Annotated in this window: 57 protein-coding genes and 2 pseudogenes (2 of these 59 running past the window's edge); 27 read left to right on the top strand and 32 right to left on the bottom strand. The window is 68.3% G+C overall.

Going from position 1 to position 54,266, the window contains the following annotated elements:
• A protein-coding gene (locus OOK40_RS16285) for an alpha/beta fold hydrolase (RefSeq protein ID WP_266481438.1) crosses the window boundary here: on the top strand, nt 1-147 show its 3' end. Its footprint begins 741 nt before the window's first position; only the last 147 of its 888 coding nucleotides appear in the window; its start codon lies off the left edge, out of view; the stop codon is at nt 145-147.
• Here the strand turns inward: OOK40_RS16285 and OOK40_RS16280 are convergent.
• The 4 genes and pseudogenes from OOK40_RS16280 to OOK40_RS16265 form a co-directional block, all read right to left on the bottom strand.
• Nucleotides 144-1,293 (bottom strand): annotated as a pseudogene (locus OOK40_RS16280) (IS630 family transposase). The gene OOK40_RS16285 and the pseudogene OOK40_RS16280 overlap by 4 nt on opposite strands.
• A 118-nt stretch (nt 1,294-1,411) precedes the next feature.
• A complete protein-coding gene (locus OOK40_RS16275; RefSeq protein ID WP_266481435.1) occupies nt 1,412-2,440 on the bottom strand; it encodes a hypothetical protein in 1,029 nt (342 codons plus the stop codon).
• On the bottom strand, nt 2,437-2,772 hold the full coding sequence (locus OOK40_RS16270) for a PadR family transcriptional regulator (protein ID WP_266481434.1): 336 nt from the start codon (nt 2,770-2,772) through the stop codon (nt 2,437-2,439). Before OOK40_RS16270 ends, OOK40_RS16275 begins: the two co-directional genes overlap by 4 nt.
• Before the next feature lie 114 nt (nt 2,773-2,886).
• A complete protein-coding gene (locus OOK40_RS16265; RefSeq protein WP_266481432.1) occupies nt 2,887-3,219 on the bottom strand; it encodes a glyoxalase superfamily protein in 333 nt (110 codons plus the stop codon).
• A 157-nt stretch (nt 3,220-3,376) separates the two neighbouring features.
• On the opposite strand from OOK40_RS16265, the pseudogene OOK40_RS16260 reads away from it, so the two are divergent.
• Both OOK40_RS16260 and OOK40_RS16255 read left to right on the top strand, forming a co-directional pair.
• Nucleotides 3,377-3,706 (top strand): annotated as a pseudogene (locus OOK40_RS16260) (hypothetical protein); the annotation flags it as partial.
• Nucleotides 3,707-3,830: 124 nt separating this feature from the next.
• The gene (locus OOK40_RS16255; RefSeq protein ID WP_266481804.1) at nt 3,831-4,595 is read left to right on the top strand and encodes a hypothetical protein; all 765 of its coding nucleotides are present in this window, start codon (nt 3,831-3,833) and stop codon (nt 4,593-4,595) included.
• Here OOK40_RS16255 and OOK40_RS16250 read toward each other — a convergent pair.
• Nucleotides 4,585-4,818 carry a hypothetical protein gene (locus OOK40_RS16250; protein ID WP_266481429.1) on the bottom strand — a complete coding sequence of 78 codons (234 nt, stop codon included), beginning with the start codon at nt 4,816-4,818 and terminating at the stop codon, nt 4,585-4,587. The two genes, OOK40_RS16255 and OOK40_RS16250, sit on opposite strands and share 11 nt — an antisense overlap.
• A gap of 106 nt (nt 4,819-4,924) precedes the next feature.
• On the opposite strand from OOK40_RS16250, the gene OOK40_RS16245 reads away from it, so the two are divergent.
• Nucleotides 4,925-5,344 carry a pyridoxamine 5'-phosphate oxidase family protein gene (locus OOK40_RS16245; RefSeq protein ID WP_266481427.1) on the top strand — a complete coding sequence of 140 codons (420 nt, stop codon included), beginning with the start codon at nt 4,925-4,927 and terminating at the stop codon, nt 5,342-5,344.
• Between the two features lie 211 nt (nt 5,345-5,555).
• Here OOK40_RS16245 and OOK40_RS16240 read toward each other — a convergent pair whose 3' ends face one another.
• Together OOK40_RS16240 and OOK40_RS16235 are read right to left on the bottom strand one after the other, a co-directional pair.
• The gene (locus OOK40_RS16240) at nt 5,556-5,798 is read right to left on the bottom strand and encodes a hypothetical protein (RefSeq protein ID WP_266481425.1); all 243 of its coding nucleotides are present in this window, start codon (nt 5,796-5,798) and stop codon (nt 5,556-5,558) included.
• A gap of 473 nt (nt 5,799-6,271) precedes the next feature.
• The gene (locus tag OOK40_RS16235) at nt 6,272-9,151 is read right to left on the bottom strand and encodes an FAD-binding and (Fe-S)-binding domain-containing protein (protein WP_266481423.1); all 2,880 of its coding nucleotides are present in this window, start codon (nt 9,149-9,151) and stop codon (nt 6,272-6,274) included.
• Between the two features lie 220 nt (nt 9,152-9,371).
• Between OOK40_RS16235 and OOK40_RS16230 the strand changes: the two genes are divergently transcribed.
• Together OOK40_RS16230 and serC are read left to right on the top strand one after the other, a co-directional pair.
• Nucleotides 9,372-10,049 (top strand): ATP/GTP-binding protein, encoded by a 678-nt coding sequence (locus OOK40_RS16230; protein WP_266481421.1) that lies wholly within the window; start codon nt 9,372-9,374, stop codon nt 10,047-10,049.
• 99 nt (nt 10,050-10,148) lie between these two features.
• Complete coding sequence (gene serC, locus OOK40_RS16225) at nt 10,149-11,267, top strand: phosphoserine transaminase (protein WP_266481419.1); 1,119 nt, start codon at nt 10,149-10,151, stop codon at nt 11,265-11,267.
• Between the two features lie 92 nt (nt 11,268-11,359).
• On the opposite strand, the gene OOK40_RS16220 is transcribed toward serC, so the two are convergent.
• On the bottom strand, nt 11,360-11,725 hold the full coding sequence (locus OOK40_RS16220) for a hypothetical protein (protein WP_266481417.1): 366 nt from the start codon (nt 11,723-11,725) through the stop codon (nt 11,360-11,362).
• A 226-nt stretch (nt 11,726-11,951) separates the two neighbouring features.
• Between OOK40_RS16220 and OOK40_RS16215 the strand changes: the two genes are divergently transcribed.
• Together OOK40_RS16215 and OOK40_RS16210 are read left to right on the top strand one after the other, a co-directional pair.
• Nucleotides 11,952-13,052 carry a serine hydrolase gene (locus OOK40_RS16215; RefSeq protein WP_266481784.1) on the top strand — a complete coding sequence of 367 codons (1,101 nt, stop codon included), beginning with the start codon at nt 11,952-11,954 and terminating at the stop codon, nt 13,050-13,052.
• A 246-nt stretch (nt 13,053-13,298) separates the two neighbouring features.
• A complete protein-coding gene (locus OOK40_RS16210) occupies nt 13,299-13,688 on the top strand; it encodes a PPOX class F420-dependent oxidoreductase (protein ID WP_266481413.1) in 390 nt (129 codons plus the stop codon).
• Nucleotides 13,689-13,719: 31 nt separating this feature from the next.
• Here the strand turns inward: OOK40_RS16210 and OOK40_RS16205 are convergent, their stop codons facing one another.
• Entirely contained in the window at nt 13,720-14,709 is a 990-nt protein-coding gene (locus OOK40_RS16205) for a WD40 repeat domain-containing protein (protein WP_266481411.1), read from the bottom strand.
• Nucleotides 14,710-14,808: 99 nt separating this feature from the next.
• Here OOK40_RS16205 and OOK40_RS16200 point away from each other — a divergent pair, with 99 nt between their 5' ends.
• Entirely contained in the window at nt 14,809-15,588 is a 780-nt protein-coding gene (locus tag OOK40_RS16200; RefSeq protein ID WP_266481409.1) for a GDSL-type esterase/lipase family protein, read from the top strand.
• On the opposite strand, the gene OOK40_RS16195 is transcribed toward OOK40_RS16200, so the two are convergent.
• The 4 genes from OOK40_RS16195 to OOK40_RS16180 all read right to left on the bottom strand — a co-directional run bounded on the left by OOK40_RS16195 (nt 15,499) and on the right by OOK40_RS16180 (nt 17,527).
• Nucleotides 15,499-15,753, bottom strand: a complete 255-nt coding sequence (locus OOK40_RS16195) for a type II toxin-antitoxin system RelE/ParE family toxin (protein ID WP_266481407.1) — start codon at nt 15,751-15,753, stop codon at nt 15,499-15,501. The two genes, OOK40_RS16200 and OOK40_RS16195, sit on opposite strands and share 90 nt — an antisense overlap.
• A complete protein-coding gene (locus OOK40_RS16190) occupies nt 15,750-16,091 on the bottom strand; it encodes a hypothetical protein (RefSeq protein WP_266481404.1) in 342 nt (113 codons plus the stop codon). The genes OOK40_RS16195 and OOK40_RS16190 overlap by 4 nt, the downstream gene beginning before the upstream one ends.
• Nucleotides 16,092-16,146: 55 nt before the next feature.
• On the bottom strand, nt 16,147-17,031 hold the full coding sequence (locus tag OOK40_RS16185) for a hypothetical protein (protein WP_266481402.1): 885 nt from the start codon (nt 17,029-17,031) through the stop codon (nt 16,147-16,149).
• 97 nt (nt 17,032-17,128) lie between these two features.
• Nucleotides 17,129-17,527, bottom strand: coding sequence for a hypothetical protein (locus tag OOK40_RS16180; RefSeq protein WP_266481399.1), 399 nt, complete (start codon nt 17,525-17,527; stop codon nt 17,129-17,131).
• 83 nt (nt 17,528-17,610) lie between these two features.
• Between OOK40_RS16180 and OOK40_RS16175 the strand changes: the two genes are divergently transcribed.
• Both OOK40_RS16175 and OOK40_RS16170 read left to right on the top strand, forming a co-directional pair.
• Nucleotides 17,611-18,420, top strand: coding sequence for a helix-turn-helix transcriptional regulator (locus OOK40_RS16175; RefSeq protein ID WP_266481396.1), 810 nt, complete (start codon nt 17,611-17,613; stop codon nt 18,418-18,420).
• Nucleotides 18,417-18,599: a DUF397 domain-containing protein gene (locus OOK40_RS16170; RefSeq protein WP_266481393.1), complete on the top strand. Its 183-nt coding sequence runs from the start codon at nt 18,417-18,419 to the stop codon at nt 18,597-18,599. The genes OOK40_RS16175 and OOK40_RS16170 overlap by 4 nt, the downstream gene beginning before the upstream one ends.
• 6 nt (nt 18,600-18,605) lie before the next feature.
• Here the strand turns inward: OOK40_RS16170 and OOK40_RS16165 are convergent, their stop codons facing one another.
• On the bottom strand, nt 18,606-19,070 hold the full coding sequence (locus tag OOK40_RS16165) for a hypothetical protein (RefSeq protein WP_266481391.1): 465 nt from the start codon (nt 19,068-19,070) through the stop codon (nt 18,606-18,608).
• A gap of 1,821 nt (nt 19,071-20,891) precedes the next feature.
• Complete coding sequence (locus OOK40_RS16160; RefSeq protein ID WP_266481388.1) at nt 20,892-21,395, bottom strand: carboxymuconolactone decarboxylase family protein; 504 nt, start codon at nt 21,393-21,395, stop codon at nt 20,892-20,894.
• 96 nt (nt 21,396-21,491) lie between these two features.
• Here OOK40_RS16160 and OOK40_RS16155 point away from each other — a divergent pair, with 96 nt between their 5' ends.
• From OOK40_RS16155 to OOK40_RS16145, 3 genes are all read left to right on the top strand, one after another.
• Nucleotides 21,492-21,935: a MarR family winged helix-turn-helix transcriptional regulator gene (locus OOK40_RS16155; RefSeq protein ID WP_266481782.1), complete on the top strand. Its 444-nt coding sequence runs from the start codon at nt 21,492-21,494 to the stop codon at nt 21,933-21,935.
• 92 nt (nt 21,936-22,027) lie between these two features.
• Nucleotides 22,028-22,618: a Uma2 family endonuclease gene (locus OOK40_RS16150; protein ID WP_266481385.1), complete on the top strand. Its 591-nt coding sequence runs from the start codon at nt 22,028-22,030 to the stop codon at nt 22,616-22,618.
• A gap of 51 nt (nt 22,619-22,669) precedes the next feature.
• Nucleotides 22,670-23,659 carry an aldo/keto reductase gene (locus tag OOK40_RS16145; RefSeq protein WP_266481382.1) on the top strand — a complete coding sequence of 330 codons (990 nt, stop codon included), beginning with the start codon at nt 22,670-22,672 and terminating at the stop codon, nt 23,657-23,659.
• Nucleotides 23,660-23,805: 146 nt separating this feature from the next.
• Here OOK40_RS16145 and thpR read toward each other — a convergent pair whose 3' ends face one another.
• From thpR to OOK40_RS16130, 3 genes are all read right to left on the bottom strand, one after another.
• Nucleotides 23,806-24,375 (bottom strand): RNA 2',3'-cyclic phosphodiesterase, encoded by a 570-nt coding sequence (gene thpR / locus OOK40_RS16140; protein ID WP_266481380.1) that lies wholly within the window; start codon nt 24,373-24,375, stop codon nt 23,806-23,808.
• A 307-nt stretch (nt 24,376-24,682) separates the two neighbouring features.
• Entirely contained in the window at nt 24,683-25,999 is a 1,317-nt protein-coding gene (locus tag OOK40_RS16135) for an MFS transporter (RefSeq protein WP_266481376.1), read from the bottom strand.
• Between the two features lie 27 nt (nt 26,000-26,026).
• Nucleotides 26,027-26,470 carry a MarR family winged helix-turn-helix transcriptional regulator gene (locus OOK40_RS16130; RefSeq protein WP_266481373.1) on the bottom strand — a complete coding sequence of 148 codons (444 nt, stop codon included), beginning with the start codon at nt 26,468-26,470 and terminating at the stop codon, nt 26,027-26,029.
• 134 nt (nt 26,471-26,604) lie between these two features.
• On the opposite strand from OOK40_RS16130, the gene OOK40_RS16125 reads away from it, so the two are divergent.
• Nucleotides 26,605-26,787 (top strand): ribbon-helix-helix protein, CopG family, encoded by a 183-nt coding sequence (locus tag OOK40_RS16125; protein WP_266481371.1) that lies wholly within the window; start codon nt 26,605-26,607, stop codon nt 26,785-26,787.
• A 34-nt stretch (nt 26,788-26,821) separates the two neighbouring features.
• Here OOK40_RS16125 and OOK40_RS16120 read toward each other — a convergent pair whose 3' ends face one another.
• Entirely contained in the window at nt 26,822-28,276 is a 1,455-nt protein-coding gene (locus tag OOK40_RS16120; RefSeq protein ID WP_266481368.1) for an NCS2 family permease, read from the bottom strand.
• Nucleotides 28,277-28,457: 181 nt separating this feature from the next.
• Between OOK40_RS16120 and OOK40_RS16115 the strand changes: the two genes are divergently transcribed.
• Nucleotides 28,458-28,763, top strand: coding sequence for a DUF2530 domain-containing protein (locus OOK40_RS16115; RefSeq protein ID WP_266481366.1), 306 nt, complete (start codon nt 28,458-28,460; stop codon nt 28,761-28,763).
• 106 nt (nt 28,764-28,869) lie between these two features.
• On the top strand, nt 28,870-31,329 hold the full coding sequence (locus OOK40_RS16110) for an HAD-IC family P-type ATPase (RefSeq protein ID WP_266481363.1): 2,460 nt from the start codon (nt 28,870-28,872) through the stop codon (nt 31,327-31,329).
• Between the two features lie 89 nt (nt 31,330-31,418).
• On the opposite strand, the gene OOK40_RS16105 is transcribed toward OOK40_RS16110, so the two are convergent.
• Nucleotides 31,419-32,552, bottom strand: a complete 1,134-nt coding sequence (locus OOK40_RS16105; protein ID WP_266481361.1) for an NAD(P)/FAD-dependent oxidoreductase — start codon at nt 32,550-32,552, stop codon at nt 31,419-31,421.
• A gap of 204 nt (nt 32,553-32,756) precedes the next feature.
• Between OOK40_RS16105 and OOK40_RS16100 the strand changes: the two genes are divergently transcribed.
• Together OOK40_RS16100 and OOK40_RS16095 are read left to right on the top strand one after the other, a co-directional pair.
• Entirely contained in the window at nt 32,757-33,425 is a 669-nt protein-coding gene (locus OOK40_RS16100) for a class I SAM-dependent methyltransferase (RefSeq protein WP_266481780.1), read from the top strand.
• Between the two features lie 318 nt (nt 33,426-33,743).
• Nucleotides 33,744-34,565 carry a hypothetical protein gene (locus OOK40_RS16095; protein ID WP_266481359.1) on the top strand — a complete coding sequence of 274 codons (822 nt, stop codon included), beginning with the start codon at nt 33,744-33,746 and terminating at the stop codon, nt 34,563-34,565.
• 159 nt (nt 34,566-34,724) lie between these two features.
• Here OOK40_RS16095 and OOK40_RS16090 read toward each other — a convergent pair whose 3' ends face one another.
• Both OOK40_RS16090 and OOK40_RS16085 read right to left on the bottom strand, forming a co-directional pair.
• Nucleotides 34,725-35,465 carry a barstar family protein gene (locus OOK40_RS16090; protein WP_266481357.1) on the bottom strand — a complete coding sequence of 247 codons (741 nt, stop codon included), beginning with the start codon at nt 35,463-35,465 and terminating at the stop codon, nt 34,725-34,727.
• A 78-nt stretch (nt 35,466-35,543) separates the two neighbouring features.
• Nucleotides 35,544-39,662, bottom strand: coding sequence for a polymorphic toxin-type HINT domain-containing protein (locus OOK40_RS16085; RefSeq protein ID WP_266481355.1), 4,119 nt, complete (start codon nt 39,660-39,662; stop codon nt 35,544-35,546).
• A 217-nt stretch (nt 39,663-39,879) separates the two neighbouring features.
• Here OOK40_RS16085 and OOK40_RS16080 point away from each other — a divergent pair, with 217 nt between their 5' ends.
• From OOK40_RS16080 to OOK40_RS16070, 3 genes are all read left to right on the top strand, one after another.
• Nucleotides 39,880-40,398: a hypothetical protein gene (locus OOK40_RS16080; protein ID WP_266481352.1), complete on the top strand. Its 519-nt coding sequence runs from the start codon at nt 39,880-39,882 to the stop codon at nt 40,396-40,398.
• 74 nt (nt 40,399-40,472) lie between these two features.
• Nucleotides 40,473-42,056 carry a S1 family peptidase gene (locus tag OOK40_RS16075; protein ID WP_266481350.1) on the top strand — a complete coding sequence of 528 codons (1,584 nt, stop codon included), beginning with the start codon at nt 40,473-40,475 and terminating at the stop codon, nt 42,054-42,056.
• Nucleotides 42,057-42,179: 123 nt separating this feature from the next.
• Nucleotides 42,180-44,009, top strand: a complete 1,830-nt coding sequence (locus tag OOK40_RS16070; RefSeq protein WP_266481347.1) for a serine protease — start codon at nt 42,180-42,182, stop codon at nt 44,007-44,009.
• 29 nt (nt 44,010-44,038) lie between these two features.
• Here OOK40_RS16070 and OOK40_RS16065 read toward each other — a convergent pair whose 3' ends face one another.
• Nucleotides 44,039-44,551: an ATP-binding protein gene (locus OOK40_RS16065; RefSeq protein WP_266481344.1), complete on the bottom strand. Its 513-nt coding sequence runs from the start codon at nt 44,549-44,551 to the stop codon at nt 44,039-44,041.
• A 187-nt stretch (nt 44,552-44,738) separates the two neighbouring features.
• Here OOK40_RS16065 and OOK40_RS16060 point away from each other — a divergent pair, with 187 nt between their 5' ends.
• From OOK40_RS16060 to OOK40_RS16050, 3 genes are all read left to right on the top strand, one after another.
• Nucleotides 44,739-45,653, top strand: coding sequence for a helix-turn-helix transcriptional regulator (locus tag OOK40_RS16060; protein WP_266481778.1), 915 nt, complete (start codon nt 44,739-44,741; stop codon nt 45,651-45,653).
• Complete coding sequence (locus OOK40_RS16055; protein ID WP_266481341.1) at nt 45,616-45,744, top strand: DUF397 domain-containing protein; 129 nt, start codon at nt 45,616-45,618, stop codon at nt 45,742-45,744. The genes OOK40_RS16060 and OOK40_RS16055 overlap by 38 nt, the downstream gene beginning before the upstream one ends.
• A 275-nt stretch (nt 45,745-46,019) precedes the next feature.
• Entirely contained in the window at nt 46,020-46,928 is a 909-nt protein-coding gene (locus tag OOK40_RS16050; protein ID WP_266481338.1) for a hypothetical protein, read from the top strand.
• Nucleotides 46,929-46,943: 15 nt separating this feature from the next.
• On the opposite strand, the gene OOK40_RS16045 is transcribed toward OOK40_RS16050, so the two are convergent.
• From OOK40_RS16045 to OOK40_RS16010, 8 genes are all read right to left on the bottom strand, one after another.
• Nucleotides 46,944-47,738 (bottom strand): ABC transporter permease subunit, encoded by a 795-nt coding sequence (locus OOK40_RS16045; RefSeq protein WP_266481336.1) that lies wholly within the window; start codon nt 47,736-47,738, stop codon nt 46,944-46,946.
• On the bottom strand, nt 47,735-48,658 hold the full coding sequence (locus tag OOK40_RS16040; RefSeq protein WP_266481334.1) for an ATP-binding cassette domain-containing protein: 924 nt from the start codon (nt 48,656-48,658) through the stop codon (nt 47,735-47,737). Before OOK40_RS16040 ends, OOK40_RS16045 begins: the two co-directional genes overlap by 4 nt.
• Complete coding sequence (locus tag OOK40_RS16035) at nt 48,658-49,317, bottom strand: ATP-binding cassette domain-containing protein (RefSeq protein ID WP_266481332.1); 660 nt, start codon at nt 49,315-49,317, stop codon at nt 48,658-48,660. The genes OOK40_RS16040 and OOK40_RS16035 overlap by 1 nt, the downstream gene beginning before the upstream one ends.
• A complete protein-coding gene (locus OOK40_RS16030; RefSeq protein WP_266481330.1) occupies nt 49,284-50,759 on the bottom strand; it encodes a hypothetical protein in 1,476 nt (491 codons plus the stop codon). Before OOK40_RS16030 ends, OOK40_RS16035 begins: the two co-directional genes overlap by 34 nt.
• Before the next feature lie 74 nt (nt 50,760-50,833).
• Nucleotides 50,834-51,238: a hypothetical protein gene (locus tag OOK40_RS16025; protein WP_266481327.1), complete on the bottom strand. Its 405-nt coding sequence runs from the start codon at nt 51,236-51,238 to the stop codon at nt 50,834-50,836.
• Between the two features lie 35 nt (nt 51,239-51,273).
• Nucleotides 51,274-51,891: a hypothetical protein gene (locus OOK40_RS16020; RefSeq protein ID WP_266481324.1), complete on the bottom strand. Its 618-nt coding sequence runs from the start codon at nt 51,889-51,891 to the stop codon at nt 51,274-51,276.
• A 5-nt stretch (nt 51,892-51,896) separates the two neighbouring features.
• A complete protein-coding gene (locus tag OOK40_RS16015; protein WP_266481322.1) occupies nt 51,897-52,457 on the bottom strand; it encodes a stage II sporulation protein M in 561 nt (186 codons plus the stop codon).
• Between the two features lie 16 nt (nt 52,458-52,473).
• Nucleotides 52,474-52,749 (bottom strand): uberolysin/carnocyclin family circular bacteriocin, encoded by a 276-nt coding sequence (locus OOK40_RS16010; RefSeq protein ID WP_266481320.1) that lies wholly within the window; start codon nt 52,747-52,749, stop codon nt 52,474-52,476.
• Nucleotides 52,750-53,140: 391 nt separating this feature from the next.
• On the opposite strand from OOK40_RS16010, the gene OOK40_RS16005 reads away from it, so the two are divergent.
• On the top strand, nt 53,141-53,359 hold the full coding sequence (locus OOK40_RS16005; protein WP_266481318.1) for a hypothetical protein: 219 nt from the start codon (nt 53,141-53,143) through the stop codon (nt 53,357-53,359).
• A 183-nt stretch (nt 53,360-53,542) separates the two neighbouring features.
• Complete coding sequence (locus tag OOK40_RS16000) at nt 53,543-54,115, top strand: hypothetical protein (protein WP_266481316.1); 573 nt, start codon at nt 53,543-53,545, stop codon at nt 54,113-54,115.
• A gap of 27 nt (nt 54,116-54,142) precedes the next feature.
• Here OOK40_RS16000 and OOK40_RS15995 read toward each other — a convergent pair whose 3' ends face one another.
• Nucleotides 54,143-54,266 carry the 3' portion of a sacsin N-terminal ATP-binding-like domain-containing protein gene (locus OOK40_RS15995; RefSeq protein WP_266481314.1) on the bottom strand. The gene runs 3,011 nt beyond the window's last position, so the window shows 124 of its 3,135 coding nt (coding positions 3,012-3,135); its start codon lies off the right edge, out of view — the gene reads right to left on this strand; the stop codon is at nt 54,143-54,145.

Genomic DNA, 54,266 nt, shown 5'->3' with positions numbered 1-54,266 from the left:
TTCACAGCTGACACCATGTCCCAGGCGGCAGCAACCGAAGTGAGCTCGGTGTCACTCGACGGTGTGGGTCACTATGCCGCGATGGAGGCCCCTGCGGAGTTGGCCAAGGCCATTCTCGAATTCATCGGGAACATCGACGCCCTTTAGTGTTCTGACCGCACCGGTTCGCCGATCGTGTCAGTGACGACGGGGCGTCCACCCCAGCGGATGCCCTTTTCGCTGCGGATGCGGGCGCGCTCCTTGCGTTCGGCGGCCAGAACGTCGCGGTGGCGGGCGTTGGCGTTTGCGCCAGCGCAGGTAGGCGTGCAGGGCCCGGGTCTGCACGGTGTGGTTGGGATAGTTCGAGTTGGCGATGGTGAACTGCCTCAGCGGTCCGAAGTGCGCCTCGATCGGGTTCGCCCACGAGGCGTAGGTCGGGGTGAAGCACAACTCGACCTTGTGCTTCTTCGCCCAGCGGCGGATGTCGGCGCCTTTGTGGGCGGACAGGTTGTCCAAGATGGCATAGATCGGTGCGCCATCGGGCCGGGCGGCACGGATGGACTTCAGCGCGGCCAGCGTGTTCGCGGCACCCTTCCTGCGCTGGTTGACGCCCCACAGCCGGTCGTCACCGACCGAATAGCAGCCGTGGAAGTAGCGCACTCCGTGAGTGCGGTGGTAAGTGGCCGGCACCCGGTCGGGATGTCTCCGTTCGGCCCAGCCCGAGCCTGCGGTGGGCCGGATTCCGAGCGGGCCGAACTCATCGAAGGCGAACACGCGGTCGGAAAAGCGGTCCAGGACCTCCTCGATCCGGTCCAGCTCCGCCTCGCCGTCCGGGTCGGGTGATTCCTTCCATGTCTTGGTGCGCTGGAAGGTGACGCCGCGGCGGGCGAGCAGGCTGCGTAAGGTCTCACGGCCGATGCGGATGATCCGGCCGTGGACTTTCCGCAGATAGGCGACGAGTTTGCGCAGCGACCAGCGGGTGAAGGGCTGGCCGAGCGTGGCGGGGCGGGTGGTGGCCGTCTGGATGACGAAGTCCTCGTCATCAGGGCTGAGTTGGCGGGGACGGCCTCCCGCCCATTGAGGGTCCAGACAGGCCAGGCCGATCTGGTTGAACCGGTGGATCACATCCCGGACAGTGTCCTCGTCGGCCTGCACCAACTGGGCGATCACCGGCACCCGGTTCCCGCCGGCCGAGGCCAGCAGCATCATCGCCCGCCGGTAGCGCACCGAACTGGTGCTGCCCCGGCGCACGATCTGCTGCAGCTTCTGCCCTTCCTGGTCAGTCAGTCTGCGCACACGGACAGGCTCGGCCACCGCGCCTCCAGCAGTTGGATCGACGTCACCGCACATCCAACCGCCACCACCAACCCGGCGAACCTATGCGGTCACAGCACTAGCCGCGCTGGGCCCCCGGCGCTTCCGCTGCTGTCCCTCAGCGCTTCTGGCGCCGGCCGTCCCTCCACACCTGCACGATGTCGGCCGCACACGCCGCCAGAAGCACCAGAGGGACCCAGAAGCGGTACGAGGCCACGCCTTGACTGCGTAGCGCGTGGCTCCACGCCACGACGACCAGCACGGCGAGGAGCCCGACCGCGAGGACCCGTCGCCGCTGGGCCCGCCGCTTGCGGCCCGGCCCGTCGGCCAATCGGGATGCGTAGATCTCCACATCACCGAATTCCCCCTGGGCCGTCGGCTCCGGTGCCGCGGCCAGGTGAGAGCGGGCTTCGGCCACATGTCCCCGCGCATCCGCCGCCGACATGCCATGACGTCCACGCAGCAGCCCGTCCAGGCGCCGGAGCCACGCCTCGCTGCCCCCACCCCGGGCCGGGGCGAACCACCTGTCTGCTGTCCTGTCGGGCAGGCGGTGCGCGCCCACCATCACCGCTGCCGATGCCGCGAGCAGTACTGGCGCGGGCAGCGAGAACAGGGCGTGATGGGGCAGCAGGGAAGCGGCGGCGATCCCGCCCACCAACGTCACTGCGAACGCTCCGAGACACGCCCGCATGGCCGCCATGCGGCCCGCGGTGCGCAGAGCGAGCGCGACACAGGCGACCACGGTGGCTGCGGCGAGCGCTCCGACGCCTGTCAGCGTCGCCCACGACACATCGGCCCGTATCCCGTTGCGGACCCAGAGGCTCGCGCTCAGCAGGACTCCATTGAACCCGGCCACCGCGAGCCCGGCGGTGAACCGCTCACCAGCCGTCGTGCCCGCCAGGTCCACCCTGCTTGTGTGCGCCTCGTCGATGCGTTCGGCCGCAACCGAGGCTGCGTACTGCCGGGGGTCGTCGAACAGGTCCCGCGCCGACCTGCCGGTCTCGGTCACCGTCTCGTGGACCTCGGAGAGAGCCTGGTCCGCCAGCCCCTTCTGGGGGTTGTGCTTCAGAACCAGTTCGCGTTCGAAGGCGGCAGCCCACCTCTCGTCCTCCTCTCGGGTCCACTTGATGCTTGTGTTCGCCGTCACAGTCCTTCCCCTCCCGTAAGCGCCGTCACTGTGGTGCTGAAGTCCTTCCAGGCCGTGCGCTGATCCTCAAGGCGCCTTCGGCCCTCTGCGGTGATGAGGTAGTACTTGCGCCCCGGCCCGGCCTCTCCGGCCGCCCACTGCACCTCGACGGCGCCTTCCTCCGCCAGGCGGGCAAGCGCGGGGTAGAGCGTGGCGGGCTTCACGTTGCCGAGGCCGGCCGACGACAGGCGGGTCAGCAACGCGTAGCCGTAGCTGGGCCCTTCGGCTTCCAAGACGCCCAGCAGGCAGAGCTGCAGGCATGCGCGCACCCACGCCGGGTGAGGTCCGGCCATGAGGACCAGCCCCTTCTCGAAGTCTCGACCAGTTCGAGAATCGCAAGTCCAGGAACAAGAAGACGGCCATCTCACAGGATGCGGGCGGTCGGGAGTGACGGGGTCTTCCACAGGTCATTCCGTCGGCGTGCCTACCCGCAGCCGATTGCCGTCAGGGTCACGCAGCTCGATCTCGCGCGCCCACGGGGCGTCCTTCGCCTGTGCGCCGAATTCGGCGGCGACGGCGTCGACATCACGGACGCGGAGGTACACCAGAGTGTCGGGGCGGGCGTCGTCCTTGTGCTCCGACAAGAACAGCCGCACCCGGCCACGGGTGATCTCGACGAACGCGGGAAACCCCGGCTCGAAGCGATGCTCCCACTGCTTGGCGAAGCCCAGACGGCCGTACCACGCGACCGCAGCGGTGGCATCCCGGACGTGAAGGATTGGAATGACTTCCTCGTTCATGCGACCCGTCTTCCTGAAGTTCTTCCCGTTCGGCTCTTCATGCTTCCGGGCCCACAGGCAGGGAACGTCGCCCTCGAAGAGGACATCCGACTGCATCCTTGGAACTAGTACGGCAACCACGGCGCGGTCGTGCGAGCGGCCCCGAACGAGGTGACAGTTGCACCACCACGGCTACCTCTGGACCGGCCCGAAACAGCGATTCGACCAGGAGGGCCTACGCCGCGCCTCGTACGCCTCCGACCTGCCGCCCATGGAGACGGCGCACTGGCTCATGAAGTCCGCGTCCTCAATCCAAGGCACGTGGCAGGAGCCCAAGGAGGCTGCGGCCTCGGCTCGGTGAGCGCCTCGCCGAGTGGGGACAGACCGTGACAGCGGCCGCCTGACCACCCTGCTCAACTCCGCTACTGAGCACCTCGGTTGGGGCGGGGATCTCTCCCTCGGCTACTACCTCGAACGCCCCGTCTTCCTGTCCCTGGCTCTGGTGACCGCTCACCGAACCGCGCCGCGCGCACGACCTCCGCTGCCTCGGCAGCCAGCTCCCTCGGGCCCTTGTTCACGCAGGCGACCCAGCTCTACGCTCCGAGCAGCGCCCGGCACAGGAGGACCCCCGCGTGAACTTCGTCAGCCTTGTCACCCTTCTGCCCTTAGCCGTGATCTTGTCCTTGCCGGTGATCGCCATCATCGTCCGCCGCGGAACAGCATCGCGAGGACGGGCCCACAGGGAGATCGAGTTCAGGAATGCCCTGCCTGCCCGGTCGACGTCGGAGGGGGAAACGGACAGGCTCGCGCTGGGCGCCCTGGACCACCTCTGCAGCACGAGCGGGAGTGTTCCTGACGTGTTCGTCGACATGTCCGGCTACTTCCGGCAGATGGCCTGGAATCCCGCGGATGTGCATCACATCATGGGCAGGCTGGAGGACCTGGGGCTCGCCCGTCAGCAGGTGACCGACCATCATCCGTTCAACCCCGGCCGCTACCGGGCCACCGCAGTGGGAGTCAGAGAGAACGTGGCGAACTACGGCCGCAGGCACGCGCCTTCTGGTGTCACCATCCATCAGACGTCCAGTTCCGGCGACAATCACATCTCGGGGAATTTCAACAGCCCCGGGGCGACCTCCACCACCTATCAGTCCCACAGCGAGCAAGGCCGGGTCAGCTACCAGGAGTTGGCACAGCAACTGAGGAATGAGGCCGACCGCGCTCCGCAGGAGCAGGCCGATGTCGCCGCAAGCCATGCGGATGTCCTCGACGCGGCGCTGGCCGACGGCGACGAGCAGGCTCGCGATCAGGCGGTGGGACGGATCCAGCGGTTCCTGCAGACGGCCGGTACCGGATTCGAGGCCACGCAGCGGTTGCTGAGCCTGATCAACTCCTAGGTTCCATCCGGCTGAGGAACGTGTCCAGGGCCTCCCGATAGCGATCCGGCTCCTCAACCTTCGCCAGATGGGCGCTGTCCTCGAAGACCACCCACTCCGCGCCCGCCCGGCCCCCGCGGACGACGATGAGGGGCGCTTTCCCGCCGGGCGCCGGGTGCGGGCCCACCATCTGGTCGCAGGTGAAGTACCCGCGGAACGGGACCGTTCCCTCCGTCATCGGCATGGCACACCTCCCGTCGATCTCCCGCACGACGCCCATTGGCCCTGCCGGGCCTGCCCAGCCACCCGCACCGCGCGCCGCGCCGCCGCGCCCGTGGTAGAGAGGGCTCATGAACCGCGACGAGCTGATTTGGTTCCTCCGCAGGTACAAGCTCGCCGTCCAGTCGACAGTGACCCCGGACGGCGCGCCCCAGGCCGCCGTCGTCGGGTTTGCGGTCAGTGACGACCTCGAGATCGTCTTCGACACCGTCGAGACGACGCGCAAGTGGCTCAACCTGCGCGCCGACCCCCGCATCGCGCTCGTGATCGGCTGGGACGACGCGATCACCGCGCAGATCGAGGGCGTCGCCGACTTCCCCACCGGCGCCGAGCTCGAGCGCATTCAGGCGTGCTACTTCTCCGTGTATCCCGACGGCCGGGACCGGCTGTCCTGGCCCGGAATCACCCATGTGCGGGTACGGCCGGCCTGGGTGCGGTACAGCGACTTCACCCAGGACCCGCCCCATATCGCCGAACTGCCCATGTCATAACCGGGCAACCGTCAGGGCGCCGCGGTGAGAGCGGGCTTGGCGGCGGCTCGCACGGGGCCCGGGCCGTCTTCGAGGACGAGGCGGGCAGTCGCTGAGACCGCAGCGCATCTTGCCGGTAGCGGCACGGCTTGATTCTCGCGCGGCCGGGCTTTCACCCACTCGGGTGACTGCCCGGCTGCGCGGCTTCTGCGGTCCGGCTCTCAGCGATGGGTCACGGGAGTCCTATGGCTTCGTCAGAGTTGACCTCGAAGTACTCGTTGACGGAGATGCCGACTGTCGGAGGATCGATGAGATTGCGCACATCGTCGACTGACGGTGCCTCCCACAGGCAGTGGGCCCGCGTCCCGTCCGCAGCGGGCAGTACCTGGTGGACCGTCAGGCCGGCCGGGAGATTTTCGGCCGTTTCTTTGGCAAGTGGAAAGAACTTCGCTGGATCTTTAACGGTGTGAGTCACTCCAATGAGCATGGCTCCTCATCTCTTCTCTGAACCTATGGGACAGGGCCGAAGGCCCATCGACGTCGGGGCTCGTCAGGCTTGGCAGAACCGGGCGACGCTGACCGACAGGCGCTGGGAAGCCCATGAAGATCTTGAAATCGCGATCAGACCTCGTCTCGAGGTCTACGTGTTTTCAGTTTCGGCCACATCACGCTGGGCCGCCTGTCACGCCGCTTGGCAGTTCCCCGCCGGCCGGGGCCGAGAGCCCGCTGACGGGCCGCCCCGTTCCCGCGGTCAGCGATTTTCCGTTACTTCGCGACGGATGGTGACGTTTACCCAGATGGGAACATACATTCGAGAATGAGGTGTGGCCGACGACACCGCACGAGCTCATGTCTGGCCCCGGCATGAGCCGGGTGAGCAGGAGTGGAGGCTGGCATGGATCCGGGTCTCGCTCACCCGCAAGCAGCAGCGCTCTCTGTCCTTCACGATTACTGAGGCTTTCTTGGTGCGTCGCCGCCCAAACCCTCCGCCAGCACCTCCGCCAGGTGCCTCCCCCTCCGCCCCTCCAGGTGTTCCAGCTGCGTACGGCACGAGAAGCCGTCCGCCAGGATTTCCGTGGACTGTCCCGCCGCCCGCACCGACGGGAGCAGTTGGTCCTCCGCGCAGGCGACCGATACCTCGTAGTGGCCCTTCTCGAAGCCGAAGTTGCCCGCGAGGCCGCAGCAGCCGCCGCTCAACTCGCCCTCCAGGCCGGCCCGTTCGCGCAGGCGGCGGTCCGCCTTGTCGCCCAGGACCGCGTGCTGGTGGCAGTGGGTCTGGCCCGCGACCGGGCGGTTCAGGCGGGGCGGCTCCCAGTCCGGGGCGCATTCCTCCAGGGCCTGGGCGAAGGTGCGGACCGAGGCCGCGAGGCGGGCCGCCCGCGGGTCGTCGGTCAGGAGTTCCGGCAGGTCCGTCTTGAGGGCCGCCGCGCAGCTCGGCTCCAGGACCACCACCGGGACGCCCAGGTCGAGCAGGGGCTCCACCGTGTCCAGGGTCCTGCGCATGACGGCCCGGGCCCGGTCGAGCTGGCCCGTCGAGACATACGTCAGGCCGCAGCAGACCCGGCCCGGCGGCAGGGCGATGCCGATGCCCGCCGACTCCATGACCTTCACGGCCGCCCGGCCCACGGACGGCGAGAGGTGGTCGGTGAAGGTGTCCGGCCACAGCACCGCCGTGCGGCTGCGGGTGAGGACCTCCGTACGGGTGGCCAGGTGGTCCCGCAGCCAGCTGCGGAAGGTCTGCGGCGCCAGCAGCGGAAGGGCACGTTCGGGGGCGATGCCTCCGAGGCGCTTCGCGAGCGCCGCCAGCGGGCGCACCCGCGCCACCGCGTTGACCAGCCGCGCGTACGGCGCGGCCGCCCGCAGCCACTGAGGCAGTCGGCCCATCGCGTAGTGCGAGGCGGGCCGCACCCGGTGCGCGTAGTGGTGGTGCAGGAATTCCGCCTTGTACGTGGCCATGTCGACGCCCACCGGACAGTCGCTTCGGCACCCCTTGCAGGACAGACACAGGTCGAGCGCGTCCCGCACCTCGTGCGAGCGCCAGCGGCCGTGGACCACCTCGCCCGCGAGCATCTCGTGCAGCAGCCGCGCCCGTCCTCGCGTGGAGTGCTGCTCCTCGCCCGTCGCGCGGAAGGAGGGGCACATCACGTCCGGCCCCGAACTCGGCCCCGTCACCCGGCACTTGGCGACGCCCACGCACCGCCGTACCGCCGCCGAGAAGTCCCCGCCGTCCCCGCCGTCGTGCGGATAGCCGAAGGCCACCTCGACGCGTTCGCGCGGCAGGACGGAGAAGCGGAGGTTCGCGTCCAGCCGCGAAGGCCGGGCCAGCATGCCCGGGTTCATGCCGCCCGCCGGGTCCCAGACGTCCTTGACCCGGCCGAAGAGGGCGACCAGTTCGTCGCCGTACATCTTCGGCAGCAGCTCCGCACGCGCCTGGCCGTCGCCGTGCTCGCCCGACAGCGAGCCACCGTGCGCGACGACCAGGTCCGCCACCTCCTGCGAGAAGCGCCGGAAGGCCCGCACACCGTCGTCGCTCATCAGGTCGAAGTCGATACGGACATGGATGCAGCCGTCACCGAAGTGCCCGTACGGCGTGCCGCGCAGACCGTGCGCCGTGAGCAGGGCGCGGAAGTCCCGCAGATACGCGCCGAGCCGCGCGGGCGGCACCGCGCAGTCCTCCCAGCCCGGCCAGGCCTCGGCCCCGTCGGCGGTGCGGGTCGCGGTGCCCGCCGCGTCCTCGCGGACCCGCCACAGCGCCCGCATTCCGGCCGGGTCGTCCACGACCGTGCCGTCCAGCGCGTCGGCCGCCCGCACGATGTCATCGGCGCGGGACCGCGCCTCGGCCGCCGTGCCGCCGCCCGTCTCCACGAACAGCCAGGCCTCGCCGCGCGGCAGCCCCCGCTCGCCGCGCACCAGATCCTCGGCCATCCCCTCGACGGTCAGCGGCCGGTGCGTCAGCAGCCCGGCCGCCGCGTCCGCCGCCGCGCTTTCGTCCGGGTAGCCGAGCACGGCGAGCGCACGCGCGCGTGGCGCGTCGACGAGCCGTACGGATGCTTCCGTCAGCACCCCCAGCGTGCCCTCGCTGCCGCAGAACGACCGCGCCAGGTCGACGCCCTTCTCGGGCAGCAGCGCATCCAGCGCGTATCCGGAGATCCGGCGCGGCAGCCCGTCGGGGTAACCGGTCCGCAGGAGAGCGAGATTCCGGTCGACCAGCTCGCGCAAGCCCGTCGGAGCGCCGGGAGCCGCGTGAGCGCCTTCCCAGCCCTGGCCGAGACGCAGCTCGGCCCCGCCGTACGTCACGACCGACAGTGCGCGGACGTTGTCGGCGGTCGTGCCCCACGCCACCGAGTGCGCGCCGCAGGAGTTGTTGCCGATCATCCCGCCGAGCGTGCAGCGGCTGTGCGTGGAGGGATCGGGCCCGAAGGTGAGCCCGTCGGGCCGTACGGCATCGCGCAGCGTGTCCAGTACGACGCCGGGCTGCACCACCGCCGTGCGCGCCTCGGCGTCGATCGCGACGACGGCGTTCATGTGGCGGGTGAAGTCGAGGACGACGCCGATGCCGGTGGCCTGCCCGGCGATGGATGTACCGGCGCCGCGCGGCACCACCGGCACCCCGCGCGTACGGCACACCTCCAGGGCGGCGGCCACGTCCGCCGCGTCGCGCGGCGCGACGACGCCGACCGGCACCCGCCGGTAGTTGGAGGCGTCCATCGTCATCAGGGCCCGGGCCGCCGCGCTGAAGTCCACCTCGCCGCCCACCGCCCGCGTGAGCGCCCGCGCCAGTTCGCCCGTCTCGCGCCGGCTCCGCACTGCCCCTCGATGCTCAGCCATGTGTCTCAGGATGCCCCTGTCGCTCACATCACACCGGAACGAAACCTGCCGGTTGCGGGCACCGCGTACCGTCGCGGGAGCGGAAAGCCCGCCAGGAACTGCCCAGTCCGATCGCCAACTCTCCTATAGTGACCACCACTTGATCAGGGAACAAGCGGCTCCAGTTACGCCCTCGCCACCCCGGAAGGCAACACTCGATGACCGGCACCCCGCAGAACCGATGACCCCCGCCACGCGGTCGGTCCCCCCGGCGCGGCTCCACCCCGCGCGCGCCGGGACGACCGTCAACGCCCTGAAGATCGTCGTCGTGGGCGGTTACGGGGTCGGCAAGACGACGATGGTCCGCTCCGTCAGCGAGATCCGTCCGCTGCACACGGAGGAGGTCATGGGCCTCGCCGACACCCGCCCCGGCAGCCCCGGCCCCGACGACACCCGTCGCACCGGCCCCGCCCCCGACGACATCCGCCGCGTCCGCGCAAAGGGCTCCACGACCGTCGCCTTCGACTTCGGCCGCATCACGATCGACGACCGCAGCATCCTGTATCTCTTCGGCACGCCCGGCCAGGAACGCTTCGGGTTTCTGTGGGATCGCCTCTTCGAGGGAACGCTCGGCGCGGTCGTCCTCGTCGACACCCGCTCGCTGCCCGACGCCTGGTACGCGCTGGACCGCCTGGAGCAGCACGGCACGCCCTTCATCGTCGCCGTCAACGACTTCGGCGGGCCCCTGCACAGCGAGGAGCAGATCCGCGAGGCGCTGGCGCTGGGGGCGGAGGTGCCGTTGGTGGAGTTCGACGCCCGCGACCACTCCTCCAGCAAGTTCGTCCTGCTCGCGCTGGTCGAGCATCTGCACGAGCTGTCCGTAAGGGAGCACGAGCTGTCCCCAGGAGAGAAAGACTGACGCACAAGCCCCCGACGCGCAGGTCAGGCGGCCGGGAGCCCGTCTCAGCCGCCGGACCGCGTGTCCACCACGGCCCGGGACCGGTATACGCTCCGGAACGTGGCTGAGATCCAGATTCCCGCTGACATCAAGCCCGCCGACGGCCGTTTCGGCGCGGGCCCCTCCAAGGTGCGTACGGAGGCGCTGGACGCCCTGGCCGCCACCGGCACCTCTCTCCTCGGTACGTCCCACCGCCAGGCCCCGGTGAAGAACCTGGTCGGCGCGGTGCGCGACGGCGTACGCGACCTCTTCCAGCTCCCCGATGGCTACGAGGTCATCCTGGGCAACGGCGGTTCGACCGCTTTCTGGGACATCGCGACGCACGGCCTGATCGAGAACAAGTCCCAGCACCTGTCCTTCGGCGAGTTCTCCTCCAAGTTCGCCAAGGCCGCGAAGCTCGCGCCGTGGCTGGCCGAGCCGACCGTCATCACTTCCGACCCGGGCACGCACCCGGACCCGGAGGCGGAGGCGGGCATCGACGTGTACGCCTTCACCCACAACGAGACCTCGACCGGCGTCGCTGCCCCCATCAAGCGCGTGTCTGGCGCCGACGAGGGCGCACTCGTCCTGGTCGACGCCACGTCCGGCGCGGGCGGCCTTCCCGTCGACATCGCCGAGTCGGACGTCTACTACTTCGCCCCGCAGAAGTCCTTCGCCTCCGACGGCGGCCTGTGGATCGGGGTCTTCTCCCCGGCCGCGCTGGAGCGCGCCGCGCGTATCCACGGCTCGGGCCGCCATGTGCCGGAGTTCTTCAGCCTGCCGACGGCGATCGACAACTCCCTGAAGAACCAGACGTACAACACACCCGCTCTGGCGACGGTCTTCCTGCTCAACGAGCAGCTGAAGTGGCTGAACGGCCAGGGCGGCCTGGACTGGTCGGTCGGCCGCACGGCGACGAGCTCGCGGACGCTGTACGGATGGGCCGAGGCGTCCAAGTACGCGACCCCGTTCGTGGCCGACCCGGCGAAGCGCTCGCAGGTCATCGGCACGATCGACTTCACGGACGACATCGACGCGGCGGCCGTCGCGAAGGCGCTGCGTGCGAACGGCATCGTCGACACGGAGCCGTACCGCAAGCTGGGCCGCAACCAGCTGCGGGTGGCGATGTTCCCGGCGATCGACCCGGCGGACGTCGAGGCGCTGACGGCGTGCATCGACTACGTGATCGAGAAGCTGTAGCGCCGAAGCTGTAGCGCTACGGAGGTGTACGGGGACGGGCCCGGCGGCGTGACGCTGCCGGGCCCGTTCCCGTTCCCCGGCCCGCTTCCCGGTCAGCCCATGTGCGCCTTGACGTAGTCGACGACCTCGCCGAACTCCTTGCTCGGCGAGAAGTCCACGTACTCGCAGTCCTCCAGGGCCTCCGGGACGTGACCGGGCGGCCAGTAGAAGGCCTCGCCCGCCTCGTAGATCTCGTCCCCCGAAGGCGTCCGCATCTTCAGCCGCCCGCTGAAGAGATATCCCCAGTGCGGGCACTGGCACATGTCGCCGGGCAGGCCCTTCACGGCCGGTGCCATGTCCGTGCCCTTGGGGAATTTCACGAACGCGGCGGTCATGTCACCGCCGACTTCCTTCATGCGCAGCTCTACGCCGCCGCCCTCGATGGTGACGGGGGTCTCGTCCCGCGTGGTTGCCGTCATGGTTCCTCCCGTACTGGCCCCCCGGCTCCCTTCCAGTTTCGTACCGGAGGGCGCTGTCTGCCGTATGGACCACCGCAGCGGGCGGGCTCGTCTCCCTCTCCTGATGCTGGTTGGTGTGCACCCGCCACCGTCACCACCGTCAGGAGCAATACCTGTGGCCCGTTTCCGCTTCCGTATCCGGCGGCTCCCCGCCGCCGTCCTGCTGGCCGTCGGCTGCCTCGCCGGGCTGGTGTCCGCCCCCGCCGCGGCCGGGGATTCCGGCGCAACCGGTCACAACGACGCACTGCGTGAAAGCATCGAGGAACTGGTCCGCGCGCCCGGCGGCCCGCCCGGAGTCATCGCCGTACTGCAGCGCCGGGGCAAGACGGAGCTCTACCGTGCCGGCGTCTCCGAGCTCGGCACCGACCGGCGGCCGCAGCCGACCGACCACATGCGCATCGCCAGCACGGCCAAGGCCTTCAGCGGAGCCGTCGCCCTGCAACTGGTCGACCGCGGACTGCTCGGCCTCGACGACACGATCGGCGAGCGCCTGCCCGCGCTCCCCGCGGCCTGGCACGCGGTGACGCTCCGGCAGCTGCTCAACCACACCAGCGGCCTGCCGGACTACACCTCGTCCCCGGAACTCCTCGCGATCCTGACCGCAGACCCGCACCACCTCTTCGACTCCCGCCGCCTCCTCGACTTCGTGGCCGACGAACCGCTGGGCTTCCCTCCCGGTTCGCAGTACCGGTACTCGAACTCGGACAACATCGCCGTGGCGCTCATGGCCGAGGCGGTGACCGGCCGACGGTACGAGGAGCTGCTGCGGAGGACCGTCTACCGCCCGCTCGGCCTGCGGAACACCAGCCTCCCGCAGGGCTTCCGCCTCCCCAAGCCCTATCTGCACGGCTACGCCGTCGACCCGCCGAACCCCCCGGAGGACATCAGCACAGCACTCGGCGCGTCCGGCGTCTGGGCGTCCGGCGGCATCGTCTCCACCCCCAGGGACCTGACCCGATTCATCCGCGCCTACGCGGGCGGCGACCTCATCTCGAAGCCGACACGCCACCAGCAGCTGCAATGGCGCGCCGGCGCCTCCGAACCGGCGGGCCCGGGCGTCAACGCCACCGGCCTGGCGATCTTCCGCTACACGACGCGGTGCGGGGTCGTGTACGGCCACACGGGCAACTTCCCCGGCTACACCCAGCTGATGGCGGCGACGCCGGACGGGGAGCGGTCGCTGACGTTCTCGATCACCACGCACGTGAACAAGGACAACAAGCCGGAGCTGCTGGCGGAACTCCGGTCGGTCCAGGAGGACTTCATCTGCGCGCTGCTGCGTCGGTGACGCCTGCGGCGGGCTTTCCCCTACCCGCCCCTTCCCGAACTGGGGCAAGCCCCAGACCCCGTACGCCCTTCGGGCGTGTCCTCAATCGCCGGACGGGCTGGATGTGCGGCTCGGCCGCACATTCAGCCCCGCCGGCGTTTGAGGCGCGGGGGTCCGGGGGCAGCGCCCCCGGTTACGGGAAAGGGCGGGGTGGGGAAAGAACCCCCCGAACGTGACGCGGCGCGCAGAACGTGCATTCATGGAGGTATGAGTACGAGCCCGGGGCTCATCCCCTTCGAAAAACAGTGGGCTGTTCTGCTCACCAGCTACAAACAGGACGGCACCCCCGTCGGTACCCCCGTCAGCATCGTCGTCGACGGCGACCACGCATACGTCCGCACCTACGCCACGTCCGGCAAGGCCAAGCGGATGCGGAACAACCCGGAGATCGAGCTCGCGCCCTGCACGGCGCGCGGCAAGCCGACCGGGCCGGCGATCAAGGCCAGGGTGCGGCTGCTCGACCCGGGCAGCGAGGAGAGCCAACACGCGTCGAAGATGCTTCTGCACGAGCACCCGTTCATGCACGGCGCGCTGGTCCCGATCGCGCACAAGGTGATGCGGGACAAGACGCTGCACTACGAGGTGCGCCCGCTCTAGCCCGTGCGCCCCGGCCCCCGCTCGGCCCCGTCTAGTCTCGCCGCAGCAGCCGCTTGAACCCGAAGAAGAGCGCCGTGCCACCGGCGAGGGCGATCAGCCCGTACGTGAAGTTGCCGGTCCCGCCACTGCCGCCCCCGTCGCCCGAACTCCCGCTCTCGGAGGGCGACGTGCGGCCCCTGTCCGGCGAGGACTCCTTCCCGAGGGCGACCCGCTTCACGTCGCTCTGCTCGCCCTCCGAGCCGAACATCAGCGCCTTGCCGTCGAGGGTGTACGTCACCGACTCGGCCTGCCCCTGAAGGGGCGCCTTCACGCGGTGGTCGGCGCCGAGGCGGCCGCCGTTCCACTCGTATCCGCGCGCGCTGAAGTAGGAGCGCAGCACCAGTTCCCTGCCGTCGGGCGAGAAGGCCCCGTCGGTCACCCAGGGCACCTCGCCGATCCGCCGGAAGGTGTTCGTGCCCGAGGAGGTGAGCTTGGCGGGCCCCTCGTACAGCCCGCCGCCGTCCTCGTTCTTCGACGCGATGTAGACCCGCCCGGTCGTGGGATGCACCATCAGCGCCTCGGCGTTCCGTGCCCCGTCCTCGTACTTGACGGTGTACTGCGTCGCCCGGACGGTCATGTCCTTGAGGGCCTTCGGCTCGGGGAACGCGTAGATCCAGACGTGGTCCCAGCTGCCGTTGAGGTTGTCGCCGATGTCCCCGACGTAGACCTTCCCGTCAGGGCCGACCGAGACGGCCTCCATGTCACGGGGCTTCCCGACCCCGCTGAGGGTGATCGTCGCGACGGTCTCGCCGGTCTTGGAATCGACCGCGAAGACGCGCGGCTCGTCCTGGTCGTTGTGCGTCCAGTACACCCCTGGGTGCGCCCGGCTGGCCGCGAGCCCGCTGGACTCCGTGATGCGCGGGTCCTTGATCGTGAACCCGGAGTCGTCGTCGGCGGACGCGGGGACGGCGGCGAGCACCAGGACCGCGAAGGACGCGGCAACGGCTCCGGCGGCCCCGGTGACGTACGGAAGCGAACGCATGCCCCCCAGCCTGCCACCTCACCCTTGATGCCTCCGGTCCGGCGGCCGTGGTCAGCCTCACATCGCAGGTGCGGGGCTTGATCGGACATGATGGCCCCCATGCGTTTCATGTTCGTCGGCGACTCCATGACCATCGGACGCGCCGGCGACTACACCTGGCGCTACCGGATGTGGCAGCACCTTGCCACGACCTTCGAGGGCCCGTACGAGATCGTCGGCCCCCGGACCGAGCTCTACGACACGGCGGCGAACGCGCCGGTCTCCCACACCTACGCCGACCCGGCCTTCCCGGCCGAAGCCCGCCGCCATCTGTCCGGCTGGGGCGAGGGCTGGCTCCACATGGCCCCGGTCATCCGCGAGGCGGTCGCCACGGAACGGGTGGACATCCTGCTGGTCTCGCTCGGCCTGATAGACCTCGGCTTCTACACGGACAGCACCCAAACCGCGCTGAACGCCCGCCAGTTCATGGCCGAGGCCCGCGCGGCCAACCCGCATGTACGGATGGTCCTGCTGCCGGTCATCCCCAACATACGGGCCCGCTCCGACGCCCCCTTCGCGGCGGAGTGCGACCGTTTCAACGAACTCCTGGCCAAGGCGGTCGCCGACCTGGACACGGCCTCCTCGCCGGTCCTGCTGGCGTCGCCGCCGCAGTCGTACGCCCTCGACACGGACACATACGACGGGACGCACCCGGGCCCGACGGGCGAACACAAACTGGCGGCGGCGTTCGCGGGGGCGATGCACCAGGCATGGGGGCTGGGCGGGCGATACGCGGCGACGGCGGGACCGTCAGGCAGGCGTACTGCCCACCAGCAGCACCTTGATCGCGACACGGGAGCCGTCAATGCTGTACGTGGCACGGTAACGCCCAACTCGTAACCGACGCATATTGGTTCCGCCGAGTTTGTTGCTCGTAGGCGGCTCAGGGTCCACAGCAAGGGCGTTGATCGCCTGAGTCAGAGGCCGGACCGCGTCTCCGTCACGAGCCTTGAGGTGCCTGAGGCCTTCCGCCGCTTTGCGCTCCCAGATGATCGTGAACCTCATGAGGCGATGTCCTTCAGCATCGCCTCGACCTCGGCATGTGTGTAGACCTGGCCGCCCGAGCGCATGTTGCGAAGGGAGATCGACAGATCGGCGAAGTCGAGCGCCTGCTCCTTGTCCTCCGGACCGGACGCACTGTCGACGAGAGCCTGAGCCCACCAGTCGTCCAGGAATGCCTCGAAGATCGCCCCCTCGGACAGGGTGGAGAGTTCGGCGTCCAGGTCGGCGAGCCGTTCGGGCTTCAGGGCCGCGCGAATCCCCTTGAGGTTGCGCGGTACCACGTCCCCCGTGAAGCCGAGGTCCTGCCGGGCCTCCTCCAGGATGTCGCTCCATGTCGCCATGCCCCTGATCCTCTCCTGGACTGTCTGCCGGGCTACGGCAGCAGCGTAGGGCGCGCTATGCACCGGTGCCGCCTTCCTGCAGGAGTGTCCGCCAGGACACTCCTCTGGCCTTTGGACGTGGACGGGAGGCCGCGCCGAGGCGGCACGGGCCGCAGTGGGTCTCGTCCCCCACCGGGCGGAAGACATGGTCGTCCCCCGGCCCCTCACAGATCACCAGCCCACGCGGCGCTGCGACGGCGGGCTCGGGTGCAGCCGGGAGCTTGTGCAGAAGGCGGTGCCGCAGGAAGCCCACCGCCGAGCGAACCCCGCCCGCCGGGAGCCCTGCTGTCAGCGCCCGCCGCAAATCGGAGGCGGAGACGCCGCACCGGAGCCATTCCGCTGCCGGCTCCGCAAGGCTCCTGGCCTCCCGTACTCCGAGCAGCAGGTCCCGGTGGTCGTGCCGCAGCGACAGCAACACCCGTTCGGCCTGAGCGACTTCGGGCCGCTGGCCTTCGGGTGGTGGGTGGGGAAGGTTCTTCTCCCGTTCTTCTTCCTTGGGAGGAGTGCCGACGATCCGTTCATCCCGTTCACCGACCGCCGGGGGCTGCTCATTCGGCGGCTCCTCGGGCGGGACACCGTTCCGGAGCCGGGACGCCTCCTCACGCGTGAGGGTGACGTTCGAGAGGAGCTGATCCGTGGACCAGAGTCCGCCTGCTCCCTGCCACCGCCAGACGTGCAAGTACCCACAGGTTTCGAGGAGTTCCTTCGCCCGCTGGTAGGCGCGGGTCTTCATGCCCAGCTTCGCCGCGTGTTCGCTGAGCGGCCTCGCCAAGTCGGACTCGGGGAGCCCCTGCACGTACAGGAGCAGGATCTTCGCGTCGCTGCTCAGCTCTGGATGGCGTACGACGTCGTGCGAAGCCTTCGTGAAGCGCCGAGGGGGCGCGATAGCATGCCTGAGCATCCCGGTGGACCTCTGGATTCCACTCGTGGTGAAGGTCCTCGGATGGTGTTGGCGCACCGCCGGGGACCGCCCCGTTTTACGGAGCGTGATGACGCGATCACCGTACAGCACACATGACCGTCTCGTGCAACAACTCCGGTTCTACGAACGGAACTTCGATTGACGGCCGCGACCGCCACTCCAGCGGCCACGTCAGCCCGTCCAGCGCGGGCACCCCGACGAACGCAGCGCCCCGCCCGCTCCGGGTGAGCGCCCGCGCACCCGAAGGCCACGCGTACGTCCCCGCCGTTTGCGGCGGCAACAGGAAGTACATGTACCGCTCCCCAGTGGCCTCACGGATGATGGGCCCGGCGCGGAAGTCAGTGAACTGCATCAGTTCGTACGCGACTTGCTCACCGGAGAACCCGGCGATGCGCACGGCGTCGAAGTGGATACCGGCATGTCGCAGCGCATGTCCGGACGCGGGTACCCAGGAGGGGACTGTTTCTCGGTTCATGAAACAGACGATTCCGCGCCGGGGTTCAATGTGACCAGCACCACACGAGGGTCGTGCAGGTCTGTGCACTTGGGGAGGACGCCGTGCACACCAGTGAACGAGGGTCGAGGTCCTTCGGCGCGTTACTGCGCTTCTATCGCGAGCGAGCCGACTTGTCGCAGGAGGCTTTGGCCGGGCGCATCGGTTTCTCCAAGTCCCAAGTGGCCATGGTGGAGCGGGGAGAACGACAGCCCCGTGGCAGGTTCGTCGCCGACGCGGACGAGGTGCTGGGTGCACAAGGTGCACTCGTGGTGCTGGCGAGCAAGGAGTTCGAGGACAGTGGTGTCCCACCGTGGACCGAGGACTACCTGGCCGAGGAGAAGAAGGCTGTCTCCCTCCACTCGTACCAGAGCCATGTGATCCCCGGCGCGCTGCAGACCGAGGCGTACGCGCGAGCGGTCTTCAACTGCAACTACTGCCCACCGCTGGACGACGAGGAGATCGAGAAGCGGGTGGAGGCGCGGCTGGAACGGCAGAATCTCTTCCACCGCAAGCCCACGCCCATCATCAGCTATGTGCTGGAGCAGAGCGCGCTCACCCGGCCTCTCGGTGGCCCTTCGGTTCTTCGGGAGCAGCTGCACCACGTGCTCGGAATCGGCCGACTGCGCCATGTCGAGATCCAGGTCATGCCACATGACCGGCAGACCCATGCCGGGCTCGCGGGGCCCATGATTCTGCTGGAGACCGCGGAGCGGCGTCAGCTCGCGTACATCGAGGGGCATCGCGGCGGGTACTTCGTGAGCGAACAGCCGGACCTAGGAGATCTGTTCGGCAAATATGGCATTCTGCGGGCTCAGGCACTCAATCCCGAAGAGTCCGCGAAACTGATCGAGCAGGTGGCAGAGGGGCTATGAGCACGGACCTGGAGTGGTTCAAGAGCAGCTACAGCAGCGAAGAGGGCGAGTGCGTCGAGGTCGCGAACGGTACCCGCGCCATCCACGTCCGCGACTCCAAGGACACGACCCGCCCTGCCCTCGCCCTCTCCCCCGCCGCCTGGACCGCCCTCATCGAGACAGTCAGGCGTACTGCCTGACGGCCCTCAGAACACGAACGGGCCTGGGGTCTGCGCGGACGTGGCGTTGCACGTCACCGTGATGCCGAAGACCACGACCGTTAGCGACTTTCCCTCCAGGCTGTCGCCCGCGGCGACCGTCCCGGTCAGCGGGCCCGTCGACACGTCGCCCCCGGCCGGGATGGCCGGGTTGGAGCTGCCGGTGAACGTCGCCGTGCCGGAGCCGTTCTTGGTGAGGTCGAGGGTCGACTTGACCGAGTTCTCCGAGATGGCGATGGGCGACTTGATGGCCGAAGTCGACACGCTGATGGTCGTGGCCGTGCCGTCCTGGGTGGCCGTGAGCGTTGCCGTGCCGGAGCCGTAGGAACCGCAGTCGAAGGAGATGGTGGCTGTCTCCGGCGTCACAGCGGTGGCGATGGGTGCCATGACGAGCACGCCTGCGGCGACAGCTCCGCCCAGTAACGCGCCTGTTGTGAATGTGCCGTACTTCATGGGGGTCCCGCCTTCGTGTGGGGGTTACGGGTTGGCGTCACCGGCCACCACGTCCGATCCGCGGCCCAGCTCCTGACGGGCAGTCAGCGACACTGTCATTGCGGCATGGACACCTCAAAATGGCAAGGCAGATTCCGCAAGCTTCGCCGCGCACCGGCCAATTCCGGCCTTCACATTCGCGGAGCCGATCTGGCACCCGTACCCGTCAACTGCCCTTACAGAAAGGGCTCGCCGCCACGCGATGTGAGACCCCCGCCTCCTGCGGAAACGCAGGGAGGCGGGGGTCTTCTCGTTGCCGCGGGGTGATCGACGAGTGCGCCCAGTCGTGCCCACGAAGCTGCCCGGTTCGCCGTGAGCCGGTCGGCTCCGGGCCGGGAGATGCAGGGTTACCACCACACCACGAAGTACCCGTCGGCGCTAAACTCGCCTGCGCCACCAGGGGAGCCTGTAGTGCCTGCCGCTCCGCCGGTACCGCCTGCACCCCCTGTGCCGCTGGGACCGGGCAGGGCGACGATGCCATCCGGAGGCGTGCCACCCTCGCCACCGGCCTGGGTGCCGGCGATCCCGCTGGAACCACTGTCACCCTGCCGTGTGACACCGCCTCCTGCACACGTGCCGCTGCCGCCAGCGCCACCGGCGCCGGGGGTCCCGTCGGCTTCGCCCCCGCCACCGCCCCCGCCACCGCCCTGTCCACCAGTGGCGGTGACCAGCACGGAGGCGTCAGGCGCGGTCAGCGTCGTCGGACCCCCCAGGAAGCCGGGGTTGCCGTCATCGCCCGGACCACCGCTCGATCCTCCCACGCCGCCGGCGCCGCCGAAGTTGCCGTCGCCCACGTCAACCGGGTAGGAGTCACCGGGCGTGACCGGTACCAGGCACCAGGCGAGCCCCCCAGCCCCGCCTCCTCCACCGCCTCCACCGTCGCCGCTCAGCGGGGAGGAAGCACCTCCTCCGGCACCGCCTCCGCCGCCACCCGCTCCCCATGCCTGGACGAAGACCGACGTGACGCCCTCGGGCGGGACGAAGGTTCCGTCCGTGGTGAACTCCTGCAGCCCATGCAGATCGAGACCGGCCGGACCTGTGGCACCCGTGGCACCAGCCGGACCTGTGGGACCGGTGTCTCCCGTGGCACCAGGACCTGTGGGACCGGTGTCTCCCGTGGCACCAGCCGGACCTGTGGGACCGGTGTCTCCCGTGGCACCAGCCGGACCTGTGGGACCGGTGTCTCCCGTGGCACCAGCCGGACCTGTGGGACCGGTGGGCCCCTGCTTGCACTTGTCGCGGTCGGACGGCCCGTACAGTCCGACCGCGCCGAACGCCGACCTGGGCTCTCCCTTAGCCGGGTTGCACTCGCCGCCGCCCGGTTGCCGTGCCGTACTCACACCTGCTGTAGCTGACGCAGCCTGCGCCGAAGCGACTGCGGGACCTACAAGTCCCGAAAGCACCAGGGCCATGGAGGCCATGGCGCCGACGACGGCCCAGCTTCCCCTTCTCGGCAGTGGCCCTAGTGCTGACGGCGCCCTGCGCTCAGGACTCATACCCAGCTCCCTTACGAAACCGATTCGACAGATGATCCGGAAGCCAGACGAGCTTCCCCCGGCGACATCGGCATGCAGCTGCAGCCACTTGAGAATTCTGAATCTATATCACCATATTGGCCTATCTGCGTCTGAGAACTGCAGGCGCAGCGGTCGGAGCGGCGTGCGGGCGCATTCGTCGGCCGTCCCGTGGGGAGCCGAGAGGGAACGGCGAGGGCGTGTCGCAGCACGCGGCGGGGTGCCACACTGCGTCTACAGCGCATTCAGGCACCAATCGAGACGACCTCTAAGCCCGGGTGAGCCGGTTGGCGAGCGTCGACATCGTGTACGTGCCGATGCCCATGACCACCTCCAGCGCGTTCTGCTCGGTATAGCCGTGCGCGAAGAACGCCTTCAGCTCCTCGTCGCCCACGCCGCCCGCCGTACGCAGCGCCTCCAGCGTGAACTGCCGTACCGCTTCGAGCCGTTCGTCGCCCACCGGTCTCCGCTCGCGCAGCGCGGCGATCAACTCCTCGTCCGCGCCCAGCGCCCGCAGCTTGCCGGTGTGCATCTCCACGCACACATGGCACTCGTTCCGCGTCGCGACCACCATGATGACCACCTCGCGGGCGAGCGGATCCAGGGTCGCCTGCTCGAACATCGCGCTGAGCTTCAGGAAGCCGTCCAGCAGCTGCGGCGAGGAGGCGAGCCGCGCGACGGCGGGCGGCAGGTGGCCCAGATGCTTGATCGTGGACTCCATGGCGCGACGCGACGCGGGCGGGGCCGATTCCAGGGTGTGTTCGGTGAACATGCGAGAGCCTCCTACAATCGACAACATGGTTGACGATAAAAGGTAAACCAGGTTGTCGAATCGCGCAACGGTCTTGGCGACACGCCTGGTTACGAGCTGCCCCTGCTCCTGTTCGCCGGGTTCCGCTCCCTCATCGACCGCCTCCACGCCGAACTGGCCCAGCAGGGCCACCCGGATGTCCGGCCCGCGTACGGCTTCGCGATGCAGGCGATCGGCGCGGGCGGCGCGACCGCCAGCGAGGTCGGGCGGCGGCTCGGGGTCTCCAAACAGGCCGCGGGCAAGACGGTCGACCGCCTCGTCACCCTCGGCTACGCGGAGCGCACGGACGACCCGTCCGACGCCCGCCGCAAGCTCGTCCGCCTCACCGCGCACGGCATCGACGCGCTGACCCGCTCGGCGGCGATCTTCGACGAACTGCGGGCGGAGTGGGCGGGCGCGGTCGGCGCGGGGCGCGTGCGCGAGATCGAGGAGACGCTGCGGACGGTCGTCCCGGCGGATGCGTTCCGGCTGGACGCGGCGGGGTGGTTCGGCGGCGCGTGACGAGTCCTCGCCACGGTGTGACGTTGTCACCGTGCGTATCGTTGTACGAGGCGACTGCATGCAACCACGCGGCAGTGGGGAGGAGCGCCACGATGACCGTCGTAGAGAGCGGCAGGATCGACATGGCCGACGACAACGCCGAGCGCTTGGACGAATGGTTCGAGAGGCTTGAGCAGATGCCCGTCCCCGAGGGAATCAAGGTTGAGATCGTCGGGGGAAGCGTCTTCATGTCGCCTCAGCGGAACGTCCATTGGCAGATCATCCGTAGGCTCGTCAGAGCGCTCGAAGACAGGTTCGGCATGGATGTTGAGGTGCTGTCGGACGTGCGCATCGATTTTCCCGGCCCGGAGAACGGCTTCTGTCCTGACGTGGCCAAGCTCCGCGAGGGAGCGGTGGAGGACAGCCGAGGCCGCTGGCGCTTCGAGGACGTGGAGTTCATCGCCGAGGTGATTTCCAAGGGCACAGCACTCAACGACTACGGCCCGAAGAAAATCGCCTACGCCGTCGCCGAAGTCCCGGTCTTCTTGATCGTTGACCCGTACACCGGTAAGTGTCTCCTCTACACCCAGCCCAAGGACGGGGACTACACGACCGAGACGAAAGTCGCCTTCGGGCAGCCGGTCGACCTCACCCACACCCCCCTCGGGCTCACCCTCTCCACCCACGAGTTCCCCCGCGACTGACCCCCTCGCGCACTTGCCTGGAGCGCGCTCCAAGGCGTTGGCTGAAGAACCATGAAGTACACACAGCTCGGACGCACCGGACTCAAGGTCAGCCGACTCGTCCTCGGGACGATGAACTTCGGGCCGCAGACCGACGAGGCCGACAGTCACGTCATCATGGACGCCGCGCTCGGCGCGGGGATCAACTTTTTCGACACCGCCAATGTGTACGGCTGGGGCGAGAACAAGGGCCGCACCGAGGAGATCATCGGCTCCTGGTTCGCCAAGGGCGGCGACCGGCGCGACAAGGTGGTCCTCGCCACCAAGGTCTACGCGAACATGGCCGCCGACGGCGACGCCTGGCCCAACCACGACCGGCTCTCCGCGCTCAACATCCGCCGGGCCGTCGACGCCAGCCTCAAGCGGCTGCGTACGGACCACATCGACCTCTACCAGTTCCACCACATCGACCGTCGCACCCCGGTCGAGGAGATCTGGCAGGCCATCGACACCCTGATCGCCCAGGGCAAGATCCTCTATGCGGGCTCGTCCAACTTCCCCGGCTGGAAGATCGCCCAGACTAACGAGATCGCCCAGAAGCGCGGCTCGTACGGCCTCGTCAGCGAGCAGTGCCTCTACAACCTCGCCGAACGCCGCGCCGAGATGGAGGTCATCCCGGCCGCGCAGGAGTACGGACTCGGGGTCATCCCCTGGTCGCCGCTGCACGGCGGGCTGCTCGGCGGCGTGATCAAGAAGGAGAACGAGGGCAGGCGCCGGGCCTCGGGCCGCTCGGCCGACGCGCTCACGAACACCGAAGTGCGGGCACAGGTCCAGGCGTACGAGGACCTGCTCGACAAGCACGGGCTGGAGCCCGGCGAGGCCGCGCTGGCCTGGCTGCTCACCCGGCCGGGAATCACCGGTCCCATCGTCGGCCCGCGCACCGCGGACCAGCTGGCCTCAGCGCTGCGCGCCGTGGAGCTGGACCTGAGCGACGAGGTGCTGTCCGGGCTGAACGAGATCTTCCCCGGTCCGGGGCCGTCCCCGGAGGCCTTCGCCTGGTAGGGGTCGACGGGGCAGGGCAGCAGTGACGCGGCCGTGGGGTGGTCAGGCTACTGGCCGACCACGGCCGCCACGGCGATGATCGCGAACATCAGCACAAGCACGCCGGCCATGATCTGGTTTCTGGTCTTGGGGTTCACCCTTCGAGACTAACCGGCCAGCCCGAGCGGCCAGGCACCGACCGTCTCGTACCGCGGCTGCTCGCCGCGCACCCCGCTCACCGGCAGATTGCTGCGTACGAGCGCGAGCTCGCCGACGTCCCAGGGCGTGCCCTCGAAGGCCTCCAGCTCCTCGACGAAGGGGCGCAGATCCGCGTCGTCACGGCTGCGGGCGATCGTGAGATGGGCCTGGTAGCGGCGGTGCTCGTCCATGCCGATCCCGGCCCGCCGTGCGGCAGCGTCCGCGCGCTCGGCGAGCAGCCGCATCTCCTCCAGTCCGCCCGCCGCACCCGCCCACAGCGCCCGGTGCCCGAAGCGCCCACCGCGGTGCAGCCGCAGCGGGAAGGCAACGGTCCGATGCGCGGCCCGCCCGAGCCGCTCGTGCAGCTCGGGCAGCAGGGCGTCGTCGACCTCCCCCATGAAGGCAAGGGTGAAATGCCAGCCGGGCCGACCGGTCCAGCGCAGGGCGTCCGCGCCGGGGAGGGTTCTCAACCGGTCGATTTCCAGGGCGAGTTCGTCGACGGCGGGGGTGGGCGGGAGTACGGCGGCGAAGAGTCTCATGATCCGAGTCTGACGCAGTTGGGGTGGCCTGCGGCCCTGTTCCCCCACCCGCCCCTTCCCGAACTGGGGGCAAGCCCCCAGACCCCGTATGCGACCTTCGGCCGCATGTCCTCAAAGGCCGGACGGGCTGAAGAGTGCGGCCCAGCCGCACCTTCACCCCCGCCGGCGTTTGAGGCGCGGGGTTCGGGGCGGAGCCCCGGTTACGGGAAAGGGCGGGGTGGGGGCAAAGCCCGCCGCAGGCGACCCGCGCCCGGTCGACCCGCACCGCACCCGCACCGCACCCGGTCTACCCCCACCCGGCGACGCCCTACGCCGCCGTCGCCAACTCCTCCCTCCGCACGAACTCCACATGCCTCCGCCCCCGCCTCAGATCTATTTTCAGGCGCAGCCCGCCCACCCGGGCGAGCATCACGCCGACTCCGATCGCCGCCACCAGCGCCACCGCACCGCCCGCCGCGAAGCCGATTCGCGGTCCGTACGTGTCGGTGATCCAGCCGACCAGGGGCGCGCCCAGCGGCGTACCGCCCACGAAGACCATCATGAACAGGCTCATCACCCGGCCCCGCATGGCCGGTTCCGTCGCCATCTGGATGCTGGCGTTGGCCGTGACATTGACCGTCAGGCCGAACATCCCGATCGGCACCAGCAGCACCGCGAAGATCCAGAACTGCGGCGCGAACGCGGTCACGATCTCCAGGACGCCGAAGAGCATCCCTGCGGCCACCAGCACCCGCAGTCGCGAGGTGCCGCGCCGGGCCGCGAGCAGGGCTCCCGCCAGGGAGCCGGCTGCCATCAGGGTGTTGAGCAGCCCGTACGTACTGGCACCGGAGTGGTAGACGTTGTTGACGAAGGCCGAGAGCCAGATGGGGAAGTTGAAGCCGAAGGTGCCGATGAAGCCGACGAGGACGATCGGCCAGATCAGCTCGGGCCGCCCCGCGACGTACTTCAGTCCCTCCCGCAGCTGCCCCTTGCCGCGCGGCGCGCGCTCGATCTTGTGGAGCTCGCCGGTGCGCATCAGCAGCAGGCCGGCGAGGGGCGCGATGAAGGACAGGCCGTTCAGCAGGAAGGCGTAACCACTCCCGACGGCCGTGATCAGTACACCGGCGACGGCCGGGCCGACCAGCCGCGCGGACTGGAAGTTGGCGGAGTTGAGGCTGACCGCGTTGGACAGCTGCTCCGGGCCGACCATCTCGGCGACGAAGGACTGGCGTGCCGGATTGTCGACGACCGTGACAAGGCCGAGAAGGAAGGCCGTGAGGTAGACGTGCCAGACCTGGACATGGCCGCTGAGCGTGAGTGCGGCGAGCGCCAGGCCGGTCAGGGCCATCGCCGACTGGGTGGCGACGAGCAGCTGCCGCTTCGGCAGCCGGTCGGCGAGCACTCCGCCGTACAACCCGAACAGGAGCATGGGCAGGAACTGCAGCGCGACGGTGATGCCGACGGCGGACGCGGATCCGGTCAGGCTGAGGACCAGCCAGTCCTGGGCGATGCGCTGCATCCAGGTGCCGGTGTTGGAGACGACTTGCCCGGTGGCGAAGAGCCGGTAGTTACGGATCTTCAGCGAGCTGAACATGGTTGTAGGGGAGGGTGCGGGTGCGGAGTGTGCTCCGGGTCCCGGACTCAAAAGTGTTCGCCTCCTTGGCTGTGCGGATCAGAGGTGCGCGAGCTTCTCCAGTACGGGGGCGGCGGCACGCAGCTTCGCCCAGTCGTCCTCGTCCAGACCCTCGGCGAGGGAGGCCAGCCAGGCGTTCCGCCTGCGGCGGCTCTCTTCGAGCATGGCTTCGGCCTGCTCGGTCTGGCTGACGACCTTCTGCCGGCGGTCATCGGGGTGCGGCTCGAGCCGGACGAGCCCCTTGGCCTCGAGCAGCGCCACGATCCGGGTCATGGACGGTGGCTGGACATGCTCCTTGCGGGCCAGCTCACCGGGGGTGGCGTGGCCGCAACGGGCGAGGGTGCCGAGCACCGACATCTCGGTCGGGCTCAGCGATTCGTCGACGCGCTGATGCTTCAGGCGCCTGCCCAGCCGCATGACGGCCGAGCGCAGGGAGTTCACGGCGGCGACGTCGATGTCATCACCATGGGACAGGTCAGGCATGTTCGTTAGCATAACTCATTACCCAGCCTAAAGACCAGTGGGGGTTACTGCCACGCCGGATTCTCCACTCATATGAGTGAGGCGGATCCGGAAAGTGACGCGGCTGCGGCGGCGGTCCGGCGACTCTGACTGCCATGGAATCGACTGTGCTCAGCCTCCGCATAGACGATGAGCTCCTCGAACGGCTCAGGCACCATGCCGCCAGACGCGGAATGAGCGTCCAGGACTATGTGGTCCGGACGCTCATCCGCGATGACTTCGACGAACGCTTCAAGGCGGCCGTCGACGAGACAGAGAAGTTCTACGGGCTCACGTAGAGCGGCGTAAGCGAAGAGGCGTGAGCGAAGAGGCTTACGTAAGACCCAGCGCCGGCATCGCGTAGTAGAAGACGAACACCGCCGACACCACGTACATCGCGACGGGCACCTCGCGACCCCGCCCGGCGGCGAGCCTCAGCACGCTGAAGGCGATGAAGCCGATGCCGATGCCATTGGTGATGGAGTACGTGAACGGCATCATCACCATCGCCAGGAAGGCCGGGACGGCGACGGTGTAGTCGTTCCAGTCGATGTCGCGGACCGAGCCCGCCAGGATGAGGAAGCCGACCGCCAGCAGCGCGGGCGTCGCCGCCTGGGAGGGGACCATCGTGGCGAGCGGCGTGAGGAACAGCGCCACCCCGAACAGCGCGCCCGTGACGACCGAGGCGAGTCCGGTACGGGCTCCCTCGCCGACGCCTGCCGTGGACTCCACGAAGCAGGTGTTGGCGGACGACGAGGTCACACCACCGGCCGCCACCGCGATGCCGTCGACGATCAGGACCCGGTTGATGCCGGGGAGGTTGCCGTCCTTGTCCATCAGCTTGGCCTCGTCGCCGACGCCGAGGATGGTGCCCATCGCGTCGAAGAAGCAGGACAGCAGCACGGTGAAGACGAACAGCGCGCCCGTCAGAAAGCCGACCTTCTCGAAGCCGCCGAAGAGACTGACCTGGCCGACGAGCCCGAAGTCGGGGGACGCGACCGGATTTCCGGGCCACGTGGGCGTGGTCAGACCCCAGGACGGGACCGTGGCGACCGCGTTGACGACCATCGCGACGACCGTCATCACGACGATGGAGATCAGGATCGCGCCCGGCACCTTGCGGATGATCAGCGCGAGCGTGAGCAGCGCGCCGAGGGCGAAGACGAGGACCGGCCAGCCGTCCAGATGACCGCCGGTGCCCAGCTGGAGCGGGACGGTGGTCTTGGCGACGTCCGGGATACGGGAGACGAAGCCCGAGTCGACCAGGCCGATCAGCATGATGAACAGGCCGATGCCGATCGCGATGCCCTTGCGCAGACTGCGCGGCACGGCGTTCATCACGCGCTCGCGCAGACCGGTGGCCACCAGCAGCATCACGACGAAACCGGCGAGGACGACCATGCCCATCGCGTCCGCCCAGGACATCCGGGGCGCGAGCTGGAGGGCGACGACGGTGTTCACGCCGAGTCCGGCCGCGAGCGCGATCGGGACATTGCCGATGACGCCCATGAGGAGAGTGGAGAAGGCCGCGGTCAGCACGGTGGCGGTGACCAGCTGGCCGCCGTCGAGCTGGTGCCCGTACATGTCCTTCGCGCTGCCGAGGATGATCGGGTTCAGCACGATGATGTAGGCCATCGCGAAGAACGTGGCGAATCCGCCGCGGATCTCGCGGGGGACCGTGGAGCCGCGCTCGGAGATCTTGAAGAAGCGGTCCAGGCCGCCGAGGGGCCCGGAGGGCACCGGGGCCGGGAGCGCGGAGTCGACCTTGGCGGTGGCCGTGGGGGGCATGCGAGACCTCGTCGATCATTTTTGGCCGATTTTAGACGTTCCTACGAATAAAACCAGTCGGACGCAAACCGCTTCAGTATGAACGTATAAGGCGGATTGCGGTATCTCCGCGCGTAGACCCCTGAGGTCAGAGGCCCACCGGGGTGAGAGGGGCCGGTACGGGGCAACCTAGACTGGCCGCATGGCGAAGTGGACCCCCAAGCACGAGGCACCCGAGCCCCTTGAGGGGCCCGTCGTCGCCACCATCACCGGCGGAACGATCCTCTGGTTCGTCCTCTTCCTCGTCCAGATCCCCTTCTACAACTGGTTCGCCGACCGTGACCTGATGTGGTGGGTATGGACCTGCCTGGCCGGCGGCGGTCTCGGCCTGATCGGCATCTGGTACGTGCGCGGCCGGGACGCGGCGCTCAAGCGGGCGAAGGCGGAGTCCGCGGAGACCTCCCCGGACGAGCAGGACGCCACCGCCGCGAGCGACGAAAGCAAGTGACCCCTACGGCACCCGTACTGCCGAAGGACGATTCGCCTCCTACCCCGGTCTGATCTGCCGCGCACTCGGCGGGTGAACCTGCCCCTCCCGCCGTACCGTCGAAACCATGACGCAGCGGGCGAGGATCGACACGGACGGCCCCGAGCCGGGCGGCCCCGCCATCGACGCGGGAGCCGAGCTGGATCCCGTACACCCCCGAAAGCCGCCGAAGTCGGCGCTTGCGCCACGGGCCGAGGGGCTGACGACGGCGGAGGTCGCCGAGCGGGTGGCGCGCGGCGAGGTCAACGACATACCCGTCCGCTCCTCGCGCTCCACCGTCGACATCGTCCGCGCCAACGTCTTCACCCGCTTCAACGCCATCATCGGCGTGCTGTGGGTGATCATGCTCTGCGTCGCGCCGTTCCAGGACAGCCTCTTCGGCTACGTGATCATCGCCAACACCGGTATCGGCATCATCCAGGAGCTGCGCGCCAAGAAGACCCTGGACTCCCTGGCGCTCATCGGCGAGGCCAGGCCGAAGGTACGGCGGGACGGCACCGCCGCGGAAGTCTCCACCTCCGAGATCGTCCTCGGCGATCTCGTCGAACTCGGCCCCGGCGACAAGGTCGTCGTGGACGGCGAGCTGGCGGAGGCGGACAACCTGGAGATCGACGAGTCGCTGCTGACGGGTGAGGCCGACCCAGTGATCAAGCATCCCGGGGATCCGGTGATGTCGGGGTCCTTCGTGGTCGCGGGCGGCGGCGCGTTCACGGCGACGAAGGTGGGGCGGGAGGCGTACGCGGCACAACTCGCGGAGGAGGCGTCCCGGTTCACGCTCGTCCACTCCGAACTGCGCAGCGGTATCAGCACGATCCTCAAGTACGTGACCTGGATGATGATCCCGACCGCGATCGGGCTCGTCATCAGCCAGCTGGTCGTCAAGGACAACAACTTCAAGGACTCGGTGGCCAGGACCGTCGGCGGCATCGTGCCGATGATCCCCGAGGGGCTGGTGCTGCTGACGTCCGTCGCCTTCGCGATCGGGGTCATCCGGCTGGGTCGCAAACAGTGCCTGGTGCAGGAACTCCCCGCGATCGAGGGCCTGGCGCGGGTCGACGTCGTCTGCCTCGACAAGACCGGCACGCTGACCGAAGGCGGCATGGACGTCACGGAGCTGCGGCCGCTGGGCGGTGCGGACGAGCCGTACGTACGCAAGGTGCTCGGCGCACTGGGCGAGTCCGACCCGCGGCCCAACGCCTCCCTGAAGGCGATCATCGACACGTATCCGGACAGCGAGGACTGGCGGTGCACGGAGTCGCTGCCGTTCTCGTCCGCGCGCAAGTACAGCGGGGCCAGCTTCAGCGAAGGCAACGGCGAGAGCTCCACCTGGCTGCTCGGCGCGCCCGATGTGCTGCTGCCGCAGGAAGACGCGGCTCTCGCGGAGATCGAGCAGCTCAACGAACAGGGCCTGCGGGTGCTGCTGCTCGCCCGGGCCGCCGGCGAACTGTACGCCCCGTCCGTCACCGCAGGGGCGCGGCCGACCGCGCTGGTCGTCCTGGAACAGCGACTGCGCCCGGACGCGGCCGACACACTGCGCTACTTCGACGAGCAGAAGGTCCACGCCAAGGTCATCTCCGGCGACAACGCGGTGTCCGTGGGCGCGGTGGCCGGGAAACTCGGCCTGCCCGGCGCCCAGAACACGGTCGACGCACGCCGACTGCCTGCCGAACAGGCCCCGATGGCCGAGTCCCTGGACGCCCACTCGGTCTTCGGCCGGGTCACCCCGCAGCAGAAGCGCGACATGGTCGGCGCGCTGCAGTCACGCGGCCACACGGTCGCGATGACGGGCGACGGGGTGAACGATGTGCTCGCCCTGAAGGACGCGGACATCGGCGTCTCGATGGGCTCGGGCTCGGAGGCGACCAAGGCGGTGGCCCAGATTGTGCTCCTCAACAACAGCTTCGCGACGCTGCCGTCGGTGGTGGCGGAGGGGCGCCGGGTGATCGGCAACATCACGCGGGTCGCCACGCTGTTCCTGACCAAGACGGTCTACTCCGTGCTGCTGGCCATCCTGGTGGTCTGCTCGCAGGTCGAATACCCCTTCCTGCCACGGCACTTGACGCTGCTGTCCACGCTGACGATCGGCGTACCGGCATTCTTCCTGGCGCTGGCCCCGAACAAGGAACGCGCGAAGCCGGAGTTCGTACGCAGGGTGATGCGGTACGCGATCCCGGCGGGGGTGATCGCGGCGGCGACGACGTTCGCGACGTACCTGCTCGCGCGCTCCTACTACAGCGGCCCCGGCTCCCTCGACGCGGAAACGAGCGCGGCGACGCTGACGCTGTTCCTGGTCTCGATGTGGGTCCTGGCGATCATCGCCCGGCCATACACGTGGTGGCGGGTGTGCCTGGTGGCGGCGATGGCGGCGTGCTTCCTGATCGTGCTGATCGTGCCGTGGCTCCAGGACTTCTTCGCGCTGAAGCTGGTGGGAGCGGTCCTGCCGTGGATTGCGGTGGGGATCGCGGCGGCGGGGGCGGTGCTGCTGGAGGTGTCCTGGCGGGTGGTGGCCCGGAGGTACGGGGCGTAGCCGACTGGCTCGGCGGGCGGTGTCTGCCGGACCGCTCCTCCCGTCGAGGCCACCGCCAGCGCCCTGCGTCCGCTACGCGACCCGGCGTCTCACGGGGTCTGCTCGTGGCCGGTGAACATGTCGATCAGGCTGTGGGGTGCGCCTGCTCCGTAGAACATCTCGTGGACCTGGGTGCCTTCGGTGGCGGCCGCGGCGCTGCGGGTGAACATGGCCTGCTCGTACTCGGTGAGCGCGGCCTCGGCGTCCTCGGGGTGCGCGGCGAGGGCCTTGCCCAGTTCGGCGCCGTCGTACATGGCCAGGTTGGCGCCCTCGCCGTTCGGGAGCGAGAGGTGGGCGGCGTCGCCGAGCAGGGTCACCCCCGGCACCCGCTCCCACCGGTGCTCGACGGGCAGGGCGTAGAGGGGCCGCAGGGCCGGTGCGGTGTCTCCGTCGGCGATCAGCGCGGTGAGTTCCGGTGCCCAGCCGTCAAACTCCCGCGCGATCCGCACGGTGGCCGCGGCGGAATCGGTGAAGTCGATGTTCGCGAACCAGTCCCGCGGCCGGGCGAGCATCACGTAGGTGTGCAGGGTGCCGCCCCTCTCCCGGTGAGCCAGGAGTCCCTTGCCCGGCGCGAGCGCGAACAGCGACCCGCCGCCGACCGCTTTCGCTCCGGCCGGGTGCCGGGTGTCGGCGTCGAACAGGCAGATCTCGACGCCCGACATGCCGATGTACTCGGGTGCCGCGTTGGAAAGCAGTGGCCGGACTCGGGACCACGCGCCGTCCGCGCCGACCAGCAGGCCGGTGGTGACGGTGGTGCCGTCGGCGAAGGTCACCTCGTGGCGGCCCTCGCCGAGGGCACGGGTACCGCCGACCTTGCGGCCCCACCGGACGGTGCCGGCCGGGAGCGAGTCGAGGAGCATCTGCCGCAGCTCGCCGCGCAGCACCTCGGGGTTGCCACCCGTACCGTCGTCGGCATGATCGAACAGGACGGTCCCGTCCCGGTCGAGAACCCGTATCGACTGGCGGCCCTCCAGGATGAGGCTACGGAACTCGTCCATCAGGCCGGCCGACCGCAAAGCAGGCTGTCCGCTGTCCTCGTGGATGTCGAGCATCCCGCCCTGCGCACGCGCCGTCGGAGAGACCTCCGCCTCGTAGACCGTGGCCGGGATGCCGTGGACGTGCAGGACGCGGGCGAGCGTAAGGCCGCCGAGTCCGGCACCGATGATCGTGACGTCAGTGGTCATGGTGGTTCCTTGCTGTCGCATGCCTGCCGGACGGGCACCGGCAGGATCTCCTGAAAGGTTCCAGACCCCACCGACACGCCGCCTAGCACGGACCGACAGCCACCGACATGCGACCGACAGCGTCCGCATCGCCGCGACTCTCGCTCGACAACTGTGGGCCGTCGTACCAGCCGCAAGCCCGTTGTGCAGTCCTATCGTTGGCTGATGCGCACACACCATATTGACCGCCCAGCCGATCTCGACGTGGTACGTGAGTCCTATGACCGGGTGGCCGACAACTACGCCCACATGGTGCTGACGACGGGATTCGGCGACATCCGTACCCACCCCTGGCTCAAGGCTTCAATCGACGCCTTCGCCGACACCGTGGGCGAACTCGGGCCTGTCCTGGACGTCGGCTGCGGACCCGGAACGGTGACCGCCTACCTGGCCGAACGCGGACTCGACGTGTCCGGGGTAGACCTCTCCCCTCGCATGATCGAGAACGCACGCCGTCTTCATCCGCAATGCCGCTTCGGTGTCGCCTCTGCCACCGATCTCAATCTTGGTGAAGCATCCCTTGGCGGCGTGCTCGGGTGGTGGTCACTGTTCAACCTCCCCCGCGACGTCCTGCCTCAGGTCCTCGCCCTGTTCGCGCGCGCCCTGAAGCCAGGCGGACACTTCATCACCGCAACACACGTCGGCGACGAAGACGCGGTGCGCACCGAGGCATACGGAGGAGTACCCGTTCGTTGGACGACGCACAAATGGCGGCCGGAACAGCTCGTGGACCTGATCGAGCAGGCCGGGCTGCGCCCGGTCGCCGAACTCCGGCTCCCTGCAGATGAGCAGAGCGGGCCGGGTGTAGTCGTCATGGCCAAGCGCCCCGACTGAGGACCAGACACCGCTGGCGGCACAGGGCCCGAGCAGTCGAACCCGCGCGGCCCCGTGCCGCCCCAGACGTAGGGCTTGCGCAACTGTGCCTTGGCGGGCGACACCGTGCGTATCCCATCCGCGCCGGGCCGCCCGACGACCGATCCCGCCGACCCCCCGTGGACTTCCTTCTGTACAGGCCCTGACGGTGTGTAAAGCTCTGGCCTGTAGGGTCTTTCCGGAGCAACTCGGTGGGGGGCCGGGTGTGTTGAGCCGAGCCTGAGAGTGCCCCCATGAGTCGCGCACATCGGACACAACGAAGACCATGGGGGACCCTTCATGAAATACACCGGCCTGAGGCGCAAGCTCAGCGCCATAGCCGCCGGCGCGGCGTTCGCCCTGCTCCTTCCCGCCACCACTGCCGACGCCGCCAACACCGCGGCCACCCAGGTCTATTCGGGCAACGGCTGCAAGGCACTTCCCGGCATCCATTCCCTGTCGGGGGACGGCACCGGATACACGATCCAGTTCGCCGGCGCCGACGCCCGGACCAAGCTCGGCCCCACCGCCAAACAGGCCGCGGCGCAGCTCACCTCCGTGACCGGCATCAAGTTCAACGTCTCGACGGCCCTCAAGGCCTCCCCCGAAAGGTGCGCGGCCCAGCCACGCCACGTCCTGACGCTGGGCACCAAGTACCGCCCGTTCGACGGCAAGCGGGGCATGTCCCGCGCGTGGCACTGCTACAACACCGGTGACCACAGCGTGTGGGGCGGATGGTCGTGGATCGACACGGAGTACTGGTCGAGGCCCGACTGGTTCAGCGGCAACAAGACCACCAACGCGGCCATTCTCAACAACGCCATCAACCACGAGATCGGCCACATGGTCGGCCTGGACCACCCGAACAAAGACCTCAACCATGATGGCAAGACGGCCGACTTCGAGTGCCCGCTGACCCCGAAGAAGTACCGGCCTCTGATGTGCTCGCCCAATGGCGGCTACACCACGGCGGACGGCGGGGGCAAGTTCACGTCGCTCGAGACACCTGGCCTCAAGCAGCTCGCGGTGAACTGGACCCTGCCCGCCCCGGCCGCCAAGACCCCCTTCGCCACGACGGCACCCGGCATCGACAGGGGCGCGCTCGGCGGAGCCGAGTCCTGAGGCGTAACACAGGCAACACCTGAGGCAGCAAACGCTCCTCACTTCAAGGGGCGCCGCAGGTGCCACCTGCGGCACCCCGAAACGAGGCGGCACAGGTGGGTCCTGCCCCCGGGCCTGGGCGATGAATGCGTTCGCACGGCAGGGCGTGGGGTCCTCCCCTCAGAGGATGACCGAGACGTTCGCGGAGCGCAGCGCGTTCAGAAACATATCTACATACGCTTCGCCGAGATGCGTGCGAGCGGTATCCACTGATCGCCAGTGCAGTGTGAACGGTGGACGCACGCCAAATCCCCCACCGAGACAATCTCTCAGCGCATCCAGGGTTGACCCGAAGTAACCGCCGGGGCCGCGCAGGGCTTCACCGAAAGCGCAGTAGAGACCGGCCCGATCAGTGATGTGGCTGCCATCCAATGAGAAGGTGCCACCGTAGGAGTCCGGCCCGGCATCGGCAGGGAATGTCACCAGGTCGCTGTGGAGACGGGCGCAGTCGAGCCAGGCATCTCGTTCATCCGGGGAGAGATCAACCCAGGCGTTAGGGCCGGGTTCGGCTCCTTCACGCCACCGCGCCCAGGCTGCGGGTGCGTGTGGATGGGGAAGGTCCAATACGTATCCGGAGAGTCGCAGAGCGCTGCCACCGTCGTATTCAGTCTCCGTCAGGTGCACATCGCTCAACGAGTAGGAGCCGATCGTCTCGCCGTGAGAATCGAGGACTCTGATCTCAAGGTCGGCGACTTCACGGGGGACATGACTCTCACTCATGCGGTTTCTCACTGCGAGGAAAGTTCGCCATGAATCCTCGGAGTCGACGAAGAAGTCAACCAGATCACCGGCAACAAACAACTCTTGCGTGTCGTCAACTGAATATATTGAGTAGCATCCGTCAAGGACTCGACTGCTCACAGGACCTCACTTCCAATTAACACGAGAGAGAGACGGGCAGGTACGGCGCCACGCCGCACCTGCCCATCGGTTCAGAATTTACGGCTTGAGATCGGGGACGTCGCCACCGTCCTTGTACCAAGGCCCGGGGAAGAGGCGCGGCTTCTTGTAATCGTGCTTCCAGATGAATCCGAGCTTTCCGTCCGGCCTCTTCAGAACTCGATGGTTGGTGCCTGGAACATCGTAAATCACAGACCCCTTCCACTGCGCTTTCTGGCGGGTGGGGAGGGCGTCCGCCTGATAGATGTCAAGCCCACCTGGACCGCTGCCCGGCCGAGGCGTGCCGCGTCCGGCCAGAACTTCCTCGTACTGGTCCCGCAGCTCCTTGTTGATGATTGGATTCTTGTCCGAGAGCTTCGGCTTCGCCTTGGTGCAGCCTGCATTGTGAACCAGTACCGGTGTAGCGCCCGCCAGCACAAAGTAGGTATGAAGGCCGGCGACCGTGAGGTTGTACGTCCGCGCTGTCTGACTGAAGGCACGGTTCCCTGTCAGGATGACGGTCTCGCTCTGCTCGGTGAGCAGCGTCATGCCTGGCTCGAGCCCCTGTGCCTCGACCCAACGGCGCTGGGAGGGGGACCAGAAGGGATGCTCGCGGGTCGCCGTCAGGGACTCAATGCCCCGCGGGGTGGCGATGAACAGTGTGTTGAACTGCTTGTCGTCGTCCGTGGTGATCAGTCGTGTGACGGGTCGTGGGCCGGACTCACCTGTTTCAGGGTCGGTCGCGACGACCCGGTCGCCCACTTGGACGTTCTCGATGTCCTTGGTGCGGCCGTACGGCAGGAGGACATCGGTGCCCGCGGGGAAGCAATTGCAATCGCTGGGCTTTCTCTTCCGTGACGACCCTTCCCTGTGTGAGAACAGGGCGATGAGGAAGCTGGGAACCTGGTAGGCATCGCTCGTGGTGTCGTAACCGTAACCGGCGATCCATTCGTCGAACTGCTCACCGTAATCACACCCCGGAGCGCCGGGACCACCGTCCCAGCAGTCGCTGTCGACGAGCCATCCGAAATACTCGGCCGCGTACGGGACATTGCTGACCAGGCCGTAGAAGACCTCGCCCACGCCCATGTAGACGTCGTGGCCGAAATCAGCGATGTCACTGCCGGCGTCACTCAACCAGCCGGGAATCCAGCTGTCGTCCTCATTGCCGGCAGGCTTGTCCGCCTCGGCTTTCTTCTTCTTTTCCTCCTCCATCTGCTGACGCCAGGCCGCTGCCTCCTGCTTTTGCTTGACGACAACGATCGCTTTGGCTTCTTTGAAGGCCTTGTCCGCAGCGGCCGCGTCCTTGCCTGCCTTGTCCGCCGAGACACGGGCTTCGTGGGCCGACGTCCATGCCTCGTTGGCGGAGGTGCTCGCCCAGTATGCGGATTCCCTGGCCCGGGCAGCGGAGGTTTGTGCACGGTCGGCGGCGTTCAGGGCATCGGTTTCGGCTGCGCGGGCGGTTCTGGCGGACTCCTTGGCCTGGGCGGCGGAAGACTCGGCGTCGTCGGCTGACCTGTCGGCGTCCGCGGCGTACTTCTTGGCCTGACCGGCGGAGGCGTCGGCGCTCTTGGCCCAGTCCTTGGCTTCGGCGGATGCCTTGCGGGCAGTGGCGGCGACCTTGTTGGCTATGGCGGCGTTCACCTGTGCCTTGGCTGCGACGCTCGCGCCCGTGGCGAGGAGGTGCTGCATGTCTGCGATGTGGGTGGCCGCGAGGGCGTCCTTGCGCTTGGCCTGGTACTGGCCGACGGCGATGAACTCGTGCAGCGTCTGCGGCGTGCCTTCGAGGGCGATCCGAGCGGCCGCAACAAGTTCGGGACCGCCGGCGCTGATCAGCTGGGACACCTGGACCCGCTCGTCGTTGGTGCGGGCGATGTACTGCCCCTTGACCAGGAATTCACGGAGCTTGCCGGGGTCGTTCTCCTTGAGAGCGGCGACCGCCGCCTCCTTCAGCCCGCGCTGGCCAACGCTGACAACCTGCGAGACACGAACCCGGTAGTCGTTCGCCGCAGCCTCGTCCGCACCGGTTTCGAGGAAGGCGTGGATCTGCGCGGCGTCACCTTGGAGCGCCTTTTGCGCCGCAGCACGAATCGTCGCGGACTTGGGGTCCTCCGCCAGGCGTTCGACGCGGACGTATTCGTCCTGCTCCGCCGCTTCTTTCCGGCCAGTGCGAAGGTAGTCGACGATCGCTTCGTCCGAACCGCCGAGGGCGACCTGAGCAGCGGTGCTGCTCCAGGAACCACCGGTCTTCATCGTGATGACCGCGATCCGGCGGCCCTTCTGAGCGACTTGGGAGGCGTCGGCGCCGGGAACGTCGGCCTCGGTGACAAGCCGGTCGGCTTCGGTCACGAGATCCTTGGCCTGCTTGGTCCGCCCAGCCTGCTCGGCGAGGCGTTTGTCGTCCTCCGCCTTGAGGTCCTTGGCCTGCTCAATCGCGCCGTTGGTGCGGGTGAGGAGCTCTGCGACCTCGGCCTTGCGGGTGAGGTCGAAGAACTTGCGGGCCTTCGCCACCGCGTTGGTCGCGAGATCGGCTGCCTTCTTGGCTTCCGCCGCGTGCGCGGTGGACTCCTTGGCGGCCGCGGCGGACTTTCCCGCCTGCTTGGCGGCCTCGTCGGCGGCCTTGGCGGCATTCTCCGCATGGGTGGCTGCGCTGTTGGCCGCGTCCCGTGCCTCGTAGGCGGCGGTTGCTGACTCCTGGGCCAGGCTTTCGGCTTTGTTCGCTGCCCGGGTCGCCTCTCGGGCATGGCGGCGTGCCTGAGCCGCTGCGGCGTCGGCTTCCGTGGAGTGGGCACCGGCGGCGTCGGCGAGATTGCTGGCCTCACTGGCCGACGATGCGGCGGCGTCGGCGTTGGCGCCGGCGGACGAGGCGGCCTTCGCCGCGATGCCCGCCTGGGTCGCCGCGCGACCGGCCTGGTCGGCGGCCTGAGCTGCCTTCTTGGCCCCCGCGGCCGCGGCCCGGGCACCCTCGGCTGCCTTCCGTGCGTTCGCCGCCTCGCCGGCGTCCGTCGCTGCTGCCGCGGCTGCGCCCTGTGCGCGGGAGGCGGCCTCGGCCGCACCGGCTGCCGCACTGGCCGCCTGCGAGGCCGCGGCGGCGGCAATGCGTGCGGAGGCATTAGCGGCCTGGGCGGCGCTGATGGCCTGCTGCGCTGCGGCTGCGGCTCCCCGTGCGGCGCGTGCGGCACGGTTCGCGGCGTTCGCTGCCGTCTTGGAGTCCTTGCCCGCCTTCTTGGTTTCCCGGGCCGCTTCAAGCGCGGCTTCCTTCGCGAGATTCGACGCCTCCACAGCGCGCGCAGAGGCCTCCTTCGCCTCCCGCGTCTGGATCTCCGCCGCCTTGCCGGCGACCTGGGCCTGCTTCACCAGTTGGCTGATGCTCGCACGCTCGCGGTCCCGGGCCTGGGCCACGTACTGTCCCACGGCCAGGAACTCGCGCACGTCCTCGATGGAGCCCGCGACCGCGACCTTGGCCGCCGCCTTGACCGCGGGCCCACCCGTGCTCACGATTTGCGACAGCGCAACGCGGTCGTCGGCTTCCTGCGCTATGTACTGACCGTTCTCAAGGAAATCGCGCACCTTCTGTGAGCCGCCGGCGAGAGCCGCCCGAGCCGCCGCCTCGACACCAGGACTGTCGTTCGCGCTGACGATCTGTGAGACGCGTACCCGGTCGTCCTGCTCAAGCGGAGTCTGCCAGCCGTCCTTCAGAAATGCCTGAAGAGTTGTCGTGTCACCGCGCAGCGCGGTCAGGGCGGCTTCCCGCACGCCCGGGCCGCTGACGGAGATCATCTGCGAAAACGCCACCTGCTCGTCGTGCAGTTGGACGATGGCCCTCTCCTTGTTCAGGAATTGGCGCACATCGTCGTCTGTGCCCATCAGCGCGACCTCCGCCGCGGCTTTCACTCCTGGCCCCCCGGCCCGCCACAGTTCCACCGCCCGGCCGCGGTCGGTGCGCGGAATCGAACCGAACACCATCTGGTCTTCGCCCTCATCCGCCGCAGCCGGGGATGACCCCAGCAGCGTTGCGGTAAGTGAGAGCACCAGGGCGCCGCTGACACACAGTATCGATGCCGCACGCGCCCACCTTCCCCCTGACTTATTCAACATTTCTCCCGTGCGAAGCAACCCGCATGGTCGGGCAGGTTGCTGAAATTGAGTCCCGCCGAGAATAGCCCACAAAAAACGCACTATGAGTCACCAAATAAAGCGGAGCGACTAATTCCGTACCGGACGGTAATGTCGAGGGAAACGTTGCCTTTAGCGCACGGTCGTTATCGATTCGTTATGACCGAATGCTGGTGAAGGATCGGAATAGGAGAGTGGTACTTTTCGTGGAGGCCCGGGGGAACGGGTCTTCTCGCGCGGCAGCTCCACACGCCGCGCACCATCTGGAAGGAAACCTCAGGTGATATTTCGCGCGCGCGGAATACTGCTCGCCGGTGTCGTCGGCGCTGTCACTGCCCTTGTGGGAGGAGCCGCTCTCGCCGTCGCCTCCGCCGCCCCTCAGACCAGGGTGGCCGCTGCCGGAATGGGTGACGACGCCAGTCCGCCGTACGCCATCGAGGACTTCGCGTACCCGGGCGCAGACAAAATCCTTGCAGAGAAGGGCATTGTCCTGCGCAAGGGCGACGGCCATATCCTGCTCGCGGACTGCGGCGCCACGAACCAGATTCAGATCTGGACCCGGCAGAACAACGAGGGCAGATACTGCTTCAACGTCATCGGGAAGACCGGCAATCTCATCCTGGAAGTCAAGAACGTCCACGCCGTCCAGACCGAGGAACGCGCTGTCCGCGCCAGCCTCACGGTCAACGGAAAGACCACCGCCGTCGACGTCCCGAAGGACGACTACAAGCCCGTCGGTGAAGGGGACATCAAGAATCCCACCCCGGCCGTACTGGTCGAACTCAAGGTAACCGGCTGACCTTCTCCCGAAGCGCAAATTTCGGCGCAGAACCGATTCCCGTTCGTCCAACGACCGATCTGCAAGGAAAGCACATGTCTGGCATTCGGCAACGCGTCACCTCAGTATCAGCATTTCTGGCAGCAGCGGTCACAGCCGGGGCACTGGTCGCTACTCCCGCGAACGCGGTCGTCGGAGACAGCCCCCAGGACAGCCAGTACGCCTTCACCGCGAAAATCGACATAGGCAACGGACAGCGCAGCTGCACCGGCACACTGGTCGACCAGCAGTGGCTGATCACCGCCGCCAGCTGCTTCGCCGACAACCCGGCCCAGGAGCCGAAGGTGGCGGCCGGCGCACCCAGGATGAAGACCACCGCCACCATCGGCCGTGCCGACCTCACGGCCCCGGGTGGAAGCGTCGTCGACGTCGTTGAACTCGTCCCGCGTGACGACCGGGACCTCGTCATGGCGCGCCTCGCGACACCGGTCACCGGTGTGAAGCCGGTCCAGATCGGTTCGGTCGCCCCGCGCGAAGGTGAGGAACTGAAGGCGGTCGGCTACGGCCGTACCAAGGACGAGTGGGTGCCCAACCGGGTCCACGCCGGGGCCTTCACGGTCCAGGCGGCCGGGGGAACGACTGTCGCCCTCGAGCCCACGTCCGCCGGCGCGGCCGTCTGCAAGGGTGACACCGGCGGCCCGGCGCTGCGTGAGGCGGACGGCAAGGTCGAACTGGCCGCGGTCAACAGCGTCTCTTGGCAGGGAGGGTGTTTCGGGTCCGGGGCAGAGACCCGCAAGGCCGCCGTGAGCACCCGCGTCGACGACATCGCCGACTGGATCAGGCAGACCGCCCTGCGCACTCTGCTGTCCCGCGCCGACTGGAAGAAGGCCGACCTCCTGGCCGCCGGATACTTCACGGGCGGCTCCGCGAACGGCAAGCGCCACATGGACCTGCTCGTGCGCTGGGTGGATGGTTCGGTGACCCTGTACCAGGGTGCCGAGGCCAATGACGCGAAGGTTCCGTTCTCGGCGCAGTACGAGTTGGCGAAAGCCGGCAGTGTGTGGAAGCACGCCAAGGCGATCTCCGGTGGCAGTTTCACCGCCGGTGGCAGTGACGGTCTGGTGGTGCGCTGGGTCGATGGTGAGGTGACCCAGTACGCGCACGTGGACCAGCAGGGCTTCCACAACGAGAAGACGCTGGCCAAGACGGCGGCGTGGCAGAACGCCAAGCTCGTGACCGCGGGCCGCTTCAACGGCGGCAGCCTCCGTGACGACCTGCTCGTGGTGTGGGCCAACGGTACGGTCTCGCTCTATGCGGATCTGAACACGAACGGTGTCCGCAAGGAGGTCCAGCTGGCCAAGGCGGACAAGACGTGGACGTACGCCGACCAAATCAGCGCGGGCGAGTTCACGGGCGCCAAGACCAGTGATCTGCTGGTCCGCTGGAAGGACGGCGAGACGACCATCTACCCCGGCGTCGACACCAAGGGCTTCCACGGCGAGACCAAGATCCGCCCCGTCAAGTCCCCTTGGATCAATGCCACGGTACTTACCGTTGGTGCCTTCACCGCCAACAAGGTTCCCAACGACGTCCTTGTCCGCTGGAACGACGGGAAGTTGACCCTGCATCCCGGTGTGAACGGCGCCGGGCTGCACAGCGAAGTCCAGATCGCCGACTGAGCCACCCGCGTCCAGTGGTGGCGGCCCGTGACCGACAGAAGGAACGGGCCGCCACCACACCACCCGTTGTCCACCCCGCCGCCGCACCGCCGTACGGCACCCCCTCTCCAACGGAGTTCCCTGTTGCGTAAAGCTCTCGTGGCCCGCCTCACCGTCTCCCTGGCGTGCTGCGCTCTGGCCACCGTTGCCACGAGCACCGTCTCGCTGGCGGCCGACCGGCCATCGCCCGTACCCACGAGCCCAGCGCCCGGGCAGCCGAGCGACGGCGCCTGGTCGGTGGCCGAAGCGCTGCGGTTCTGGACGCCGGAGCGCATCGCGTCCGCCACCGATCCTTCCGGCCGACCCGGCGCCGCCCTGCCCGGCGTCGGCCTGCCGGGGCGCAGTGCGTCGCCACGCGCCAGAGCGGACGTGGGGCAGCAGTTCGCGGGCATCCCCTCCGTCGGCATGCTCTTCACCGTCGGCTCCGACATGCGGGCGCACTACTGCTCCGCCAGCACGGTGCAGAGCAAGGGACGCAACCTGATCCTGACGGCAGGCCACTGCCTCAACACCCAAGCGGTCTTCGTCCCGAAGTACGACTCGTCCAGGACGCTCAAGCAACAGCCCTACGGCATCTGGCCCGTTGACGAATGGTTCGCCGACAAGCGGTACGTGAAGAACAGCAGGGGCCCGGAGTCCGACCTCGACTACGCCTTCGCCCGGGTCAAGCCCAACGGCACCACGAACCTCCAGGACGCCGTCGGCGGCAGCACCCTCGCCCGCCCCGCCACACCGGAGAACGCCGTCACCACCGTCGGGTACCCCAATGTCGGGCGTAACCCGCAGGACCGGCCCGTCCAGTGCACCAGCCGGACCCAGGCCCTGCCGGGCTACAACCAGATGCGGATCGACTGCGCCGGCATGTGGGACGGCGTGTCCGGCGGACCGTTCTTCTCCACCCTCGACCGTGCCAGGGGCACCGGCGAGATCATCGGCAATGTGGGCGGCTGGAACGGCGGCGGGCCGGGCGTGCCCACCACCCACCCCGCGTACAACCGCATCTCCTACAGCCCCGTGTACACCGACCGCTTCTTCCAGCTGTACGACGATGCCGACAACGGCCGTCACAGCGACTTCGGCCCCTACCTCCAGCCGACGCTGCCCTTCGCCATGGGCGGCTGGGAACAGTGGCAGAACGCCAGGCTACTGACCACGGGGGAGTTCACCGGCGAGGGAAGCGGCGACCTGATCGCGGTCTGGGCCGACGGCTCGGTGGATCTCTACCAGGGCAGCGGCACCGGGGATCCGCAGCGTCCGTTCTCCGCCACCGTCCGTCTCGCCGCCCCCGGAAGCGTGTGGAAGAACGCGCGCGCGATCGCCGGTGGAAAGTTCACCGGCAGCGGTACCGACGGGCTCGTCGTGCGCTGGAGCGACGGTGAGCTGAGCGAGTATCGGCATGTCGACAGGACGGGCTTCCACGACGAGAAGACCTTGGCCAAGCACAAGAACTGGCAGAACGCCAGGCTGATCAGCGTCGGCCGGCACACCCCCGGTGCGCTGCGGGACGACCTGGTCGTCGTCTGGGCGAACGGCTCCGTCGGCATGTACGCGGACGTCGACACCAAAGCGGTGAGCAAGGGCACCTTCCTGGCGAAGCCCAACAAGACCTGGCCGTACGCCACACAGATCACCTCGGGTCAGTTCACCGGCAGGAAGTCCGACGACCTGCTGGTCCGCTGGGCGGACGGTGAAACGACCATCCACCCGGGTGTGGACTTCGCCGGCCTGCACGGCGAGATCAAGATCCGTCCGTCGAAGTCCCCCTGGTCCCGCGCAGACGTCGTGACCGCGGGAGCCATCGGCCCCGACACCACGCGCAACGACGTCCTGGTCCGCTGGCGGGACGGGAGCGTCACCCTGCATCCGGGCGTCGACAAGGCGGGCTTGCACAAGGAGACAAAACTGGTGCGGTAACCGCGGTAACCGGGGTAGCCCACGGGGCATCAGCCCTCAGGGCGCGAGGCCATCGCCACCTCGGCCCAAACCGTCTTGCCGATGGGCACGCGGGGCGTCGCACCCCAGCGACTGGCCAACACGTCCACGAGGAGCAGGCCGCGGCCCGACTCGTCGTCGGGAGAAGGCTCGGGCGGACCGGTCGGGGGCCGGTCCGGGGAAGCGTCCGAGACCTCGATACGGATCAGGCACGGCCGCGCCTCGAGGCGGAGGTGGAACTCACGCCCGGGGACGCGGCCGTGGCGTACCGCGTTGGCGGCGAGCTCAGCGATCAGCAGGGCCACGGTGCCCGAGAGGTCCGACGTGGGCGGATGCCCCCAGTGCTCCAGGCGCCGCACCGCCAGCCGTCTGGCGAGTTGGGCCCCCCGGGCCGACGAGGTGAACTGCGCGGCGAACGTGCGCTCTTCGACCCCGGCGTCGTGGGCCTCCTGTCCGAGCACCCCTACGGTCGATTCCGTCTCGCGCTCCGGGCCGTCGCCCGACATGGCCATGGTCTTCAGCACGTGCCGTCCATCCCAGTCCGTCGATCCTTCACACGACCCACAGTGCCCACAGCGTGTACGGGTCGTAACATTCCGTGCTCAAGAATCGTCCGCCGCGCCTACGCTCGGAAGGTGACGACGCCTTACATCGCAAGCGGTAAGGAACGGAAGTGAGCCCATGGCCAAAGGAATTCAGCCCGAGGAGTCGATGGCCGCACTCTTCGGCTCACGTGTCCGCAGACTCCGTACGGCCGCCGGGCTGACCCAGGCCGAACTGGGCGCCAGAACGCATGTGGTGAGCACCCGGATCACCCAGATCGAGCGCTCGTCCGGCGCGAAACCGACACTGGAGCTGGCTCGCGCGCTCGACGCGGCCCTCGGGGCGGACAACCTGCTGGTCGACCTGTGGCCCTACGTCTACCGGGAGGCATTCCCCGACTGGTCACGGGCGTTCATGGCGCACTCGGCGCGAGCCGTGGCCATCGGCGAGTTCGCGGCGCATGTGGTGCCTGGCCTCTTGCAGACGGAGGAGTACGCACGCGCCCTGCTCAGCGTCGGCCGCTCGCTCACCGGCGAGCAGCAGTTGGAAGAACGCGTGACCGCGCGGCTCGCCCGGCAGGAACGGCTGCACGCTCCCGATCGCCCGGAACTCTGGGTGGTGCTCGACGAGTCGGTGATCCATCGTCCGGTCGGCGGACCAGGCGTGATGCGCAGGCAGTTGGCGCGGCTGCTGGACGCGGCCGAGGAGCGTCACATCATCGTGCAGGTGCTGCCGTTCGACCAGGGCGCGCACGACGCGCTCGGCGGCTCCTTGACCGTGCTGTCCCTGCCCGACGGCACCAGGGTGGCCTACACGGAGGGCGCACATTACGGCCAGCTTGTCGAGGATCCGCCCGAGGTCAACGGATTCACCCTGACTTACGATCGGCTGCGGGCGGCCGCGCTGCCCCCGCTCATGTCGCTCGACATGATCCGGTCCGTGATGGAGGGCAACTACCGTGCAGCAAATGTCCCGTCCCGATCTGAACGGCGCCGCGTGGCGCAGCAGCAGCTACAGCAATCAGGAGGGGGGAAACTGCGTCGAGGTGGCGGACGGATTCCCCGGCGTCGTGCCCGTCCGTGACAGCAAGGCCCCGCACGGTCCGGCGCTGGTCCTCTCGGCAGCCTGCTGGGCCTCGTTCATAGACCGGTTGAAGACCGCCGACCGGCACTGAGCCGGCCGGGAACCGGCTCCCGCTGCGGCCTCCCTGAGCCGCCGAAACCTCGCGCGCCAGGGTCCGGCGAGCCACGAACTCCCCCAAAGAACCTGGGGTAAAGAACCACCTGCCCTCCCTCCCCTCCCGCTCGTCACCCGGAAGGGTGACTGGCTTGCGGGGGCAGGAAGTTGGCGGTTACGTTCGCCGCAACAACCCCAGACATATGACGGCCCCCGGCCAGGACGGCAATCCTGATCGAGGGCCTCACCGATCAGGAAGAAGCACGCTTCCCGATGGCTGAACGGCAGTCTAACGCGCCCCTGCGCGCCCCCGCCGGAGCACCGACCTCCGGTGTGATCCACGTCCGAACCCGGCTCACCGCCGACTTCACCGTGATCGCCAACGCCCTTGCGCAGCGCCGCGGAAGCGCGGTCACAGTCGGTGTCGCGGCCTACATCCTCTCGCTGCCGGACGGCGCACCCGTACGCATCGACGCACTGTGCGAGCACTTCACCGAGGGCGAAATCCTCATCTCCCGGGCCCTGCGGGAACTGGAGGCGGACGGCTATCTGGAGCGACGGCGTGAGCGGGGTCCCGGCGGCGTGCTCCGTACCCGGACGTTCTTCTACGACGTGCCGGTTGGCGATCAGCCCGAGCCTCCGGTGCCGCCATCGCCACCGCGTCCTCGCAGGTCCGGGCCGTCTCCGCGGAAGCCCGAAACCGAGCCACAGCCCGAGGCGGACATCGAGCCGGACACGAAGCCCGGTCCGGAGCCCTCGCCGCCTCCCGCCGCCACGGAACCGGATCCCCGGGCCGTCGTGATCCTGGCCTCGCTGCGCATCGTCGACCGTCGGCTGCTCCTCTCCCGCCGAGAGGTCGGCCGGCTCGCCCCTGCGGTCACCCAGTGGCTCGCGCAAGGCGTCAGCCCCGAGGAGATCACCGGTCACCTCACCGCCCGCCTCCCTGCCCCGCTGCGAGCGCGCCCGGCCTGCATCCTGGCCTACCGGCTCCGCGAACTGCCCCCGCCCCTCCCGGCTCAGGCCGCCGCACCCTCCGTACTGCCCTGGCAGACCTGCGACGGCGGCTGCGAACGCGCCTTCCGCGCCACCGAGCCGGGCCGCTGCCGCGACTGCCCACCCAAGGCCGGCGTCGGGGCCGACCCGATCACCCGTCACGAGGACGCCTGGCCCACGGCATGCTGAGGTCGCAGTTCCGGATCACACACCTTGGCGGCGGAACCGTGCGACGGCCCCCACGAAGAGTGCCCCGGTGAAGAGGCCGAAGACGAGGACCGCGGTCCCGGGCGCCATACGCTGGGAGGCCTCGGCGAGGAAGGCCCCCTCATCGCCTGCGATGTTCGACATCGAAGTGCCCGCGGCGAACGGCAGATACCTCGCCACCTGCGCCAGCCACGTGGAGTCGGCGAACAAGCCGCCCGTCCTGACCATGGGCTCGAGCACATAGGGGATCGCCACCAAGGAGACGGCGCCGACGGCCTGTGAGCGGAACACGACGGTGATCGCGATGCCGATCAGGGTCCAGCACACGGTCTGCAGCAGCAGGCCGCCATGGAGCACGATCAGGTCTCCGTACGACACACCCGATATCAGCTCCGCCGGCAGGGCAGCGCTCGCCACGATCCAGGACACCGTGGTGGCGTACACCGTGACCGCCAGCGCGAATCCGCCGGCCACGAGAGCCTTCGCCGCGAGGGCCCGGCTTCGAACGGGAGTCACGGCGAGCATTGCCCTGATCGTGCCATGCCGGTAGTCACCTCCCATGGCGAGTGCCCCGAAGAGCCCGGCCGCGAGGGGGGCGAACGAAGCCTTGTTGATGACCGCGACCAGTGCTTCTTGCGCGGTGACGGCCATCTCTTCCGACTGGAACTCGGTGATGGTGAAGGCGTAGCCCCAGGCCCCAAGGGCAGTCACGGCGACCGCTGCGGCTGCGAGCAGCCACGTCGACGTAAGGGTGGTCAGCCGCACCCACTCGTACCGCACAGACCTGTTCACCGGGCACCCGCCTTCTCATCCGTCACGTATTCGACACTCGCCGCCGAGGCGTGCAGGAATGCCTCCTCCAGCGTCGCTTCGGCGACCGTCAGCTCCGTGACGATGACGTTCTCGGCAAGTGCCGTGGCTGCGATCTCCCGCTGCGCGAGCTCCTTGACCAGCAGACAGCCGTCCGCGCTGGACTCGACGTGAGCGCCGCGCCGCACGAGTGCGGCGCGGAGCTGGTCCGGTGAGTCCGCCCGTACTCGGACGGCTCCCCCGTCGTATGCGCGTTTGAAGTCGGCGAGGGTGCTGTCGCAGATGAGACGCCCCTTGCCGATCACCACGACCCGCTCGGCCAGCTCGTCCAGATCCGCCATCTGGTGGGAGGAGACAAAGACGGCGTTGCCCGCAGCCGCGTACTCCTTGAGAAAGGTGCGCAACCATCGCATGCCCTGCGGGTCCATACCGTTGCCGGGCTCGTCGAGGATGAGGACATCGGGGGAGCCGAGCAGCGCGCAGGCAAGGCCCAGTCGCTGCAGCATGCCCAGGGAGAAGCCCTTCGGCCGGTGCCGCGCGACAGGGAGGAGCCCCACGAGGTCGAGGACTTCGTCGATGCGCTTTTCCGGGACGCCTATACCTCGAGTGAGCATGCGCAGATGTGCGTGCACGGAACGCCCAGGGTGGTAGGCCCTTGTCTCCAGCAGTGCTCCGACGCGCTGCGCCGGATCGGCCAGCTCCGAGTAGCGCTGACCGTCGAAGAGCGTCCTGCCGCTTCCTTGCTCCAACTCGAGCATGAGCCGCAGGGTCGTCGACTTTCCCGCGCCGTTGGGCCCGAGGAAGCCTGTGACCGACCCGGGTTCCACGGTGAAGCGGAGCCCATCCACCACCAGCTTCTCCCCGAATGTCTTCGAGAGAGCGTCGACTTGAACCGTTGCCACTATTCCCCACTCCCCGGCGATGCACCGGAAAACCCGTCAAGGGTGATGGTCGTGTCCGCCGCCACGGTGGCCGGCGGATCGTGTGCGATCAGCACGACGGACGCATGCGTGGCCCACGCGCACATCTCGGCTGAGAGCAGCTCGATGCCCGCGGAGTCCAGGCCGTTGAAGGGTTCGTCGAGCATGACGAGCGCGAACTCCCCCAGCGTGCACATGGTCAGCCAGAGCTTCCTTCTGTTACCTGTGGACAGTTCCTTCGCAGCGTGGTCCAGCCACGGCTCCAGTCCGTAACGCACGGCCCTCTTCAGTCCCGGATCAGGACTGATCCCGTGGCAACGGGCGGCGAAGACGAGGTGGTCCCGCACGGTCATGCTGGGATAGAGCGACACGTCCGTACGGCAGACCCTGCGCGCGGTCCGGCTCAGCGGATCTCGTGCGTCCCGGTCTCCGACGCGGACCTGACCGTGCCACGGCGGGAGGTACCCGCTGCACAACTCGAGGAAGGTCGACTTACCGGAACCGTTTCTGCCCGACACCATGGTGAGACCACGGCCCGGCAGGGACAGGGAGAGGTCCACGAACACCGGGGCGGACTGGTCGTATCCGGCAGTTACGGACTTCAGCTCTAGCGCAGTTTCAGGATGCTTCGTCGCACGCATGCCGTTGCAACTCCAGTAAGTATCAGGGCGTAGCAGAATGCCAGGGCCGGTCCGACCATCCATTCCTGCCCGAGGATCCAGACCACCGGGCCGGTCAGCACGAGTGCGAGGAACCCGGCAATGGGGTCGGAGGCCGCACTGCCATCGGTGTTGCGCGGTGGAGTGGCCACGGTCTCGGCGACAAGTGCGGCGGACACGCCGCACACAGCCATGATCACAGGTATGGCAGTAAGGCTCGGGCCGGCCAGGAGCAGTACGACAGCGGCCGTTGTGACACCGACACACAGGCCGCACGTGGTCCACACCAGAACCAACGCGCGGGCGATGTACCAGGAGGACATGCCCGCCTCCCAGGTAGTGCGCAGCATGGCCCGCAACGTGGTCGGTCCGATCGCTCGGGACAGCATCTCCGCGAGGCCGAGCACCATCACGGCGACCGCCCCTGCTGCCATTTCGTACGCATGGGCAGGGAGGTTGGCCATCGGGAGGGGGAAGGGGCTCGCCAGTGCGAATCCCGCTATCGCGGCGACCCCTCCGGCCCCGGCCAGGAACACCTGCTTGACGAGCGGATACACCGCGCTGCCACGCAGTTCCCGTACCAGAATCGCGGCGAGCGCCGGGGGCCTGGTGCCGGCCCGTGTGTCCGAGGGAGTACTCGCACCCGGACGCGAGGCGGCCGCGAGGGGGAACGAGTGGAAGGGCATCCTGCCGAGGTCACGTACAAGGCGGAAGGAGGCCGTGCCGCCGACGACCAAGACCACCGTGGCACACGATCCGGCAAGCGCCGATGAGTAGAGCCCAGGCATCCTGACGTCGGAGGATCCCATCAACGGAGCCGCGATGAACAGCGCTGCCGAGATACCCAGGGCCAGGGAGCCGACGCAGGTAGCGAGCGCCCTGACGGACTCCCGGCTCCGCCCTTGGCGCAGGCTCAGTGCGGATCGTGCGGCGACCGACAGGCTGACGGCGCACATGCCGACCGGAACGACCGCGGCGAAGACGAGATGCGGAATGCTGGTGTCCGGAACCGGCCAGTAGGCGAACAGGAAACCAGCGGGCACCATGCCAAGCAGCAGATGGTACCCGCAGATACGGCGGGCGCAGTAGACGAGGAACACCTCCCGTGACGAGATGTCCATCGCCCGGAAGAGTTCCGCGTTCGGCGATCCCGCCACCATGAACCGGCGCTGGGAGAAGGCCTCCCGGAGGGCGTACGTCGTAGTCGCGTAGAACGACAACATCGCCAAGGCGACCAGTAGCTCCTCGGCTTGGACGCCTTTCTCTTCCGCAATGGGCCTGATCAGGGAGAAGCTGGCCATCGCGACGATGAAGACGAGCGGCACGGCCAGCACGTACATGCCGGCGAGTAGATGTCTGGCTGTGCGCACCGTCATACGCAGGCGCAGAGCAGCGAGTATCTCGAACAGGTAGAAGTCAGACACCGCACGGAGTCTGATCCTGTCCAACTGTGGTTCCGTAACGGACATGTTGCTTCCTCGAGCAGCCGAGCGGCTGCCTAGAACCTGCTCTGCGAAGGCTTTCCGGAACGGCCCTCACCCGCCGCGAACAACGACACCACCGCCATGGCGAGAGAGATGACCACAGCCAGGAGCGAGAACAGGGACTGTGGTGCTGACGCCACGGAATCGCCGAGCATGATCGAGTTCGACGCCATGGCGAGGATCGACACTGCTGCGATCCACCATGTTGTCTCTCTCGCCTTGCGTACCAGGACGGCCGAGGCGGGCAGCAGTACGGCGAAGGCGAGCAACTGCGCTGCCAGGACCGCTTTGAGCACGTCCGGGCTGACGTTCCCCACGGGCTTCAGTGGATGTGTGAGGAAGAACAGCAGTGCCGCCGCGCCGAGCAGCAGCACGGCCGCTGCGGCAAGTCGGACCGTCTTGGTGTAGAGCGCGAGCATAGGAGGTATCTCTCTCTTGCTTTCGATGCCCTCGGTCACCCGACCGCTGTGAACGCGGCGAGGCCGATGCTGCAGCAGTAGAGGGCGATGATCTTGCCTTGAGGCAGGTGCCGCCACCGGCCCCGGAAGAGCACCGGAACCAGCAGGGCCACTGCGGCAATGTAGAGGTAGTAGACGATGCCCTGGGTCGGGTCAACCACCTCGAATGCGAGGGCGGCCAGCTGCGGGGGCAGGAGGCACAGGACGAGAACCGGGAAGAACGCACCAGTGCGCAGTCCCCGGCCCAGCGACTGACTCGCGGTGAAGACCCGCCGCTCCAGGGCCCGGGCCACGAAGACGTAGAAAGCGTAGACGAAGACGGTCAGCAGCACGCCACCGCCCACGGCCACGCTGACCGCCAGGTCCTCCAGCGCGGGATCGCCGATCTCTTCCCGTTGCTTCGGCGTTATCAAGGTCTCCGCATAGGCGAATGCGGTCGGCAGCCTGCACAGCACGAGTGCGAGTGCGACGAAGTACAGCGAGACCCACAAGGACTTGCTCGTCGGCGCCGCGGCCTTGGCGGATTCGACAGTGTGACGGACCTCGTCGTCGAACGGCGCCTTGAGCGCCGACTGGTCCGCAACCGTCGGCTGCTGAGATGTGTCAGCTCTCATGTTTCCTATCTCGCTGCCATGACAGTGGCTTCGATACACGCGGCGCCGACAATGACCGACGCCCCGACCAGAAAGATTCGCAATGAGTCCGCCATTGCATGCACATATCGGCGCAGCATCCCGGTGCTGTCCTGGCGACTCCCCCGGACCATTGCGACGGCGGCTGGATACAGACCAGCAGCACCGGCAAGAATGAATCCCAGGAATTCGAAGCCCACGTACGCTCCGGTCTCGGTCAGGAAACCCGACCATCCGGAGTTGGACACGACGACAGCCAGCGTTGCTCCCACATAGGCAGCGAGCATGGTGATGCCGATCAGGCTCACCACACCAAAGGAAGCGGCTCCCGCATAAAGCAGCATCGCGGATGGGATGTTCCTGCTGAGAATCCCCGAGAAGGCTTGGCCGAAACTGCTTTCCGGTGACACTGTCGGCGGACTCAACTCCGCACCGGACAGCGCCGAATACCCAAGTACCGCGCCGAGACCGAAGATCGTGGCGCTCGCAAGGAGCGAGAGCAGAACGCTCCTGCTCCTTGCGAGACCAACTATGGCGTTGACAGCCATCAGGTAAGAATAGGGTTTAGGCGATCGCGAACGCCTTGCCCTTCTTCTTGATGTAGTAGAGCACCGTCGCGCTGATGGCAGAGATGACGCCACCACTGAACATCGCTCCGACGACGGCCAGCGCCAGGCCACCTGCGGAGATGGCGTCCACAACCTGCCCGGCGACGCTCGCGCTGATGCCCAGCGAACCGGCCACCCAGAACGCCGCGAAACCAGCCATTGCCAGCCCGGCCGCACCGATGGCGCCGGCCGCCAACGCGGCGAAGCTGTTCTTGGACATTATCGACTGCATGCAAGCTCCCGTTTCCTGAGGATGTACGGAAGCTGGCGCGAGGCAGAGTTCCCCCATGTTACAAGCCCCCGTTGATCCGTGATTAATTTCCCATGCCGTGATCGCCGTGGCGACGAAGGCAAGGGGCCGAGCGTCTCTTGGCTCACCCCAACCCGGTTGGTCATACCGGGATGTCGGATGCGGCAGCCGCAATATGATCATCAGGCCCGTTCAAGTGTCAAGCCCATTCACGTGGGAGACCGGCCTGCACCTGACGACACATCGCAAGGCCTCAACTTCTCGCTGCTTCCAACTGCCTGTCGCGACGAAAGCCGCAAGTGGGACACGTTGCTCAAAATGCCCTCCCATTGGTAATTGAATTCTCAACGTGCCGCCTGCTCGTTGAGTGGCCATGCTTGAGGTTGATGATGCTCGCGAGGACTCGCTCTCTTATTCGCGTACAGAGCCATACAGGACATCCCCGACGATAATCCTCGACAACCAACAGCTCCGCCTCGAGATGGTCGAACGGCTCGACGCACACCGCAGCGCGATGTACCGGGCCGTCGAGAAAGGCGGCCCCGCCGCCTATGCCGTAAGGCGGGACCGCATCGAGCGCACCTGGCCGTGACCACCAGGCGGGCACCCGATCGAAGGTCGCGTACGACGGTTATCGGTCGGCTTGACCACGTTTCCTCACGGCCCTGCTGAAGCTCTGAGTACTCGTACTCAGGACCGTCACTGGGGCGGCGCCTCATAATCGAGGCGCACTGTCCCCATTCCAGCCTGGCCATACGGGAATTGGAGCGCCTCCGTGAATCGTCTGACTGCCGCCTCGGCCGGTCTGTTCGTGCTGCTGGTCGTGTTCGTGACGGCGGGGTGCGGGACGGAGCGGGCCGTCGACGACGCCGCCGCCTCCGCGTCTGCTTCGTACGAGGCGCAGCGGAAGGCCGCGGAACGCAAACACGACCGGCTGTTCCGGGACGTGGCCGCCATCTGCTCGGACGGGGTGCCGCCCGCGTCCCCGAGCACCGCTGCGCCCGAGCCGACGGACCCCGAGGCGCGGAAATATGCGGAGAACCACGCGTACAAGCAGGCCGGCCCGCTCAAGGGCGCCGCGCTGTGCCGCGGGCAGGCACACGCGAAGCGGATCACGGCCGCGCTGGAAGGCGTCCACAGCGAGCCGGACCTGCGGTCCGAGCTGACCGCTCTCGGCTACCCCGAGTCCAGCGTCGAGGTGTACAAGACGGGAGGCTCGCTGGGCTTCACGTTCAGCGTCCCGGAGGCAGGCCCGTGCATCACGGGCCTGCTGACCTCGCACGTGAAGGTGGAGGCCCACGGCCACTACATGGAGGGCGGCTGCATGGAACCCAAGGGCGGCCACTGACCTTCCGGTGCCTCCGGGTGGTGCCCGTCAGTCGAACCAGCGGTCCCGGGCCAGTTCCTCCGTGCGGGACGGGTCCTCCAGGAGGGCCGCCACCTCGAAGCGCCGGGGCCACTGGCCCGCCGACCAGGCCAGGCCCGCCGCCACGCCCTCC

Source organism: Streptomyces sp. NBC_01481 (assembly GCF_026339995.1).
Taxonomy (GTDB): domain Bacteria; phylum Actinomycetota; class Actinomycetes; order Streptomycetales; family Streptomycetaceae; genus Streptomyces.
This window is presented reverse-complemented; position numbering and strand designations above follow the sequence as displayed.

What these genes read in the sequence shown, in the direction of transcription:
- OOK40_RS16250 (WP_266481429.1), bottom strand. Translation starts at nt 4,818, where the DNA reads ATGCCGATGACGGAGGGAACGGTCCCGTTCCGCGGGTACTTCACCTGC.
- OOK40_RS16190 (WP_266481404.1), bottom strand. Translation starts at nt 16,091, where the DNA reads ATGGCGACATGGAGCGACATCCTGGAGGAGGCCCGGCAGGACCTCGGC.
- OOK40_RS16170 (WP_266481393.1), top strand. Translation starts at nt 18,417, where the DNA reads ATGAGCACGGACCTGGAGTGGTTCAAGAGCAGCTACAGCAGCGAAGAG.
- OOK40_RS16195 (WP_266481407.1), bottom strand. Translation starts at nt 15,753, where the DNA reads ATGAGGTTCACGATCATCTGGGAGCGCAAAGCGGCGGAAGGCCTCAGG.
- OOK40_RS16015 (WP_266481322.1), bottom strand. Translation starts at nt 52,457, where the DNA reads ATGGCTGTCAACGCCATAGTTGGTCTCGCAAGGAGCAGGAGCGTTCTG.
- OOK40_RS16020 (WP_266481324.1), bottom strand. Translation starts at nt 51,891, where the DNA reads ATGAGAGCTGACACATCTCAGCAGCCGACGGTTGCGGACCAGTCGGCG.
- OOK40_RS16115 (WP_266481366.1), top strand. Translation starts at nt 28,458, where the DNA reads ATGGCGAAGTGGACCCCCAAGCACGAGGCACCCGAGCCCCTTGAGGGG.
- OOK40_RS16035 (WP_266481332.1), bottom strand. Translation starts at nt 49,317, where the DNA reads ATGCGTGCGACGAAGCATCCTGAAACTGCGCTAGAGCTGAAGTCCGTA.
- OOK40_RS16025 (WP_266481327.1), bottom strand. Translation starts at nt 51,238, where the DNA reads ATGCTCGCGCTCTACACCAAGACGGTCCGACTTGCCGCAGCGGCCGTG.
- OOK40_RS16095 (WP_266481359.1), top strand. Translation starts at nt 33,744, where the DNA reads ATGAAATACACCGGCCTGAGGCGCAAGCTCAGCGCCATAGCCGCCGGC.
- OOK40_RS16120 (WP_266481368.1), bottom strand. Translation starts at nt 28,276, where the DNA reads ATGCCCCCCACGGCCACCGCCAAGGTCGACTCCGCGCTCCCGGCCCCG.
- OOK40_RS16165 (WP_266481391.1), bottom strand. Translation starts at nt 19,070, where the DNA reads ATGAAGTACGGCACATTCACAACAGGCGCGTTACTGGGCGGAGCTGTC.
- OOK40_RS16125 (WP_266481371.1), top strand. Translation starts at nt 26,605, where the DNA reads ATGGAATCGACTGTGCTCAGCCTCCGCATAGACGATGAGCTCCTCGAA.
- OOK40_RS16205 (WP_266481411.1), bottom strand. Translation starts at nt 14,709, where the DNA reads ATGCGTTCGCTTCCGTACGTCACCGGGGCCGCCGGAGCCGTTGCCGCG.
- OOK40_RS16160 (WP_266481388.1), bottom strand. Translation starts at nt 21,395, where the DNA reads ATGTTCACCGAACACACCCTGGAATCGGCCCCGCCCGCGTCGCGTCGC.
- OOK40_RS16220 (WP_266481417.1), bottom strand. Translation starts at nt 11,725, where the DNA reads ATGACGGCAACCACGCGGGACGAGACCCCCGTCACCATCGAGGGCGGC.
- OOK40_RS16265 (WP_266481432.1), bottom strand. Translation starts at nt 3,219, where the DNA reads ATGAACGAGGAAGTCATTCCAATCCTTCACGTCCGGGATGCCACCGCT.
- OOK40_RS16110 (WP_266481363.1), top strand. Translation starts at nt 28,870, where the DNA reads ATGACGCAGCGGGCGAGGATCGACACGGACGGCCCCGAGCCGGGCGGC.
- OOK40_RS16180 (WP_266481399.1), bottom strand. Translation starts at nt 17,527, where the DNA reads ATGAACCGAGAAACAGTCCCCTCCTGGGTACCCGCGTCCGGACATGCG.
- OOK40_RS16270 (WP_266481434.1), bottom strand. Translation starts at nt 2,772, where the DNA reads ATGGCCGGACCTCACCCGGCGTGGGTGCGCGCATGCCTGCAGCTCTGC.
- OOK40_RS16075 (WP_266481350.1), top strand. Translation starts at nt 40,473, where the DNA reads ATGTCTGGCATTCGGCAACGCGTCACCTCAGTATCAGCATTTCTGGCA.
- OOK40_RS16060 (WP_266481778.1), top strand. Translation starts at nt 44,739, where the DNA reads ATGGCCGCACTCTTCGGCTCACGTGTCCGCAGACTCCGTACGGCCGCC.
- OOK40_RS16100 (WP_266481780.1), top strand. Translation starts at nt 32,757, where the DNA reads ATGCGCACACACCATATTGACCGCCCAGCCGATCTCGACGTGGTACGT.
- OOK40_RS16210 (WP_266481413.1), top strand. Translation starts at nt 13,299, where the DNA reads ATGAGTACGAGCCCGGGGCTCATCCCCTTCGAAAAACAGTGGGCTGTT.
- OOK40_RS16150 (WP_266481385.1), top strand. Translation starts at nt 22,028, where the DNA reads ATGACCGTCGTAGAGAGCGGCAGGATCGACATGGCCGACGACAACGCC.
- OOK40_RS16235 (WP_266481423.1), bottom strand. Translation starts at nt 9,151, where the DNA reads ATGGCTGAGCATCGAGGGGCAGTGCGGAGCCGGCGCGAGACGGGCGAA.
- OOK40_RS16050 (WP_266481338.1), top strand. Translation starts at nt 46,020, where the DNA reads ATGGCTGAACGGCAGTCTAACGCGCCCCTGCGCGCCCCCGCCGGAGCA.
- OOK40_RS16130 (WP_266481373.1), bottom strand. Translation starts at nt 26,470, where the DNA reads ATGCCTGACCTGTCCCATGGTGATGACATCGACGTCGCCGCCGTGAAC.
- OOK40_RS16245 (WP_266481427.1), top strand. Translation starts at nt 4,925, where the DNA reads ATGAACCGCGACGAGCTGATTTGGTTCCTCCGCAGGTACAAGCTCGCC.
- OOK40_RS16200 (WP_266481409.1), top strand. Translation starts at nt 14,809, where the DNA reads ATGCGTTTCATGTTCGTCGGCGACTCCATGACCATCGGACGCGCCGGC.
- OOK40_RS16185 (WP_266481402.1), bottom strand. Translation starts at nt 17,031, where the DNA reads ATGCTCAGGCATGCTATCGCGCCCCCTCGGCGCTTCACGAAGGCTTCG.
- OOK40_RS16145 (WP_266481382.1), top strand. Translation starts at nt 22,670, where the DNA reads ATGAAGTACACACAGCTCGGACGCACCGGACTCAAGGTCAGCCGACTC.
- OOK40_RS16005 (WP_266481318.1), top strand. Translation starts at nt 53,141, where the DNA reads ATGCTTGAGGTTGATGATGCTCGCGAGGACTCGCTCTCTTATTCGCGT.
- OOK40_RS16010 (WP_266481320.1), bottom strand. Translation starts at nt 52,749, where the DNA reads ATGCAGTCGATAATGTCCAAGAACAGCTTCGCCGCGTTGGCGGCCGGC.
- OOK40_RS16105 (WP_266481361.1), bottom strand. Translation starts at nt 32,552, where the DNA reads ATGACCACTGACGTCACGATCATCGGTGCCGGACTCGGCGGCCTTACG.
- OOK40_RS16230 (WP_266481421.1), top strand. Translation starts at nt 9,372, where the DNA reads ATGACCCCCGCCACGCGGTCGGTCCCCCCGGCGCGGCTCCACCCCGCG.
- thpR (WP_266481380.1), bottom strand. Translation starts at nt 24,375, where the DNA reads ATGAGACTCTTCGCCGCCGTACTCCCGCCCACCCCCGCCGTCGACGAA.